The sequence below is a fragment of the Kitasatospora sp. NPDC051705 genome (assembly GCF_044453265.1).
Taxonomy (GTDB): domain Bacteria; phylum Actinomycetota; class Actinomycetes; order Streptomycetales; family Streptomycetaceae; genus Kitasatospora.
Map to the genome: position 1 here is coordinate 1 of NZ_JBITCO010000038.1, position 54,577 is coordinate 54,577.

The 54,577-nt window shown below is 74.3% G+C and carries 49 protein-coding genes and 5 tRNA genes (1 of these 54 cut by a window edge); 22 read left to right on the forward strand and 32 right to left on the reverse strand.

The features are described 5' to 3' along the window. Positions 1 to 157 precede the first annotated feature (157 nt). Complete coding sequence (locus tag ACIA8Q_RS31135; protein WP_396318091.1) at positions 158 to 988, reverse strand: isocitrate lyase/phosphoenolpyruvate mutase family protein; 831 nt, start codon at positions 986 to 988, stop codon at positions 158 to 160. An 11-nt stretch (positions 989 to 999) separates the two neighbouring features. Further along, complete coding sequence (locus ACIA8Q_RS31140; RefSeq protein ID WP_360218525.1) at positions 1,000 to 1,482, reverse strand: carboxymuconolactone decarboxylase family protein; 483 nt, start codon at positions 1,480 to 1,482, stop codon at positions 1,000 to 1,002. Positions 1,483 to 1,676: 194 nt separating this feature from the next. Between ACIA8Q_RS31140 and ACIA8Q_RS31145 the strand changes: the two genes are divergently transcribed. Then, positions 1,677 to 2,480 carry an NRDE family protein gene (locus ACIA8Q_RS31145; protein ID WP_396318092.1) on the forward strand — a complete coding sequence of 268 codons (804 nt, stop codon included), beginning with the start codon at positions 1,677 to 1,679 and terminating at the stop codon, positions 2,478 to 2,480. Positions 2,481 to 2,683: 203 nt separating this feature from the next. Continuing rightward, the gene (locus ACIA8Q_RS31150; protein ID WP_360218519.1) at positions 2,684 to 3,604 is read left to right on the forward strand and encodes an undecaprenyl-diphosphate phosphatase; all 921 of its coding nucleotides are present in this window, start codon (positions 2,684 to 2,686) and stop codon (positions 3,602 to 3,604) included. 21 nt (positions 3,605 to 3,625) lie between these two features. Here the strand turns inward: ACIA8Q_RS31150 and ACIA8Q_RS31155 are convergent, their stop codons facing one another. The 3 genes from ACIA8Q_RS31155 to sigJ form a co-directional block, all read right to left on the reverse strand. Continuing rightward, positions 3,626 to 4,312: an alpha/beta fold hydrolase gene (locus tag ACIA8Q_RS31155; RefSeq protein WP_396318093.1), complete on the reverse strand. Its 687-nt coding sequence runs from the start codon at positions 4,310 to 4,312 to the stop codon at positions 3,626 to 3,628. 73 nt (positions 4,313 to 4,385) lie between these two features. Beyond that, positions 4,386 to 5,174: an alpha/beta hydrolase gene (locus ACIA8Q_RS31160; RefSeq protein WP_360218513.1), complete on the reverse strand. Its 789-nt coding sequence runs from the start codon at positions 5,172 to 5,174 to the stop codon at positions 4,386 to 4,388. Positions 5,175 to 5,285: 111 nt separating this feature from the next. Continuing rightward, positions 5,286 to 6,170, reverse strand: coding sequence for an RNA polymerase sigma factor SigJ (gene sigJ / locus ACIA8Q_RS31165; protein ID WP_360218510.1), 885 nt, complete (start codon positions 6,168 to 6,170; stop codon positions 5,286 to 5,288). A gap of 68 nt (positions 6,171 to 6,238) precedes the next feature. On the opposite strand from sigJ, the gene ACIA8Q_RS31170 reads away from it, so the two are divergent. Both ACIA8Q_RS31170 and ACIA8Q_RS31175 read left to right on the forward strand, forming a co-directional pair. Then, positions 6,239 to 6,703 carry a carboxymuconolactone decarboxylase family protein gene (locus ACIA8Q_RS31170; protein ID WP_360218507.1) on the forward strand — a complete coding sequence of 155 codons (465 nt, stop codon included), beginning with the start codon at positions 6,239 to 6,241 and terminating at the stop codon, positions 6,701 to 6,703. Between the two features lie 68 nt (positions 6,704 to 6,771). Next, entirely contained in the window at positions 6,772 to 8,205 is a 1,434-nt protein-coding gene (locus ACIA8Q_RS31175) for a PLP-dependent aminotransferase family protein (RefSeq protein WP_360218504.1), read from the forward strand. A 101-nt stretch (positions 8,206 to 8,306) separates the two neighbouring features. On the opposite strand, the gene ACIA8Q_RS31180 is transcribed toward ACIA8Q_RS31175, so the two are convergent. The 10 genes from ACIA8Q_RS31180 to ACIA8Q_RS31225 form a co-directional block, all read right to left on the reverse strand. Continuing rightward, entirely contained in the window at positions 8,307 to 8,498 is a 192-nt protein-coding gene (locus tag ACIA8Q_RS31180) for a DUF6126 family protein (protein WP_360218501.1), read from the reverse strand. A 29-nt stretch (positions 8,499 to 8,527) separates the two neighbouring features. Continuing rightward, entirely contained in the window at positions 8,528 to 9,163 is a 636-nt protein-coding gene (locus tag ACIA8Q_RS31185; protein ID WP_360222543.1) for an XRE family transcriptional regulator, read from the reverse strand. 98 nt (positions 9,164 to 9,261) lie between these two features. Beyond that, on the reverse strand, positions 9,262 to 10,995 hold the full coding sequence (locus ACIA8Q_RS31190; protein WP_360222540.1) for a pyruvate dehydrogenase: 1,734 nt from the start codon (positions 10,993 to 10,995) through the stop codon (positions 9,262 to 9,264). A gap of 165 nt (positions 10,996 to 11,160) precedes the next feature. Continuing rightward, positions 11,161 to 13,569 carry a glycosyl hydrolase family 65 protein gene (locus ACIA8Q_RS31195; RefSeq protein ID WP_360222537.1) on the reverse strand — a complete coding sequence of 803 codons (2,409 nt, stop codon included), beginning with the start codon at positions 13,567 to 13,569 and terminating at the stop codon, positions 11,161 to 11,163. Next, the gene (locus tag ACIA8Q_RS31200) at positions 13,566 to 14,318 is read right to left on the reverse strand and encodes a beta-phosphoglucomutase family hydrolase (protein WP_360222534.1); all 753 of its coding nucleotides are present in this window, start codon (positions 14,316 to 14,318) and stop codon (positions 13,566 to 13,568) included. The genes ACIA8Q_RS31195 and ACIA8Q_RS31200 overlap by 4 nt, the downstream gene beginning before the upstream one ends. 210 nt (positions 14,319 to 14,528) lie before the next feature. After that, entirely contained in the window at positions 14,529 to 15,329 is an 801-nt protein-coding gene (locus ACIA8Q_RS31205; protein WP_360222531.1) for a VOC family protein, read from the reverse strand. Between the two features lie 214 nt (positions 15,330 to 15,543). Then, complete coding sequence (locus ACIA8Q_RS31210; RefSeq protein WP_360222528.1) at positions 15,544 to 15,993, reverse strand: SRPBCC domain-containing protein; 450 nt, start codon at positions 15,991 to 15,993, stop codon at positions 15,544 to 15,546. 133 nt (positions 15,994 to 16,126) lie between these two features. After that, positions 16,127 to 17,920 (reverse strand): LCP family protein, encoded by a 1,794-nt coding sequence (locus ACIA8Q_RS31215; RefSeq protein WP_360222525.1) that lies wholly within the window; start codon positions 17,918 to 17,920, stop codon positions 16,127 to 16,129. Positions 17,921 to 18,607: 687 nt separating this feature from the next. Next, a tRNA-Lys gene (locus tag ACIA8Q_RS31220) sits at positions 18,608 to 18,680 on the reverse strand. Between the two features lie 37 nt (positions 18,681 to 18,717). Beyond that, the gene (locus ACIA8Q_RS31225) at positions 18,718 to 19,479 is read right to left on the reverse strand and encodes a DNA polymerase beta superfamily protein (protein WP_360222522.1); all 762 of its coding nucleotides are present in this window, start codon (positions 19,477 to 19,479) and stop codon (positions 18,718 to 18,720) included. Positions 19,480 to 19,631: 152 nt separating this feature from the next. Here ACIA8Q_RS31225 and ACIA8Q_RS31230 point away from each other — a divergent pair, with 152 nt between their 5' ends. Further along, the gene (locus ACIA8Q_RS31230) at positions 19,632 to 20,393 is read left to right on the forward strand and encodes an SDR family oxidoreductase (RefSeq protein ID WP_396318094.1); all 762 of its coding nucleotides are present in this window, start codon (positions 19,632 to 19,634) and stop codon (positions 20,391 to 20,393) included. Positions 20,394 to 20,476: 83 nt separating this feature from the next. Beyond that, a complete protein-coding gene (locus ACIA8Q_RS31235; RefSeq protein ID WP_387907512.1) occupies positions 20,477 to 21,172 on the forward strand; it encodes a tyrosine-protein phosphatase in 696 nt (231 codons plus the stop codon). 116 nt (positions 21,173 to 21,288) lie between these two features. On the opposite strand, the gene ACIA8Q_RS31240 is transcribed toward ACIA8Q_RS31235, so the two are convergent. Together ACIA8Q_RS31240 and ACIA8Q_RS31245 are read right to left on the reverse strand one after the other, a co-directional pair. Next, positions 21,289 to 21,750 (reverse strand): RICIN domain-containing protein, encoded by a 462-nt coding sequence (locus tag ACIA8Q_RS31240; RefSeq protein ID WP_396318095.1) that lies wholly within the window; start codon positions 21,748 to 21,750, stop codon positions 21,289 to 21,291. Next, positions 21,743 to 22,909 (reverse strand): low temperature requirement protein A, encoded by a 1,167-nt coding sequence (locus ACIA8Q_RS31245; protein ID WP_360222510.1) that lies wholly within the window; start codon positions 22,907 to 22,909, stop codon positions 21,743 to 21,745. Before ACIA8Q_RS31245 ends, ACIA8Q_RS31240 begins: the two co-directional genes overlap by 8 nt. A gap of 212 nt (positions 22,910 to 23,121) precedes the next feature. Here ACIA8Q_RS31245 and ACIA8Q_RS31250 point away from each other — a divergent pair, with 212 nt between their 5' ends. Together ACIA8Q_RS31250 and ACIA8Q_RS31255 are read left to right on the forward strand one after the other, a co-directional pair. Next, the gene (locus ACIA8Q_RS31250) at positions 23,122 to 24,216 is read left to right on the forward strand and encodes a hypothetical protein (RefSeq protein ID WP_360222507.1); all 1,095 of its coding nucleotides are present in this window, start codon (positions 23,122 to 23,124) and stop codon (positions 24,214 to 24,216) included. Between the two features lie 189 nt (positions 24,217 to 24,405). After that, the gene (locus tag ACIA8Q_RS31255; RefSeq protein WP_363365641.1) at positions 24,406 to 24,741 is read left to right on the forward strand and encodes a hypothetical protein; all 336 of its coding nucleotides are present in this window, start codon (positions 24,406 to 24,408) and stop codon (positions 24,739 to 24,741) included. Positions 24,742 to 24,808: 67 nt separating this feature from the next. Here ACIA8Q_RS31255 and ACIA8Q_RS31260 read toward each other — a convergent pair whose 3' ends face one another. Both ACIA8Q_RS31260 and ACIA8Q_RS31265 read right to left on the reverse strand, forming a co-directional pair. Beyond that, on the reverse strand, positions 24,809 to 25,639 hold the full coding sequence (locus tag ACIA8Q_RS31260) for a TIGR02452 family protein (RefSeq protein ID WP_363365640.1): 831 nt from the start codon (positions 25,637 to 25,639) through the stop codon (positions 24,809 to 24,811). A 266-nt stretch (positions 25,640 to 25,905) separates the two neighbouring features. Beyond that, on the reverse strand, positions 25,906 to 28,227 hold the full coding sequence (locus ACIA8Q_RS31265; RefSeq protein ID WP_360220460.1) for a DEAD/DEAH box helicase: 2,322 nt from the start codon (positions 28,225 to 28,227) through the stop codon (positions 25,906 to 25,908). A gap of 256 nt (positions 28,228 to 28,483) precedes the next feature. Between ACIA8Q_RS31265 and ACIA8Q_RS31270 the strand changes: the two genes are divergently transcribed. Continuing rightward, positions 28,484 to 28,978, forward strand: a complete 495-nt coding sequence (locus ACIA8Q_RS31270; RefSeq protein ID WP_387907500.1) for a hypothetical protein — start codon at positions 28,484 to 28,486, stop codon at positions 28,976 to 28,978. Between the two features lie 502 nt (positions 28,979 to 29,480). Here ACIA8Q_RS31270 and crcB (ACIA8Q_RS31275) read toward each other — a convergent pair. From crcB (ACIA8Q_RS31275) to crcB (ACIA8Q_RS31285), 3 genes are read right to left on the reverse strand one after another with little or no spacing between them, the layout of a single operon-like run. Continuing rightward, complete coding sequence (gene crcB / locus ACIA8Q_RS31275) at positions 29,481 to 29,855, reverse strand: fluoride efflux transporter CrcB (protein WP_387907498.1); 375 nt, start codon at positions 29,853 to 29,855, stop codon at positions 29,481 to 29,483. Continuing rightward, a complete protein-coding gene (locus tag ACIA8Q_RS31280; protein WP_360220454.1) occupies positions 29,852 to 30,202 on the reverse strand; it encodes a DUF190 domain-containing protein in 351 nt (116 codons plus the stop codon). Before ACIA8Q_RS31280 ends, crcB (ACIA8Q_RS31275) begins: the two co-directional genes overlap by 4 nt. Then, a complete protein-coding gene (gene crcB, locus ACIA8Q_RS31285; RefSeq protein WP_387907496.1) occupies positions 30,199 to 30,687 on the reverse strand; it encodes a fluoride efflux transporter CrcB in 489 nt (162 codons plus the stop codon). The genes ACIA8Q_RS31280 and crcB (ACIA8Q_RS31285) overlap by 4 nt, the downstream gene beginning before the upstream one ends. 70 nt (positions 30,688 to 30,757) lie before the next feature. Between crcB (ACIA8Q_RS31285) and ACIA8Q_RS31290 the strand changes: the two genes are divergently transcribed. From ACIA8Q_RS31290 to ACIA8Q_RS31305, 4 genes are all read left to right on the forward strand, one after another. After that, positions 30,758 to 31,099 (forward strand): metallopeptidase family protein, encoded by a 342-nt coding sequence (locus tag ACIA8Q_RS31290; RefSeq protein ID WP_360220448.1) that lies wholly within the window; start codon positions 30,758 to 30,760, stop codon positions 31,097 to 31,099. Positions 31,100 to 31,247: 148 nt separating this feature from the next. Continuing rightward, positions 31,248 to 31,320 (forward strand) — tRNA-Glu (locus ACIA8Q_RS31295). A 55-nt stretch (positions 31,321 to 31,375) separates the two neighbouring features. Next, a tRNA-Asp gene (locus tag ACIA8Q_RS31300) sits at positions 31,376 to 31,449 on the forward strand. Positions 31,450 to 31,476: 27 nt separating this feature from the next. After that, positions 31,477 to 31,550: transfer RNA gene (locus ACIA8Q_RS31305), tRNA-Phe, on the forward strand. A gap of 145 nt (positions 31,551 to 31,695) precedes the next feature. Here ACIA8Q_RS31305 and ACIA8Q_RS31310 read toward each other — a convergent pair. The 3 genes from ACIA8Q_RS31310 to ACIA8Q_RS31320 form a co-directional block, all read right to left on the reverse strand. Further along, on the reverse strand, positions 31,696 to 33,186 hold the full coding sequence (locus tag ACIA8Q_RS31310) for a DUF262 domain-containing protein (protein WP_396318096.1): 1,491 nt from the start codon (positions 33,184 to 33,186) through the stop codon (positions 31,696 to 31,698). 291 nt (positions 33,187 to 33,477) lie between these two features. Beyond that, on the reverse strand, positions 33,478 to 34,623 hold the full coding sequence (locus tag ACIA8Q_RS31315; protein ID WP_396318097.1) for an alpha/beta hydrolase family protein: 1,146 nt from the start codon (positions 34,621 to 34,623) through the stop codon (positions 33,478 to 33,480). A 96-nt stretch (positions 34,624 to 34,719) separates the two neighbouring features. Beyond that, positions 34,720 to 35,640, reverse strand: coding sequence for a zinc-binding dehydrogenase (locus ACIA8Q_RS31320; protein WP_360213126.1), 921 nt, complete (start codon positions 35,638 to 35,640; stop codon positions 34,720 to 34,722). Positions 35,641 to 35,861: 221 nt separating this feature from the next. Between ACIA8Q_RS31320 and ACIA8Q_RS31325 the strand changes: the two genes are divergently transcribed. Next, a complete protein-coding gene (locus ACIA8Q_RS31325; RefSeq protein ID WP_396318098.1) occupies positions 35,862 to 36,842 on the forward strand; it encodes a LysR family transcriptional regulator in 981 nt (326 codons plus the stop codon). 120 nt (positions 36,843 to 36,962) lie between these two features. Here ACIA8Q_RS31325 and ACIA8Q_RS31330 read toward each other — a convergent pair whose 3' ends face one another. Then, on the reverse strand, positions 36,963 to 38,174 hold the full coding sequence (locus tag ACIA8Q_RS31330) for a serine hydrolase domain-containing protein (RefSeq protein ID WP_396318099.1): 1,212 nt from the start codon (positions 38,172 to 38,174) through the stop codon (positions 36,963 to 36,965). A 471-nt stretch (positions 38,175 to 38,645) separates the two neighbouring features. Here ACIA8Q_RS31330 and hrpA point away from each other — a divergent pair, with 471 nt between their 5' ends. Together hrpA and ACIA8Q_RS31340 are read left to right on the forward strand one after the other, a co-directional pair. Continuing rightward, a complete protein-coding gene (gene hrpA, locus ACIA8Q_RS31335; RefSeq protein WP_360213132.1) occupies positions 38,646 to 42,632 on the forward strand; it encodes an ATP-dependent RNA helicase HrpA in 3,987 nt (1,328 codons plus the stop codon). 113 nt (positions 42,633 to 42,745) lie between these two features. After that, a tRNA-Asp gene (locus ACIA8Q_RS31340) sits at positions 42,746 to 42,819 on the forward strand. Positions 42,820 to 43,178: 359 nt separating this feature from the next. Here the strand turns inward: ACIA8Q_RS31340 and bldC are convergent. Both bldC and ACIA8Q_RS31350 read right to left on the reverse strand, forming a co-directional pair. Next, positions 43,179 to 43,385, reverse strand: coding sequence for a developmental transcriptional regulator BldC (gene bldC, locus ACIA8Q_RS31345; RefSeq protein WP_014137253.1), 207 nt, complete (start codon positions 43,383 to 43,385; stop codon positions 43,179 to 43,181). Positions 43,386 to 43,870: 485 nt separating this feature from the next. Further along, on the reverse strand, positions 43,871 to 44,767 hold the full coding sequence (locus tag ACIA8Q_RS31350) for a hypothetical protein (RefSeq protein ID WP_387905187.1): 897 nt from the start codon (positions 44,765 to 44,767) through the stop codon (positions 43,871 to 43,873). A 198-nt stretch (positions 44,768 to 44,965) separates the two neighbouring features. On the opposite strand from ACIA8Q_RS31350, the gene ACIA8Q_RS31355 reads away from it, so the two are divergent. Both ACIA8Q_RS31355 and ACIA8Q_RS31360 read left to right on the forward strand, forming a co-directional pair. Beyond that, positions 44,966 to 46,123 (forward strand): Glu/Leu/Phe/Val dehydrogenase dimerization domain-containing protein, encoded by a 1,158-nt coding sequence (locus ACIA8Q_RS31355; protein WP_387905186.1) that lies wholly within the window; start codon positions 44,966 to 44,968, stop codon positions 46,121 to 46,123. Positions 46,124 to 46,506: 383 nt separating this feature from the next. Further along, positions 46,507 to 46,764, forward strand: coding sequence for a DUF3073 domain-containing protein (locus tag ACIA8Q_RS31360; RefSeq protein ID WP_360213136.1), 258 nt, complete (start codon positions 46,507 to 46,509; stop codon positions 46,762 to 46,764). 191 nt (positions 46,765 to 46,955) lie between these two features. On the opposite strand, the gene purM is transcribed toward ACIA8Q_RS31360, so the two are convergent. From purM to ACIA8Q_RS31375, 3 genes are all read right to left on the reverse strand, one after another. After that, positions 46,956 to 48,041, reverse strand: a complete 1,086-nt coding sequence (purM, locus tag ACIA8Q_RS31365) for a phosphoribosylformylglycinamidine cyclo-ligase (protein WP_360213138.1) — start codon at positions 48,039 to 48,041, stop codon at positions 46,956 to 46,958. Positions 48,042 to 48,139: 98 nt separating this feature from the next. Beyond that, a complete protein-coding gene (purF, locus tag ACIA8Q_RS31370; protein ID WP_360213140.1) occupies positions 48,140 to 49,723 on the reverse strand; it encodes an amidophosphoribosyltransferase in 1,584 nt (527 codons plus the stop codon). 294 nt (positions 49,724 to 50,017) lie between these two features. Beyond that, positions 50,018 to 50,872 carry a diacylglycerol kinase gene (locus ACIA8Q_RS31375; protein WP_360213142.1) on the reverse strand — a complete coding sequence of 285 codons (855 nt, stop codon included), beginning with the start codon at positions 50,870 to 50,872 and terminating at the stop codon, positions 50,018 to 50,020. A gap of 126 nt (positions 50,873 to 50,998) precedes the next feature. On the opposite strand from ACIA8Q_RS31375, the gene ACIA8Q_RS31380 reads away from it, so the two are divergent. The 3 genes from ACIA8Q_RS31380 (at position 50,999) to ACIA8Q_RS31390 (ending at position 53,282) form a co-directional block, all read left to right on the forward strand. Beyond that, positions 50,999 to 52,282: an adenylosuccinate synthase gene (locus ACIA8Q_RS31380; RefSeq protein ID WP_360213144.1), complete on the forward strand. Its 1,284-nt coding sequence runs from the start codon at positions 50,999 to 51,001 to the stop codon at positions 52,280 to 52,282. 149 nt (positions 52,283 to 52,431) lie between these two features. Further along, the gene (locus ACIA8Q_RS31385) at positions 52,432 to 53,034 is read left to right on the forward strand and encodes a GNAT family protein (protein WP_360213146.1); all 603 of its coding nucleotides are present in this window, start codon (positions 52,432 to 52,434) and stop codon (positions 53,032 to 53,034) included. 53 nt (positions 53,035 to 53,087) lie between these two features. Continuing rightward, positions 53,088 to 53,282, forward strand: a complete 195-nt coding sequence (locus tag ACIA8Q_RS31390) for a DUF397 domain-containing protein (protein ID WP_360213148.1) — start codon at positions 53,088 to 53,090, stop codon at positions 53,280 to 53,282. Between the two features lie 111 nt (positions 53,283 to 53,393). On the opposite strand, the gene ACIA8Q_RS31395 is transcribed toward ACIA8Q_RS31390, so the two are convergent. Next, entirely contained in the window at positions 53,394 to 53,549 is a 156-nt protein-coding gene (locus ACIA8Q_RS31395) for a hypothetical protein (RefSeq protein WP_360213150.1), read from the reverse strand. Between the two features lie 260 nt (positions 53,550 to 53,809). Here ACIA8Q_RS31395 and ACIA8Q_RS31400 point away from each other — a divergent pair, with 260 nt between their 5' ends. Further along, on the forward strand, positions 53,810 to 54,577 hold the 5' portion of the coding sequence (locus tag ACIA8Q_RS31400) for a helix-turn-helix transcriptional regulator (protein WP_360213152.1). Its footprint extends 87 nt past the window's final position; only the first 768 of its 855 coding nucleotides appear in the window; the start codon lies at positions 53,810 to 53,812; its stop codon lies beyond the right edge, outside the window.

The window sequence follows — 54,577 nt, forward strand, 5'->3', positions numbered from 1 at the left end:
GCCGCGGCCCCCCCCCCCGCGCCCCCCCCGGGGGCCCGGGGCCGGGGGGGGCGCCCCCGGGGGGCCGGCGGGGCCCCCCCCCCCCCCCGGCCCCCCCCGCCGCCCGCGGGGTGCCGCCGTGGCCGGTCCGGCGGGATCCCGCCGGACCGGCCCCGTACTACGGGCGGTCCCTGGAGAGCTCGTTGAGTTCCGGGTAGGTCAGGCCCCCGTCGAGCGCGGCGTAGGTGCCCGTCCCGTACACCTCCTCGGCGGCCCGGCGGACCGCCGCGTACGCCGCCTTGAACAGGCCGGGGCCGAGGCTGATCCGGGCCACGCCGAGCTCCGCCAGTTCGGCGACCGACGGCGAGCCCGGTCCGGCCAGCACGTTCAGCGGGGCGGGCACCGCCGCGACCAGGGCCGCGATGGTGGCCCGGTCGGCCACGCCGGGCACGAAGACGCCGTCCGCGCCCGCCGCGACGTACGCCCGCAGCCGGCGCACCGCCTCGTCCAGCCGGCCCTCCGGTGCGCCCAGGCCGCGCAGGAAGACGTCGGTGCGCGCGTTGACGAAGGCCGGGACGCCCGCCGCGTCGGCGGCCGCCCGGGCGGCGGCGATCCGCTCGGCGGCGTCCTCGGCGGTGCGCTCCTCGTCCTCCAGGTTCACCCCGACCGCGCCGGTCGCCAGCAGGGCGGTGACGCTCCCGCCGACCCCGGCGGCCGTCTCCGCGTAGCCGGCCTCCAGGTCGGCGGTGACCGGCAGGCCGACCGCGCGGACCACCTGGGCGGTCCGCGCCAGCACCTCGTCCCGGTCGGCGCCGCCGCCGTCCGGGCTGCCCAGCGACCAGCAGACGCCCGCACTGGCCGTCGCCACCGCCCGGGCCCCGGCGGCGGCCACCAGCCGGGCGCTCGCCGCGTCCCAGGCGTTGGCCAGCACCAGCGGGTCGCCGGGGCGGTGCAGTTCCCGGAGCAGCCGGGCCTTCTCCTGCCGGTCCTTCGCGTCCACGGCGGTCACGTGCACGGTCCTCACTTCGCGGCCGGGCTGAGGCGGGTGGCCACGCCGATCCGGTTCCAGGCGTTGATGGTGGCGATCAGCGCGATCAGCTGGGCCAGCTCGGTCTCGTCGAACTGCGCGGCGGCCTCGTCGTACACCTCGTCCGGCACGTGGCCCGGGACCAGCATGGTGACCGACTCGGTGAGGGCCAGCGCGGCGCGCTCCCGGGCGGTGAACCAGGGGGTCTCGCGCCAGGCCGGGAGGGAGAGCAGGCGGTGGTCGCGCTCGCCGTTCTTCACGGCGTCGGTGGAGTGCATGTCGATGCAGAAGGCGCAGCCGTTGAGCATCGAGGCGTGCACCTTGACCAGCTCGGCGAGCACCGGGTCCAGACCCTGCCGGGAGGTGCGGTCCACGGCGGCCATGGCCCGGTAGAACTCGGGGGCCAGGGTCGGCAGGGAGAGGCGCGGGGCGGGAGCCGGGACGTAGGCGTCGGACGGGGTGTCGGTGGTCGTCATGACAGCCAGCCTAGGGAGCCGGTGGCCCGTTTCCCTGGTGCATTCGGGCTGCGGATCCTTGGGCCACTTCGGCCCGCCCGCCGGCCCCGCCGAGTCTGCCACGGACGGCCCGCGGCGGAGCGGGGTTCCGGCGTTCCGGTACGCGAACGGGCGTGCGAGGATCGCCGGTAGGACGAGGTCAGGGGGCCAGGATCGTGTGCACGGCGTTCGTCAGCATCGAGCCCGGGGCGGCGGTGCCGGTGCTGCTCCTCTCCGTCCGGGACGAGTACCTCGGGCGGGCCTGGCTGCCGCCGGACCACCACTGGCCGGACCGGCCCGGCCTGCTCGGCGGTCTGGACCTCGCGGCCGGCGGGACCTGGCTGGCCGCCGACCCCGAACGGCGCGTCGCCGCCTGCCTGTTGAACGGCTTCGGCCCGGCCGCCCCGGCCGGCACCCGGCGCTCCCGCGGCGTGCTGGCCCTCACCGCCGTCCAGGAGGGCGGCATCGGCCACCTCGACCTCACCCCCCACGACCCCTTCCACCTCGTCGTCGCCCGGCCGGACGGCGCCCGGGTCACCAGCTGGGGCGGCGGCCGGCTGGAGGAGCACGAGCTGCCGCCCGGCCTCAGCGTGGTGCTCAACGACGGGCTGGAGGGCCTGTCAGCGAACCGGACCGCCTCCGAGCGGATCCGCGCGCTGATGGCCGCCCGCGCCGAGCACTTCCGGGCCCGCCTCGAGGCCGCGCCCCGACCGGAGCCGCACGGCGACGGCCCCGTCGAGCGGGCCTGGGGAGCGTGGCTGCCGATCGTCACCGGCGACGGGCTGCCGCTGGACGACGACGCCGCGCTGATCCAGCGGCGGGACTTCGGCGACGGCCGGATCTGGGGATCCTCCTCGATCTCCCTGCTCGCCCTCGGACCCGACCGGCTGCGCTACGACTTCGCCCCCGCGCCGGTGCCCGCCGGGGGCGGCGCGTGGCGCCGGGTGGCGCCCGGCCCGGACCGGCACGGCGGGTCCTGAGCGCCCCCCCTGCGCGCCGGTCCCCGACGGCACCCGACCCGAGCAGCACCCGACCCGAGCAGCGCCCCAGCGCCCGCTCCGGCCCGCGGTGTCGCGCAGACGTCCGCTCGGTGAACTTCTGGCGGCGGCCCTGCCGGGCGTCTACATGCCCGTAGTAGCTTCGCGGGGCTCCCCCGGATCAGACCCCCGAGCGAAGGTGCGCGATGTCCACCCTGACCTACCCCGAAGCGATAGGCGTCGGCCTGCTGCAGGGAGTGACGGAACTCTTCCCGGTCTCCAGCCTGGGCCACAGCATCCTGCTGCCCGCCCTCATCGGCGGGAGGATCCAGCAGGACCTCGACATGACCGCCGAGGGCTCCTCCTACCTCGCCGTGCTGGTCGGACTGCACCTGGCCACCGCGCTCGCCCTGGTGGTGTTCTTCCGCAGGGACTGGGTCCGGGTGATCAGCGGGTTCCTCAGCTCGGTCCGCCGCCGCAAGGTCTCCGACCGGGACGAGAAGCTCGCCTGGCTGCTGATCGTCTCCACCATCCCGGTCGGGGTGGCCGGCCTCGCCCTGGAGAAGGCGCTGCGGCACGCGCTCGGCAAGCCCGTCCCGGCCGCGGTCTTCCTCGCCCTCAACGGGCTCGTCCTGCTCGGCGCCGAGCGGCTCAAGCGCGGCGGCACCGGCCGCCGGCGGGCCGGGCGCGCCGCCCCGCCCGTCGAGGAGCCGGGGCTGGACCCGGCGATCGCCTCCGACCACCGGCTGGCCCGGCTCGGCTACGGCCAGGGCGCCTGGATCGGCGCCGCCCAGATCCTCGCGCTCTTCCCCGGCATCAGCCGCTCCGGCGTCACCATGAGCGCCGGCATCCTGCGCGGACTGCACCACGAGGACGCCGCCCGGTTCTCCTTCCTGCTCGCCACCCCCGTCATCCTGGCCGCGTCCGTGCTGAAGGTGCCCGAGCTGTTCAAGCCGGAGAACTCCGGCGTCCTCGGCCCGGTCGTCGCCGGCAGCGTCGCCGCCTTCGTCGCCGGTTACGTCTCGGTGCGCTTCCTCACCAAGTACTTCGAGACCCGCAGCCTGACGCCGTTCGCCGTCTACTGCTTCGTCGCCGGCGTCGGCAGCGCGGTCTACCTGTCCCTCTGAGCCGCTCGCCCCGGGCCGCGCTCACACCCGGGCCAGGACGCGGGCGAGTTCGACCGGCTGCGAGACCATCGGCCAGTGCCCGGTGTCCAGCTCCACCAGCCGCCAGCCGCCGCCCGCGACCAGCTCCACCACCACGGGCGGCGGCTCCGGCCAGTCCAGCAGGCACTTCACGTAGGTGGCGGGCAGCGCGGCCAACGGCCGCTCCAGCACGGCCGGTTCGGTCAGCGAGGAGCCCGGGTGCGGGGTCGCGCCGGCGACGATCCGGTCGATCTGCTCCGTCGTCAGCCCCTGCTCGGCGAACTCCGCCGCCGGCATCGGCGCCCAGAACCCGCCGTTCGCGGCGATCGCCGCCACCAGCGCGGCCGGCTCCGCGCCCTGGTCGGCGAAGGACTCGCCGTCCACCGGCACGTTGGCGTCCACGAAGACCACCCCGGCCAGCCGGTCGCCGATCCGCTCCGCGGCCTGCCCCACCGGGATGCCCGAGTAGCTGTGCCCGACCAGCACGACGTCCCGCAGGTCGAGCCGCTCCACAGCGGACACCACGTCCGCCACGTGCGTCTGCTGCCCGGCCGGCTCCCCGCGCCGCTCCGCCAGCCCGGACAGCGTCACCGGGTGCACCCCGTGCCCCGCCGCCCGCAGCTCCGCGCCGACCTCGTCCCACACCCACGCGCCGAGCCACGCCCCGGCCACGAGTACATAGTTCGCCATGCGCGGCACGGTAGCGGGTGGGTGCGACAGGGGCCGGCGGATCCCGCCGCCCGCCCGCCCGGGGCGGACCGGGTCAGAGGCTCGCGACCGCGGCCAGCACCACCTCGGCGACGGCGGCCGGCTGCTCGACCAGCACGGCGTGGCCGGCGTCCGGGACGGTCACCGTCGTCACCCGAGGGCAGGCCTCCAGGGCCGCGCGCTCGGCCGGCTGGAGGCCGATCTCGTCGTGGTCGCCGCGGACCACCCAGGCCGGCAGGCCGGTGCCGCAGAGCCGGTCGACGAGGGAGCCGTGCCGGTCCAGGTACTCGTAGTAGGCCCGGACGATCCGCCGGGCGGAACCCGCCTCGGTCAGACCGAGGTCGGCCGTCAGAGCGTCGGCCCGGTCCGGCGGCAGGCTGCCGCGCATCGTCCGGGGCAGTGTCCTGACCAGGGCGGCCCAGGCCGCCGCACCGAGCCCGGGCACGTGCCCCACCTGGTCCATGACGGCCAGGAACCTCGCCTCGTCCCGCCGGGAGAAGGTCGGCGAGAGCAGCACCAGCGGCCCGGCGAACAGGCCGGCCCCGGCCGCCTCCAGGGCGACGTTGGCCCCCAGGCTGTGGCCCACCAGCACGTCGCAGCCGCGCTCGGCGGCGAAACCGGCCATCAGCCGGGCGTAGTTGTCCATCGACACGTCCGCGGGTGCGGCCGTCCCCCCGAAGCCGGGCTGGGTGACGGCCGTCAGCCGGATCCCGGCCGCGGCGAGCGACGGGTCGGCCAGCACGTCCTCGTACCAGACCGCGGAGCACATCCCGCCGGGGATCAGCACCACCCGGTGCCGGGCGTCGGCCGGACCGGCCTCCCGGACGTCCCAGTTCCCGTTCATGCGGCAGCGTTCTCGTTCATGCGGCAGAGTCTGGGCCCGGGGTCCGGCCCCGGCGGGGACAGTGCTCCGATCGGAGTGTGTCGGTCGCGCCGGGGCCGGACGGCCCGGCCGTCAGCCGGTGAGGCCGAGGGCGGCCAGCCGGGTCGGGTCGGTGAGGATGTCCAGCGCGGTGATCCGGCCGTCGTGGATGGTGAACGACATGACCGACAGCGCCCGGCCCCCGGCGAAGGAGACCACCCCGGGCGAGCCGTTGACCAGGACCGGACGGCCGTCGGCCGCGAAGCGGGCGAAGGTGATCGCCTGGGCGGCGACCTCGGCCGCACCGCGGCGCAGCACGCTCGGCACCAGCGTGCCGCCGTCGGAGCGGGCCACCACCTCCGGGTCGAGCACCGCGAGCAGCGCCTCGAAGTCCCCGCCGCGGGAGGCGGTCAGGAAGGCGTCCACCACCTCGCGCTTGCGCGCCGTGTCGGCGTCGGCGGCCGGGGTGGCGCCCTGGACGCGGCGGCGGGCGCGGCTGGCCAGCTGCCGGGTGGAGGCGCCGGTCCGGCCGAGGACCGGCGCGATCTCGTCGAAGGGCACGTCGAACATGTCGTGCAGGACGAAGGCCAGCCGCTCGGCCGGGGCGAGCGTCTCCAGCACGACCATCAGCGCTATGCCGACCGAGTCCGCCACCAGGATCTCGTTCACCGGGTCCAGCGTGGACAGCCCGCTGACCACCGGGTCCGGCAGCCGGACCTGTCCGTCCTGCTCGGGCAGCGGGTCCTCGCGACGGGAGGTGCGCGAGCGCAACTGGTCCAGACAGACCCGGCCGACGACGGTGGTGAGCCAGGCGCCGAGGTTGCGCACCCCCGTCACGTCGGTGCGGCTCATCTTCAGCCAGGCCTCCTGCACGGCGTCCTCCGCCTCGGCCACCGACCCAAGCATCCGGTAGGCCACGGAGCGGAGTTGGGGCCGCTCCGCCTCGAACCGCTCGGCCAGAAGAATTTCCTCGCCCATCTGTCACATCCTCGCGTCGGGATCCGTCGGTCCTGTGACGGACGCTAACCGACCACGAGGAGCAGACGATGACCACCGCTCGGATGAAGAACCCCGCCATGGTACTGCCCGAGGCCATGACCGGTATCCAGACCATCTACAAGGCGATGTACCAGGGGGGCGTCTCCCCGAAGGTGCTGGAGCTGGTGCACCTGCGGGCCAGTCAGATCAACGGCTGCAGCGCCTGCGTGTTCGCCGGCGTCACCGGCGCCAAGCAGCACGGCGAGACCGACGAGCGGCTGCACGCGGTCGCCGCGTGGCGGGAGGCGCCGTTCTTCTCCGACGAGGAGCGCGCCGCCCTCGAACTCACCGAGTCGGCCACCCGGATCGCCGACCGCTCGGGCCGGGCCGTCCCGCAGGACGTCTGGGACGCCGCCGCCGACCACTTCGACGAGGAGCAGCTCTCCGCGATCATCCTGATGATCGCGCTGACCAACTTCTTCAACCGCATCAACACCACCATCGAGGAGCCGGCCGGCGCCACCTGGAGCTGACCCCGGGCCGCGGGGCCGCCGCGCGATAATCGGGACGGACCGCGACCGCCCCGGACAGAACGGCCCCCATGAGCAGCTCCTGGACCTCCTTCGGCGGCGACCTGCACCTGGACCTCACCGAGCGGCGGGCCGCCGGTGCCGGGTTGCGGGTCGCCCTGGAGGACGCCCTGCGCGAGGCCGTCCAGGACGGGCGCCTCGGACCGGGCACCCGGCTGCCGTCCTCGCGGGCCCTCGGCGAGGACCTCGGTATCGCCCGGAACACCGTCGTCGAGGCGTACGGACAGCTCACCGCGGAGGGCTGGCTCACGTCCCGGCAGGGGTCCGGCACCACCGTCGCCCGGCGCGCCGCACCGCGCCCCGGGCGGCGGAGCACCCGGCCGTCGGCGCGGGGCCGGAGCGTCCGGCACGACCTGTCGGCGGGCCGGCCCGACCTCTCGCTGTTCCCCCGCACCGCCTGGCTCGCCGCGGCCCGCCGGGCCCTGGCCACCGCACCGCACGACGCCTTCGGCTACGGCGGGCCGCTCGGCCGGATCGAGCTGCGGCAGGCACTCTGCGACTACCTGGCCCGGGTCCGCGGGGTCCGCACCGACCCCGACCACCTGCTGATCTGCACGGGCGTCACCCAGGGCCTGGGCCTGCTCGGCGCGGCCCTGCGGGAGCGCGGCGCCCGCGGCATCGCGGTCGAGGGGTACGGCCTGCCCCCGCAGCACGCCGTCCTACGGGCCGCCGGGCTGAGCACCGTCGCACTGCCGCTGGACGGGGCGGGCGCCCGGGTCGAACGGCTCGACGGGCTCGACTCCCGGTGCGGCGCCGTGCTGCTCACCCCCGCGCACCAGTACCCGACCGGCTCGGCGCTGGCCGCCGACCGCCGGGCCGCCGCCGTCCGCTGGGCGCGCGAGCGGGACCGGTACGTCGTCGAGGACGACTACGACGGCGAGTTCCGCTACGACCGGCAGCCGGTCGGCGCGATGCAGGCGCTCGACCCGGAGCGGGTGGTGTACGCGGGCACGGCCGCCAAGAGCCTCGCGCCGGGCCTGCGGCTGGCCTGGCTCGCCCTGCCGGACGCGCTGGTCGAGCCGGTGGCCCGGCTGAAGGCGCTGGCCGACACGATGTCCCCGGTGCTCGACCAGCTGATCCTCGCCGAGCTGATCACCTCCGGGACGTACGACCGGCACGTGCGGCGCTGCCGGCTGCACTACCGGCGGCGGCGGGACCAGCTGGTCGCCGCCCTGGCGGAGCACGCCCCGCGGGTGCGGGTCACCGGCATCGCCGCCGGACTGCACGCCGTCCTGGAGCTGCCGCCGGGTTCGCCGTCCGAGGCGGAGCTGCGGGCCCGGGCCGAGGCCGCCGGGCTGGCCCTGGGGACGCTGTCCTGGCACCTCGCCGACCGGGCCGTCGGCGAGGGCGCCGCGCCGGCCCTGGTGATCGGCTACGCGGCCCCGCCCGAGCACGCCTACCCGGCGGCGCTGGCCGCGCTCTGCGAGCTGCTGCGCGAGCGGTGAGCCCGGCCGGGCCGGGCCGGTGCCGCCGGACGGGCGGTGCGGCGAGCCGCCGGACGGGCGGTGCGGCGAGCCGCCGGAGGTCACCGACGGCCCGGGGCGGGTCACTTGTTGCGGCTGCCGAGCTCGAACAGCAGCATGATGAAGCCGGCGAAGACGTGGATGCCCGCGGTGTAGATCACCAGGCGGAGGTAGACCCGCTTGTTGGCCCACTTCCCGGCGTCCATCGTCTTCGGGCCGGCCGCGGTGTCCGCCGCGGCGGTCGGCTTGGCGGCGGTGCTGGTGGGATCGGCCATGGGGATCTCCTCCGGTTCCTGACGGTGGGTCAGTGGGTGGCTGCGGGGCCGCCGCCGAGGCAGAGTTCGCCGCCGGGGCTCTGCAGCAGGGTGTGGACGAAGAGCAGTTCGACGCCGGCCGGCGCGTCGGCGGCGATGCAGTGCGGGGTGAGCGAGTCGAAGTGGGCGGAGTCGCCGACGTCGAGCCGGTGGACGCGGTCGCCGAGGGTGAGCCTGAGCCGCCCCTGGAGGACGTACAGCCACTCCTCGCCGGGGTGGACCCGGACCACCGCGTCCTGCACGCCGGGCGGCACGTGCACCCGCAGCGCCTGCATGGCGCGGCCGGGGGCGCCGGCGCGGCGGTAGCCCCAGCCGCCGGCCCGGCCGGGGTCGATGGCGCCGCCGCGGACCACCGGGTCGGGTTCGGCCATGGTCTCGCCGAGGAGGCCCGAGACGGAGGTGCCGTAGGCGCGGGCGAGGCCGAGCAGGACGGGGAGGGACGGCTGGCGGCGGCCGGTCTCCAGCCGGGACAGATAGGCTGGGGAGAGCCCGACCCGCGCGGAGGCCACTTCGAGCGTCAGGCGGCTGCTGAGCCGGTGTTCCCGGAGGCGGGCGGCGAGGCCGGCCACCTCCTGGTCGTCGAGCTGGTCTCCCGGGGCGGGGGCCCCGGTCGGGCTGGTGGTCATGTGACCAGTGGACACCCGCCGTGCCGCTCGGGCAAGAATTTTGCCTCAGGGGCAAATCGCCTGAGGGCTCCGGCGTCGGGCCGCGGGCCGGACCGGCCTCACGGCCGCGGGATGTTGCGCAGGTTGCTGCGGGCCAGGTCGATCATGCGACCGACCCCGCCGGAGAGCACCGTCCGCCCGGCGGCCAGCGCGAAACCCTTCAGCTGGGCCGCGGTGATGTGCGGCGGGATCGACAGCGCGTTGGGGTCGGTGACCACGTCGACGAGCGCGGGCCCGGGCCGTTCCAGCGCCTCGGCCAGCACCTCGCGGACCCGGCCCGGTTCGGTCACCCGTTTCGCCGGGACGCCCATCGCCCGGGCGATGCCCGCGTAGTCCACGTCCCCGTTGTCGATCTCCGACTCCGGGTAGCCGGAGACCAGCATCTCCAGCTTGATCATGCCGAGCGCTCCGTTGTTGAAGACGACGGTCTTCACCGGCAGCCGGTGCTTGGCGACCGTGAGCAGCTCGCCGAGCAGCATGCCGATCCCGCCGTCACCCGCCATCGCGATGACCTGCCGCCCGGGGCAGGCGAGTTGGGCGCCGATCGCGTGCGGCAGGGCGTTGGCCATCGAACCGTGCAGGAAGGAGCCGATCACCCGGCGGCGCCCGTTGGGCTGCAGGTAGCGGGCGGCCCAGACGTTGTTCATGCCGGTGTCCACGGTGAACACCGCGTCGGCGGCGGCCACGTCGTCGAGCACCGAGGCGACGTACTCCGGGTGGATCGGCAGGTGCTCCTCGATGTCCCGGGTGTACGCGCCGACCACGTCCTCCAGCGCCCGGCAGTGCCTGCGCAGCATCCCGTCGAGGAAGGACCGGTCGGGCGAGGCCTCCAGCAGCGGCAGGACGGCCCGCAGGGTGGCCGCGACGTCCCCGTGGACGGCCAGCTCCAGGGCGCTGCGGCGGCCCAGCCGGGTGGCGTCGTGGTCGACCTGGACGGTGTGCACCTGCGGCAGGAAGGAGTCGTACGGGAAGTCGGTGCCGAGCAGCAGGACCAGGTCGGCGGAGTGCAGGGCCTCGTGGCAGGCGCCGTAGCCGAGCAGCCCGCTCATCCCGACGTCGTAGGGGTTGTCGAACTGGATCCACTCCTTGCCCCGCAGCGAGTGCCCCACCGGTGCGTTCAGGGCCTGCGCGAGCTCCATCACCTCCGCGTGCGCCCCGCGGACCCCCGCACCGCAGAACAGCGCGACCTTGCGGGCCGCGTTGAGCAGCCGGGCCAGCTCCTGCACCTGCGACCACGGCGGCGCGGCCACGGCCTGCTCGGTGAGGAAGTGGCTGCTGCCGGTGGGCCCGGCCGCGGGCAGCGCGGCGACGTCCCCGGGGAAGGCCAGCACCGAGACGCCGTGCGAGCCGAGCGCGTGCTGGACGGCGATCCGCAGCAGCCGGGGCAGCTGGGCGGGGGTGGAGACCATCTCGCACCAGTTGCTGCAGTCGGTGAACACCCGCTCGGGGTGGGTCTCCTGGAAGAACCCGGTACCGATCTGGCCGGACGGGATGTGCGAGGCCAGCGCCAGCACCGGCAGTCCGCTGCGCTGGGCGTCGTAGAGGCCCTGGACGAGGTGGGTGTTGCCGGGCCCGCAGGAACCGGCGCAGACGGCCAGCCGGCCGCTCAGCTCCGCCTCCGCGGCGGCCGCGAACGCGCCGGCCTCCTCGTTGCGCACGTGCACCCAGCTGATGCCCTCGGCCCGCCGGATCGCGTCCACGACCGGGTTGAGGCTGTCCCCGACCACCCCGTAGACCCGCTCCACCCCGGCCTGCCGGAGCACCTCCACCATCTGTTCGGCCACGCTCGCCACGGGTGCTCTCCTTCCCGCCGGTACCGCCGCCCGCCGGGCGCTCGGGTGCCGGCGGCCGCCGGCTGCCACAGGACACCTGCACCCTCCGGCGGCCGGGCCCGGCCCGCACCCGGGGCGGGCCGAACAGGTGAGGCCGCCGCGGGGGCGGGGCGGGGGGCGATCCGGCTACTCCGCCGCCAGGTGGTCCGGCGACTGCCCGACCTTGCCGGCGGCCACGCCCGCCTGCGCCTGGCGCCGGGCCGGCTCCCGGCCGGGCGGCTGCGCGCACCGCTCCTGGGCCGGCGGCACGGTGGTCGGCAGGGTCACCGGCTCCCCCGCCTTCACCTGCACCAGCTCGCCGTCGTGGCGCAGGTGGAGCACCTCGCCGCGGCGCAGCGTGTACGTCGTCCCCTCGTGGGTGATCCGGACGCCGAGCAGCTGCCCGCGGACCAGCAGCGAGAAGCCGAGGCGCATCAGTCCGGCCGGCAGCCGGGGCCGGAAGGACAGCGCCTCCCCGTGGTCGCGCAGCCCGCCGAAGCCGGCCACCAGCGCGACGCAGGCCCCGGCGAGGGAGGCCATGTGCAGGCCGTCGCGGGTGTTGCCGCCCAGGTCGTGCAGGTCCATCAGGGCGGCTTCGGCGGTGTAGTCGTAGGCGAGGTCGAGCTGGCCGACCTCGGCGGCGATCACCGCCTGGGTGCACGCGGAGAGCGAGGAGTCGCGGACGGTCAGGCGCTCGTAGTAGGCGAAGTTGCGGGCCTTCTGCTCGTCGGTGAAGGCGTCGCCCCTGACCTGCATGGCGAGCACCAGGTCGGCCTGCTTGACCACCTGCTTGCGGTACAGGTCGAAGTAGGGGAAGTGCAGCAGCAGCGGGTACTTCTCGGGCGGGGTGTGCTCGAAGTCCCAGACCTGGTGGTGGGTGAAGCCGTCGGCCTGGGGGTGGACGCCGAGGTCCTCGTCGTACGGGACGTACATCGCGGCGGCGGCGTCCCGCCAGGCGGCGGTCTCCTCGGTGTCGACGCCGAGGTCGGCGGCCTCGCGCGGGTGGCGGACGGCGGCCTCGGCGGCGGCGCGCAGGTTCGACTGCGCCATCAGGTTGGTGAACACGTTGTTGTCGGCGACGGCGCTGTACTCGTCGGGGCCGGTGACGCCCTCGATGCGGAACCTGCCGGCGACGTCGTGGTGGCCGAGCGAGCGCCACATCCGGGCGGTCTCGACGAGGAGTTCGAGCCCGTACTCGCGCTCGAACTCGGCGTCCGCGGTGGCCCGGACGTAGCGGGCGACGGCGGCCGCGATGTCGGCGCCGATGTGGAACGCGGCGGTGCCGGCCGGCCAGTACCCGGAGCACTCCTCGCCGCGGATCGTCCGCCAGGGGAACACCGCTCCGGCCAGGCCGAGTTGGGCGGCCCGTTCGCGGGCCAGCGGAAGCGTGGTGTGCCGCCAGCGCAGCGCCTGGTTGACGGCGCCGGGCAGGCAGTAGGTGAGCACCGGCAGGACGAAGGTCTCGGTGTCCCAGAAGCTGTGGCCGTCGTAGCCGGGGCCGGTCAGCCCCTTGGCCGGGATGGCCCGCTCCTCGCTGCGGGCGCCGGCCTGCAGGACGTGGAAGACGGCGAACCGGACGGCCTGCTGGAGTTCGACGTCGCCCTCGATCTCGACGTCGCTGTTCTCCCAGAACTCCCGCAGGTAGTCGGCCTGTTCGGCGACCAGGCCGTCCCAGCCGGTGTACCGGGCGGCGGTCAGCGCGGCCTCCACCTGGTCCCGGACGGCGGGCAGCGAGCGGGTGGCCGACCACCCGTAGGACATGAACTTGACCAGCCGCAGCCGCTGCCCGGGCGCGAGCACGGTGGTGACGCTGACCCGGCACTGGTCCGGCGTGGCCTCCGCGACGGTGTCGAGCCGCTCGGGCCCTTCGATGAGGTGGTCCATCCCGGCGGCGACCCGGATGCCGCTGTAGCGGGTGCGGTGCACCAGGACGGCCTTGCCGTCCGCGGCGTGGTGCGCCTCGGACTGCAGCGGCGCCTCCAGGACGGCCGCGGCCCGCGGGTCCCCCTCGGGGCCGCCGGGCAGCTGCTCGTTGGCGACCAGCTCGGACTGCAGCACGATCCGCACCGGCTCGTCGACCGCCTCGACGCTGTACTCGACGGCGGCGACGGCCCGCTGGGTCAGCGAGACCAGCCGGGTGGAGCGCACCCGGATCGTCCGACCGGCCGGGGAGGTCCACTCGGCCTCCCGGTTCAGCAGGCCCTCGCGGAAGTCCAGCCAGCGCCGGTGGCTGACCAGTTCGCCGTAGCGCAGGTCGAAGGGCTCGTCGTCGACCAGCAGCCGGATGATCTTGCCGTTGGTCACGTTGATGACGCTCTGGCTGGACTCCGGGTAGCCGTAGCCGCCCTCGCCGTACGGCAGCGGGCGCAGCTCGAAGACGCCGTTGAGGTAGGTGCCGGGCAGGCCGTGCGGCTCGCCCTCGTCGAGGTTGGCGCGCAGGCCGATGTGGCCGTTGGAGAGCGCGAACAGGGACTCGGCGCGGGCCATCGAGGTCAGGTCCAGCCCCTGTTCGACGATCTGCCAGGGGTCGACGGCGAAGTTGTCCAGGCCGGTCATGCGTCCTCCTCCGCCGCGAGCAGCTCGGCGAGGTCGTCGACGACCACGCTCGCACCGTCCCGGCGCAGCTCGGCGGCCTGGCCGGTGCGGTTCACCCCGACCACCGCGCCGAAGCCGCCGGCCCGGCCGGAGGCCACCCCGGCCAGCGCGTCCTCGAACACGGCGGCGTGCGCGGGCTCGACGCCGAGCGTGCGGGCGGCGTAGAGGTAGGTGTCGGGCGCGGGTTTGCCGGGCAGGCCCTCGCGCTTGGCGACGACGCCGTCCACGATCACGTCGAACAGCTCCTCGATGCCCGCCGCCCGCAGCACGTCGTGGCAGTTGGCGCTGGAGGACACCACCGCGCTGGGCAGGCCGAGCGCCTGCAGCCGGCGCACGTAGGCGACCGAGCCCTCGTAGGGCCGGACGCCCTGCTCGCGGATCATCCGCAGCACGGTGTCGTTCTTGGCGAGGCTGATCCCTTGCACGGTACGGGCGTTGGGCGGGTCGGCGTCGGTCCCCTCGGGCAGGTCGACGCCCCGGCTGCGCAGGAACGTCCGGGTGCCGTCGAGGCGCGGGCGGCCGTCCACGTAGGCGTCGTAGTCGGTGACGGCGTCGAAGGGGACGAACTGCCCGCCGGTGCGCGCCGCTTCGGCACGCAGGAAGGTGTCGAAGGTGTCCTTCCAGGCCGCCGCGTGCACCTCGGCGGTCCGGGTGAGGACCCCGTCGAGGTCGAAGAGGAATGCGCGGATGTCGTCCGGTAGCCCCAGCATGGGTGCAGTCTTACCCGCGAACACGGGGAAGCCGCCCATTTCCCGGCGGCGCGTCGCGGAAGGGCGGCTTCCGGCCCGCCCGGCCGCGCCCGGCCCGGGACCGGGCCGGGGCCGGGGTCAGGACCGGGGCGGGGGCCGGGACGGGCACCGGGGTCGGGGGCCGGCACCAGGGTCGGGGGCCGGCATCGGGTGCGGGCGGCGTCGGCCGGATCAGGGCGAGTCGGGCATCTGCGCCTCGGCGGCCGCCGTCACCGCGAAGACCGCGCCCTGCGGGTCCGAGACCACGGCCATCCGGCCCGACTGCATGTCGAACGGCGGCTGGATCACCGCGCCGCCGGCCTTGACCAGGGCGTCGACGGTCGAGTCCACGTCGTCCACCGAGAAGTACGCCATCCAGTGCGAGGGCGTGCCCGTCGCCAGGTACCCGGCGACCGGCTGCATGCCGCCCACCGTGCGGTCGCCGACGTTCAGCGAGTAGTAGCCCTCCATGCCCTGGATGGTCGCCGGGCGCAGCCCGAGCGCCTGGTGGTAGAAGGCTCCGGCCAGGCCGGTGTCCGTGGTGTTGAGCTCGTTCCAGACCAGCGCTCCCGGCTCGTTGACCACGCCCGCGCCGATGAAGTCGACCTTCTGCCAGACGCCGAACACCGCGCCGGTCGGGTCGGCGGCGACCAGCATCCGGCCGACGGTGCCGACGTCCATCACCGGGTAGAGGATCGTGCCGCCGTGCTCGGAGATCGACCGGCTGCTCGCGTCGGCGTCGTCCGAGGCCAGGTAGGTGGTCCAGCCGACCGGCGGCAGCGGCTGGCCCTCGGGCGCGGACTGCGCCATGATCCCGGCGACCGGCTTGCCGTTGAGCGAGCACACGGAGTAGCCGCCGAACTCGGCCGGGCCGACCTCGCCCTGCCAGCCGAACAGGTCGCGGTAGAAGTCGAGCGCGGCCTGCTGGTCGCTCGCCATCAGATCGATCCAGCACGGGGTGCCGGGCTTGTACGGAGCGGTGACTACGGGCATTGCTGGGCCTCCCGGAGGCAGTGGTCGCCGGCGCGGTGGTCGTCGGGGCGGGCGGTCGTCGGGGCGGGCGGTCGTCGGGGCGGGCGGCCGTCGGCCGTCCGGTGCCGACCGTCCGCGCGAACGGCCGTACACGGCCACCATCGGCCCGCCACCGCGATCCCGCCACCGGACGGCGCCCTGCTGGGCGACCGGGCACGGAGCGACCACCGGGCGGTCACCCGGCGTCGTGCCGGGACGCCGTGACGAAGTACGGCTGCACCTTGCCGCTCTGCGCGTAGTCCTTGAGCCGGACCAGCAGTTCGGCCCAGGTGCCGGCGACCATCGGGACGCCCTCCTCGCTGCCCGGCTGCCAGCCGCCGTGCCGGAACAGCAGGCGGGTGCGGTCGGGCGCGTCGGGCTGGTCGGCGAGGTCCCAGCTGATCCAGGTGCCGGCCCAGTGCGGCGGGAAGGCGCCCGCGTTGGCCCACACCACCCGGTCGAGGTCGGCCCGCTCGCGGCGCAGCCGGAACGGCTCGGGCACCCCCGGGAAGTCGAACAGCAGGACGTCGCCCTCCCGGTCCACCGCCGTGGTCCACCAGCTGGTCAGCCCGTCGTGCGTGTTCAGCGCGGCGAGGACGACGGCCCGGGGCGCGGCGATGTCGAACTGCAGGGCGATCTCGGGCATCGGGTCCGCCTTTCGCTGGGCTGCGCGGCTCCCCCCGCCCCTCCTCCGGCCACCATGGCACGACCCCCGGGCCGACGCGCCCCGGAGGGCGCCGGCCCGGGGGTCGTCCCGGTGCGTCGCGGCGGGGCGGGCCTCAGCCGCCGCTGCCGTAGGTGGTGTTCGCGCAGATGTCGTCGTCCGCCGAGCGGGCGTCGTTGGTGACGGTGGTGGGCAGCGGCGCCGGGGTCGCCGGGGTGCCCGCGGCCGTGCCGCTCGCCGACGCGCCGGCCGCACCGGTGGCGGAGCCCGCGCCGTTGGCCGCGGCGAAGTCCTTGCCGACGATCACCGTCACGCCCGCCGAGTTGCCGGCCTCGACGCTGGCGCCCGGGAAGAGCGCGGCGACCTTGTCGGCGTTCGCCTTCTGCCCGGAGCCGTACTCGATCATGGTGGTCTTGTACTTGGTGCTCGCCGCCTGGCCGGCCGTGGTGGCCGTGAACTTGGCCGCCTTCAGCTGGTCGGTCGCCTTGCCGGCCAGGCCGTTGACGATCGTCCCGTTGTAGACCGCCACCTTGACCGTGGAGTTGCCGGCGTCGGCCGGCACCGGGGCGCTGGTGGGCGCGGCCGCCGGCGCCGAGGCTCCGGCGGAGGGGCTGGCCGCGGCGTCCGGCTGCTGGCCGGTGGCGTTCTGGCCGTCGATGGTCTGGTCGGCCTTGAGGGTGGCCCAGAGCTTGCCGGCGTCCGGCTGGACGAGGTCGATGTTGGCGTCCTGGGTGCGGTAACGCCACGGCGCCGTCACGAACTTGAGGTCGTGCATGTCGATGTTCTTCAGCGACAGGCCGAACGAGAGCAGCTTGTCCGCGGAGGACAGGCCCGGGTCGACGGTCAGCGACTTGGTCGCGGCGTCGGCGAGCGGCAGCAGGGTGGTGGGGCTCAGCCCCTCCTTCTTCATCTTGCTGGCCAGCGAGCTGAGGAAGGCCTGCTGGCGCTTCATCCGGCCGATGTCGGAGCCGTCGCCGATGCCGTGCCGCAGGCGCACGTAGTCGAGCGCCTTCTGGCCCTGGACGGTCTGCTTGCCCGCCGGGAGGACGAGGTCGCCCTTCTTCTTCAGGTTCGGGTTGATGTCGCCCTCGTAGATCGCCTTCGGCAGGCAGACGTCGACGCCGTTGACGGCCGAGGTCATCGCGGAGAAGCCGTTGAAGTCGACCACCATGGTGTGGTCGACCCGGATACCGGTGAGCTTCTCCACGGTGTTCTGGGTGCAGGCCGGGTTGCCGTCGTCGCTGCCGCCGGTGGAGAAGGCGGCGTTGAAGAGGTCGTTGCCGCCCTTGGTCCACTTGCCGTTGGGCAGCTTGCAGGGCGGTATCTGGACCATCGCGTTGCGGGGGATCGAGATGCCCACGGCGTGCTTGTGGTCGGCGTAGACGTGCAGCAGGATCGTGGTGTCCGAGCGGGCGCCGCCGTCCTCGCCGCCGCCGAGGTCCGCGTTGTTCTTGCCGCGGCTGTCCGAGCCGATCAGCAGCACGTTGACCGGCTTGTTGCCGTCCGCGTCGGCCTGCGCCTCCGGGGGGCGGTCGGTGGCGATGGCGTCGGCGTCGAAGGACTTGATGTTGGCGTTCAGCTTGAAGTAGATCGCGCCGCCGGCGCCCGCGATCAGCACCAGCACGCCGGCCGCCGACCAGGCGACGATCTTCTTCACGTTCTTCTTGGGCTTGCTGCTCTTGCGCGCCGCCGCCCGTCCGCCGCCGGCCGGTCCGTCCGGCTTGCCGCCCTTGCCGCCGTCCTTCCCGCCGTCCTTGCCGCCGCGGCCGCCGCCCTTGCCCTGAGCGGCCCGTCGGGCCTCCGCCCGGCCACCGGTGCGGGGCTGTGGCACGGCGCCGCCGCTCTCCGTGGTGAGCGCGCCGGGCGCGTCCTCGCCCCGGGCCGGGCCCTCGCCCCACTGACCTGACATGCGCGTACCTTTCACCGACGGAAGCGACGCCCCGGACGATCTGGCGCACCGCACACAGAGAGACGGTCGGGACCGCTCCCAGGTTGCACATACGAACGTAGGTACAAACCGACGAACGTGGCTTCCGATCATATTTAGGCCCGACGTGATCACCGACCTCCGGGCCACCACCAGCCCCGGGATCCGGCGTACAAGTGCCGGACAGAACCGTCGAAAACGCCCGATTCCGACGTGACCTACCCCACCCCCGGCCATGGCGCCGGACCACCCCCCGGATCCGTTGCCCGCCCTCGCCCGCTGCCGTGCGTCACCGGCCGGTCGCGGCCCGGTCACGGGCGGGGGCGGGGCGGGGGCGGGGCGGGGGCCGGGCGGCGCGGGGCGGCGGGCCGCGGGAGGGGTGCGGCGGGCCCGGGCCGGGTGCGCGCGGAGGTGGCGGGCGGCGTGCGGGACTCCGGGGCGCGGGTCCGAGCGCGGCACGGGTCCGCGTACGGCAGCCCGGATTCCGGGGCGCGGCCGGTCCGGATCGCATCCGGACGCCCGGTTCGGGCGCCGCGCACCCGCGGCACCACCGCACCGGTCCGCTGACGGAGCGTCAGCGCGAGCCCCGTGGCGCGCGAACGGCAGCGCCCCGGCCGAGTGGCTCGGCCGGGGCGCTGCACCGCAGGTCGGAGACGGTTCGCTCACGTGTGGGCCACCAGGGGCTCGAACCCTGAACCTACGGATTAAAAGTCCGCAGCTCTGCCAATTGAGCTAGTGGCCCGCGGCCCTGGTCCCGGCTGGGAAGGGCCACCGTGATCCTACCCGGTGGGGCCCAGGGCTCCGCCAGTGGATTGCGCGGGCGCGCCGGGTCCGCGGGGCCCTTCCGGGGGCGCGGTGTAGTGGGCGGCGCGCACCCGGCGGAGCCAGGATTCGGCCGGGCGCGGGTCGGGCGCGGCGGGCAGGACGCCGGGGCGGGCGAGGCGGTCGGCGGCGTCCGCGATCAAGGACTCGGCGACGGCGGGCCGCTCCGCGATGCGTTCGCCGAGGTCACGGACGTGCTCGGGATCGGTGAGGCGGACGGCGTTGTGGCCGGTCTCGTGCAGGAGGACGGCCTGGCCGACCAGCCGGACGAGGTGCCGGGCGTGCTTGGCGGCCCGGCGGCGGGCCTCCGGATCGGTGCCGTCGCGGGTCAGCAGCTTGCGGAACTGCTGGTCCGCGTAACCGAGATAGGCCTTCCGCACGGCCGGAGCGCTGAGGAAGCTCGAGCGGATCTCGACCAGTTCCGCACCGAGCGGCGTGCGCACCTCGTACAGCTCCTCCGGCAGCCAGACGAGCTCGGAGGCGGTCGGGTTGCAGGACAGGGCCAGCCGGCACCACTTGGCGGCCTCGTGCAGGGTGACGTCGGGCCCGGTGGTCACCTGCGACTCCGCCGGGCGGTGCAGGCCGTGCAACTCCTCGGTGGGCACGGCGAACAGCCCGAGCCGGTCGACGTCCGAGCCGGCGTGCGCGAAGCCGTACGCGGTGGAGCCCACGACGCCGGACAGCAGGACCGGGCCGGGGGCGGCGGGTGCGGCGGACATCGGCGGTCTCCTCTGGTCCGGGCCGGGGCCGGCCGGGGCGGAGCTGCGCCCTCGCCGCGACCGGTACCGCATCCTCCCCGGTCGGGGCGCGCCGGGCGAGCGAATTCCGGTCCGGGGCCCGCCCGGAGGGACCGGCGGGTAGCGTACCGACCATGTCGACCACCACCTCCGACGACGTCCTGATCATCACCGGCGCCGGTCGCGGCATCGGTGCCGCCACCGCCCTGCTGGCCGCCCGGCGCGGCTACCGGGTCTGCGTCAACTACCGTGCGGACGAGGCCTCGGCGGCCGCCGTGGTGGACTCCGTCCGGGCCGCGGGCGGCACCGCGATCGCCGTCCGGGCCGACGTCAGCCGGACCGCCGAGGTGGAGCGGCTGTTCGCCACCGTGGACGCCGAACGCGGCCCGCTCACCGGCCTGGTGAACAACGCGGGCACCCTGGAGCGGCAGTCCCGGCTGGAGGACATCGACGAGGACCGGCTGAACCGCATCTGGGCCGCCAACATCACCGGCCCGTTCCTGTGCTCCGCCCAGGCCGTCCGCCGGATGTCCACCCGGCACGGCGGCCGCGGCGGCGCCATCGTCAACGTCTCCTCGGCCGCCTCCCGGCTGGGCTCGCCCAACGAGTACGTCGACTACGCGGCCGCCAAGGGCGCCGTCGACTCGATGACCCGCGGCCTCGCCCTGGAGGTGGCCGCCGAGGGCATCCGGGTCAACGCCGTCCGCCCCGGGCTCATCCACACCGACATCCACGCCCTCGGCGGCGAGCCCGGCCGGGTCGACCGGGTCGCCCCCGGACTCCCGATGCGGCGCGGCGGGCGGGCGGAGGAGGTCGCCGAGGCCGTCCTCTTCCTGCTCTCCCCGGCCGCCTCGTACACCACCGGCGCGTTCCTGGAGGTCTCCGGCGGCCGGTGACCGCTGCGGCGTCCCCGGCGGACGCCGAAAGGCCCCCTCCGGTTTCCTTCCGCCGACCCGCCCGCCGCCCGTACGGTGATGCCATGACCGACGCCTTCATCGACATCCCCGGTGTGCGCAACTTCCGTGACGCGGGCGGGATCGGCGCCCTCCGCCGGGGCGTGCTCTACCGCTCCGGCTCCTTCCACGACCTCACCGAGGAGGGCGCGCGGCGCCTCAAGGCCCTCGGTCTGCGCACCGTCCTCGACCTGCGCAGCCCGTTCGAGCTGGAGGTCTGGCCGGACCTGCGGCACGGGCTCGACCACGAGACCCTCAACCTGCCGACCCTGCCCGCCAACCGCGAGGACGTCGACCAGCCCTGGCCGGAGGACCAGGCCTCGCTCTACCCCTTCATGGCCGGGACGGCCGGCCCCTCGCTCGTCGCCGTGGTCCGCCACCTGGCCGCCCCCGGCACGCTGCCCGCCGTCGTCCACTGCGCCGTCGGCAAGGACCGCACCGGGCTGACCATCGCCGTCCTGCAGTCGCTGCTCGGCGCCTCCGAGGAGGAGATCACCACCGACTACCTGCGCTCCAACGTCGGACTCGGCCTCGACCAGGGCCCCCAGCCGTACGTCGACGAGACCGGCGCCGAACGCACCTCGCGCCCGATCAGCGCCGCGCTGCTCGACTCCGCCCTCTCCTGGATCACCGGCCGGCACGGCTCCGTCCCCGACTACCTGCGGGCCCACGGCGTGACCGACGAGGAGCTGACCGCGCTGCACGCCAACCTGTCGGGCTGAGCCCCGGCGGGCACGGCACGCGGCACCGGCGGCGGCCCGGCCCGGCGGCACACCGACCCGGGCAGCACCGAGCCGGGCGGCACCGGCCCGCGGCCCTCAGTCCCTGCCCGCGGCCCTCAGTCCCGGCGCTCGAAGCGCCACCACTGGGTGGGCGAGTCGACGTCCTCCCACTGGTGGACGGCCCGGTCGGGGGCCGGGGCGGCGGTGAGCGGCTTGCCGCTGATGAAGCTGGTGATCGTGTAGGTGCCGGGGTCGTCCACGTGGGCCTCCAGCAGCCACTCCTGGGCGCCGAAGGCGTTCGCCGACCACTGCTGGACGGGCACGCCGTCCTCGACGGAGGCGCCGGTGACGTCGAGGCGCTTGCCGCTGCCCGCGTTCTCCAGGTGGCGCAGCGCCCCGCCGGGGTGCACGGCGGTCAGCTGCCAGAGCTGGGCGTCGGAGCCGTCGTCGGCGCCCTGGCGGACCCGGGCGCCGCTGCGGCGGCTGCCGTCGGCCACCTCGAGCAGCAGACCGCTGCCGACGTTGCGGACCAGGTAGCGGCCGTCGGTGATCGCGGTCTCGCGCGCGCTGTCAGTCACGCTCGAAGTGTGCCACCGGGGACTGACGGAGCTCGTAGCCGAAGACCGCGGCGAGCACGGCGGCGGTGGCCGCGACCTGGACGAGCGCGGAGACCTCGGTGCCGAGCGGAACGGCGGCCACCACCAGGGCGGCGCCGGCCAGGCGCGGGGCGTTGGGCCGCAGGCCGAAGAAGCGGCGGACGGCGGTGTTGACCACCAGGTAGAGCGCGGTGCCGCCGGCCAGCGAGGCGGCCTGCGGGAGGCTCACCGGGGCCACCGGGTGGGCGACCGCGGACTTCACCCCGGCGGCGAACAGCAGCACGCCGAGCAGCAGGCCGAAGTGGCCGAGGTTGTAGACGGTGACCGCGGCCCGGTTGCGCTCGGCCGAGGGCAGCGCGGCCATGTGGTGCTCGGCGCGGGCGTCGTCGTCGTGCCCGAAGTACGCCCACCACAGGCCCACGCAGACGCTGAGGCTGAGCAGGGCGACGGCGATCAGCCCCGGGCCGAGGTCCGTGCTGCCGGCGCCGACGCCGATGGCGATCACCGACTCGCCGAAGGCGATGATCACGATCAGCCCGTGGCGCTCCACGAAGTGGTCGGCCCGCAGCCGGAACTCCGGCAGCCCGGCGAGCCGCGGGGTGACGAACTGCAGCGCGAAGGCCGCCGCCCAGAAGGCGAGTTGGACCGTGCCGGTGAGGTAGCCGCCGGTCACCACCAGGGCCCCGCCGACCAGGTTGGCCCCGCCCATCCGCAGCACCGGGGCGAGCGCCACCCCGGCGGCCGCGAACATCCCGGTGTGCACCGCGACCACCACCAGGTACGCCCAGCCGAAGGCGGCGCCGCTGCCCTCGAAGGCGTGCGGGACGGCCAGCGAGATGACCAGGAACGCGGCCATCGCCAACAGCAGCAGACCGCGCCGGCCGTGGGTGCGCGGCGGCATCGCGTTGGTGAGCCAGATGAAGGCGTCGTACATCCACCAGATGACCGCCAGCATCACCAGCACCTGCGCGAACCCACCGGGGGTGAGGTGGTGGACGAGGCTGCCGGTGAGCTGGGTGATGGTGAAGACGAAGACGAGGTCGAGGAAGAGCTCGAGCGGGGCCACCTTCAGGGCCGGCTCGGCCGCGGAGGCCGGGCGGGCCGTCACGCGGCGGGAGTCGAGGGCACGGGACGCGGTCACCGCGCGAGTATGCGGTACGGCGGCGGTGCCGCGCGGGGTTTTCCACCGAGCGGGCACCGGCACCCGCGGGAGTGTCCGGCGGGCCCGGCCGTCGGGCGTCCGGGGCGCCGCCACCCGGGGCGGCGACCGGGGGCGGCGACCGGCAGGGCACCGCCCGGAGGACCGGGTACCCGACGCCGCGGCGCGCCGCGCCGCCGCCTATGCTGCGGCGAATGTCCTTCGAGCAGATTCCGCCGCACCGTCAGCAACCCGCCCTCCTGGAGGCGGTGGCCGAGTTGGAGGCGGTGACCGCCGCCGGGGACGACGAGGGCTTCGGCCCCGCGCTGGGCCGGGTGGGCGGGCTGTTCGGGTCGGCCGGGCCGGCCGAGGTGGCCGCGGCCGGGCCCCGGCTGGCCGCGCTGCTGCCGGACGCCCCGCCGTTCCCCCGGGCCCACCTGGCGATGGTGGTGGGCGCCTGCGTGGAGAACGGCGCCGATCCGCTGGCCTGCGCCGGCCCGGTGCTGGCGGGCCTGCGCGGGGCGCTGGGCGGCGCGCAGCGGCTGGTGCGGCGGTGGGAGGAGACCGGCGGCGGCCCGCTGCCGGATCCGGAGGCGGACGATCCGTCCGAGGCGCACGACCGGATCGAGCACCGGGAGCACCTGGACGCCTGGCACGCCCACCTGGCCGTGGTCGGCTGGTGGACGCTGCACCTCTGGCAGCAGGCCGCCTGGGCGGTGTACGCGCACGCGGCGGTGCGGACCGAGGCGCGGGCCTCGGGCGTCACCGGAGTGCTGCTGGAGCTGTTCGGCCGGTACTCCGGCGGGCAGCACGAGTTCAAGGGCCTGGCCCACCTGGCGCTGGTCCTCGACGACGAGCCGCTGCTGGTCCTGCACCGCCCCACCGGCGCCGGCTTCCTGCTGCGGATGGACGGGCTGAGCGACACCTTCCAGCTGCACACCCTGCTGGCCGACGTGCTGGTCGGCGGCGGCCACCTGCCCGGCCCCCGGCCGGACCCGGAGGTGGCGGCGCTGGCCCGCACCGCCGTCCTGGACGGTCGCCGGGTGATCGCGACCGGCGCGTTCAACCTCGTCGCCCCGGACGGCTCGTGGCTCTGGAACGAGGGCACGCCGAGCGACGTCCCGGTGGTGGACGGCGTGCGCACCCTGGTGCTGGACCCGCTGCCCTACGAGCGCAGCTGGTCGGCCGGGCGGTTCATCCAGGAGCTCCCGGGGGACCTCCGGCTGGAACGGGTGCTGCCCCCGGCGGAGGCCGCGCGGCTGCTGGCCCGGATCGCCCCGGCGCAGTCGGCGGAGCAGGCGTTCCGGTAGCGGCGGGCCCCGCTCCCCGGGCCCGGACCCACTCCGGCCGGGGCCCGAAACGGGGCAGGGCAGGACCGGACGGGACGGGACGGGACGGGACGGGAGCGCGGAACGGCCGGGCGAGGGGCGGGATACGGCCGGGTTAGGGTCGGGAGGCGGAACAGGAAGTCGGAACAGCCCCTACGAGTGGAGTCCCCCATGGCGAAGGTCCCGAACGTGCTCGTCTCCGCCGCGCCCGCCGCGCTGACCGCGGCGAGCGGCCTGGTCGGCGGCTACGGCGTCGCCCGCTGGAGCGGCCGGCGCGAGCTGGGCGGCGCGGTGCTGGCGGCCGCCGGTGCCGGGGCGGCCGCGCAGTGGCGCCGCAGTTCGGGCCCGGCCACCGCGGCGGCGCTGACCGGCCTGTACGTGGCGGCCTTCGGCGGCTCCCACCCGCTGGCGAAGAAGATCGGCGCCTGGCCGTCCGTCCTCGCCGTCACCGCCGTGGTCGCGGCGGCCTCGACGGCCGCCACGGCGCTCTCCGCCCGCCGCCGCTAGGGCCCGGCCCCCGGGCGGCGCGGGCCCGCGGGGGTCACAGACCGGGGGGGGCGGCGCGCGGCGGGCGTCATCGCACCGCCGCGCCGAACCGCTCCGCGAAGGCGGCCCGGTTCGCCGAGACCGGTGAGCGGTCCCAGACCGCGAACACCACCCGCTCGAAGGCCGCCCCGTACCGGGCCAGCGCGCCCTCGAAGGCCTCGGCGACCTGCGCCGGGTCGTTGCGGAACACCCCGCAGCCCCAGGCCCCGAGCACCAGCGTGCGGACCTCGTGCCGGGCCGCCGCCGCGAGCACCCGGACGGCCCGCTCGGCGAGCACGCCGCGGACGTCCACGCCGGCCGAACGCCGCTCCAGCTGGCCGGCGTTGGGCGCGGGCGAGGTCAGGAAGGTGACCGGGTAGGGCCGGGCCAGCAGCTCGCCGCGCCCGTCCCTGATCACCGGGACCGCGGGCGAGACGATCACCCGGTGGCTGTACCGCAGGTCGGTCGAGGCCCGGTGCGCCTCGTAGTAGTCGGGCGCCTCCAGCAGGCAGGTGTACAGCAGCGCGCTGCGGCACAGGTCCTCCTCCTGGGCGCGGGCGCCGCGCAGGTAGCCGCCGCCGGGGTTGCGCGCGGAGGCGAAGTTGAGGACCCCGACCGGGCCGGCCCCGCCCTCGACCAGGCGCCGGGCGGCCTCGATGCTGCCCTCGGCGGTGACCTCCACCGCCCCGCGCGGCCCCGGCCCCGGATCGCCGGCGCGCAGCAGCGCGGCCAGCCCCTCCGGCGGGTACGACACCGTCCCGGCCCGGGCCGCCGCCAACTGCTCCCCCACCGACACGGGTTCGCCCCCGGACGCCCGGTAGCTCCCCCGCTCGGCGATCTCCTCGTTCCTCCGTGCCACGTCGTGCAGTCTGCTGCTCATGGCCGCGACGCTACGGGACTTCCGCCACTCCGCGCCACAGGTTATTCTCACTCGCAGAACAACACCTCCGGGGGCACGAGGGAGGTGTCGGGGGCACCGGGGGGTGTCCGGGGGGCCGGGGGAACGCGAAGGGCCCGCTCCAGTGCATGGAGCGGGCCCTTCGTGCGTTCCTCCCGGCCGGGGCCGGCCGGCACGGGCGTCCTGCGCCCGGCCCGGCCGGCCTCAGCCGCGGCCGTCACCGGTGGCGGACCACCGGCCGTACGGCGTCAGTTCTTCCAGCGCGGCTTGCGGTCGTCGCGGTTGAAGCCGCCGCGGTCGCGGTCGAAGCCACCCGAACGGGCGCCGCGGTCGTCACGGTCCCGGCCGCCGAAGCCGCCGGAGGCCTGCGGGCGGCCACCGGAGCGGTGGTCGTCCCGGCGGGCGAACGGACGGCTGCTGGCGCCGCGCTCGTCGCGGTCACGGCCGAAGGCCGGACGGTCGCCGAAGGAGCGGGCCGGACGGTCGCCGAAGGAGCGGCCGCCACGGTCGTCACGGTCACGGTTGAAGCCACCGCGGTCACGGTCGAAGCCGCCGGAGCGGGCCGGACGGTCGCCGAAGGAGCGGCCGCCACGGTCGTCACGGTCACGGTTGAAGCCACCGGAGCGGCGGTCGTCACGGTCACGGTCGAAGCCGCCCGAACGGGCGCCGCGGTCGTCACGGTCACGGCCGCCGAAGCCGGCGCGGTCGCGGTCGAAGCCACCGGAGCGGCGGTCGTCGCGGTCGCGGCCGCCGAAGCCGCCCGAACGACGGTCGTCACGGTCACGGTTGAAGCCGCCGGAGCGACGGTCGTCACGGTCGCGGTCGAAGCCGCCCGAGCGGCGGTCGTCGCGGTCGCGGCCGCCGAAGCCGCCCGAACGACGGTCGTCACGGTCACGGTCGCGGTCGCGGCCGAAGGCCGGACGCTCGGTGCGCGCCTCGCGGTACGACGGGGTGCGGTCCTCGGCCTGCGGCGCGGCGGCCGCGGCGGTCGCCTCGGCGGCCGGGGCCTCCGCGGCGGCGTCGTCGCCGGCCTCGGCGGCCGGGGCCTCGTCCACGATGCCCAGGTCGGCGCGCTCGCGGGCGGCGCGGGCGGCCAGGCGGTCGGCCTCCTCGCGCAGCTCGGTGGCGCGGCGCTGCGCGCGCTCCAGCTGGCGGGTCATGTCGGCGAGCTCACGCTCGGCGGCACCGGCGATGTTGGCGGCGCTCTCGGCCTGGACCTCGGTGAGCGAGCGGGCGCCGGTGATCTTGGCGACCTCGGCGTCGAAGGCGTGGTCCAGGATGTGGCGGCTGGCGTCGACGCCCGCGTCCTCCATCAGGCGGAAGACGCCGCGGCGCTGGTGCGGCAGCACCAGGGTGACGACGGCGCCGGAGCGGCCGGCGCGGGCGGTGCGGCCGGAGCGGTGCAGGTAGTCCTTGTGGTCGCCGGCCGGGTCCACGTTGAGGACCAGGTCGATGCCGTCGACGTGGATGCCGCGGGCGGCGACGTCGGTGGCGACGACGACGTTGACGTAGCCGTCCTTGAAGTCGCCGAGGACGCGGGTGCGGGCGCCCTGGGTCATGCCGCCGTGCAGCGCGTCGGCCTTCACGCCGGCCTCGATGAGCTGCTCGGCGACGCGGTCGGCGCCCATCTGGGTGCGGACGAAGATGATCGTGCGGCCCTTGCGGGCGGCGATCGCGTTGGTGATCGGCGCCTTGTCCTTGGGCTTCACCACGAGGATGTGGTGGGTCATGGTGGTGACGGCGCCGGCCGACGGGTCGACCTCGTGGGTGACCGGGTTCTTCAGGTAGCGCTTCACCAGGGTGTCGATCTCGTTCTCCAGGGTGGCGGAGAACAGCAGGCGCTGGCCGCCGGCCGGCACCTGGTCGAGGATCTCGGTGACCTCGGGCAGGAAGCCCATGTCGGCCATCTGGTCGGCCTCGTCGAGCACGACGGTCTGGACGTCGTCCAGCTTGGCCGAGCCGCGGTTCAGCAGGTCGCGCAGGCGGCCCGGGGTGGCGACCAGGATGTCGACGCCGCGCTCCAGCGCGTAGATCTGGTTCGACATCGAGGTACCGCCGCAGACGACCTTGAGACGCAGGCCGAGCACCGAGCCGAAGGGCTCCAGGGCGTCGGCGACCTGCATGGCCAGCTCGCGGGTCGGGACCAGGATCAGGCCGCGCGGGTGCTTGGCGCGGGTGCGCTCGCCGTCGGCGAGGCGGGTCAGCAGCGGCAGGCCGAAGCTGAGGGTCTTGCCGGAGCCGGTGCGGCCGCGGCCCAGCACGTCCTTGCCGGCCAGGGCGTCCGGGATGGTCGCGGCCTGGATCGGGAAGGGGGTGGTGACGCCGCGCTTGGCGAGGGCGCGCACGACGTCGTCGTGCAGGCCCAGGTCGCCGAAGGTGATGGTGGGCTCGGCGGCCTCGGCGGTGTCGTCCGCGTCGGTGGCGTCCGAGTCGGCGTCGGCGATCCCGGCGTCGATCAGCTCGACGTCGGCGAGGTCGACGACCTCGGTGGTGGTGTCGTTGGTGTCGGTGACATCGGCGGCGGACTCGCTTGCGGGCATGGCGAAGCGGGCGTCGTCAACGAGAGACATGCAAAACCTTCCGGAAGTGGCACGCGCCAAAGTCCGGGGTTCTGTTTCACAACCGCCTCTATGCGGTCAGCCACGGATCGCCGGAACGCGCCAAGGGCGCCAGATGGAAATAGGGCGCCAGTCAAATGGATCAAACGAACGATCTACCACCATAGAGGAACCTCGGGATCAGAGGCAAATGCCCTGGCCAGCTCGCTAATGCCCACCCGCGCGCGGGCTCGGGGCCGAGGAACCGGAGTTACCCGCAGAGGGCTCCGTGGCCGGTGGGGCGGTGGTGGCGGGTGCGCTGTGCTCGGGCTCGGGGGACGTCGACGGGTGGCTGCTCGGCGTCGCCGACGGCGTGCCCGCCGCACCCCCGCCACCGTGCCCGTCACCGGTGCCGCCCGTCCCGCCGGAGCCGCCCGGGCCAGCGGTGGTGCCGCTGCCGGCCGCCCCGCCGGGGCCGGCCGTCGAACCGCCCGTACGGGGCGCGGGGCTGGCGCTCACGCCGCCCGCCGCACCGTTCACGCCGGTCGCACCCGGCGCGGTGTCCATGGCGGGCGCCGCCGGGACCGGGACCACGCCGGCGGCCGCGCCGGTCACGCCCGGCGCCACCTCGCCCGCCACGGCGGCCGTGGCCCCGCTCGGCGCACTCTCTCCCGGCGAGCTCCCCGGGCGCTCCGGGCGCCCCGACACGCCCCCCGGGTGCCCGGCGCCGGGCGAGGCCGACGGCCCGCCCGTCGCCCCCGGCCTCCCGGCCGGACCGGCCTGACCGACCGGCGCCACACCGTGCTTCTCCTCCGTCGCCCCGCCCGGGCCCACCGACATGCAACCCGTCAGCCCCAGCCCGGCCACCGCCAGCACCGCCGCGGCCCGCACCCCGCTCGACCGCCGGACCACCGCGCCCGGCACCGCCCGCCCCGCCGCCAGCTCCCGCAGCGGGGTCGCGCCCCGCGCCGGAGCCACCCGCGCCGTCCCCGCACGCACCGCCGCCCGAACCGCCCGCACCGAAGCCACCGCGCTCACTCTCCACCGCCCCGCCCGGGCCGCCCACTGCCGCGCGGCCGCTTCCGGTGCCCAACGCGCACCCGCCCCGGCGGGACACGGGCGGCACGCCAGGAAGCCCCCGGGCGGGCCCTGCGGGGCGCGTGGGGCCAGCGGGGCCCCGCGGGGACCGGGACGGGGCCGGAGGCGCGCCGGGGCGGCCTGCAGGGCCTCCGGAGCGCCGGGGCCCGCACGGCCCCGCAACGGCGGGCCTCCCGGGCCCGGCCGGATCAGCCCCAGAGCGCCGAGGCCAGCCCCGCCCCCGCGTACACCGCGGCCAGGCCCACCGCCAGGCTCCCCGCCGCGTTCGCCAGCGCGTACCGCCCGGAGCCGGTCTCCACCAGCCGCAACGTCTCGTACGAGAACGTCGAGTAGGTCGTCAGCGCCCCGCACAGCCCCGTCCCCAGCAGCAGCTGGACCTGCGAGGACGCCGCCCCCGCCGCCACCGCCCCGGTCACCAGGCCCAGCACCAGGCAGCCGACCGCGTTCACCGTGAACGTCCCCCACGGGAACACCGAGTCGTGCCGGGCCTGGACCACGCGGTCCGTCAGGTACCGCAGCGGCGCGCCGACCACCGCGCCCGCCACCACCAGCAGCCAGTTCACCCCGCCGCCCCCTCCCGCCCCACGTAGCGCACCACCTCGCAGCGGTCGAGCACTACCAGCCCCTCCGCGACCAGCCCGTCCAGCTGCGGCAGGAACGCCCGCACCCGCTCCTCCTCGTCCACGATCACCACCGCCACCGGCAGGTCCTCGCTCAGCGACAGCAGCCGCGCCGTGTGCACCAGCGACGACGCCCCGAAGCCCTCGATCCCCCGGAACACGCTCGCCCCGGCCAGCCCGGCGGCCCGCGCGCGGTGCACGATCTCGCTGTACAGCGGCCGGTGGTGCCAGTGGTCGTTCTCACCCACCAGCACGGTCAGCCGCAGCGCCGGCCCGCTCAGCCCGCTCACCGCGCGCCCCCTCGGCGGATCAGACGGCGCGTCACGCCGGCCGCCGCCCACACCGCGCCGAGCGCGGCCACCAGGGTCAGCCCCAGGTACGTCAGGCCGAGTCCGAGCCGCCCCGCCTCCAGCAGCCGCCGGACGTCCACCGCGTAGGTCGAGAAGGTCGTGAACCCGCCCAGCACCCCGGTGCCGAAGAACGGCCGCAGCAGCGGGTGCACCGGACGCCCCTCGGTCACGGTCACCAGGAAGACCCCGATCACCGCGCAACCGACCACGTTGACCAGCAGCGTCGTCCACGGGAACGCCGTCGGGCCGTCGGGCCGGAGCAGCCCGGCCGCGTACCGCGCCAGGGCCCCGATCGCCCCGCCCGCCGCGACCACCGCCACCGCGGGCCCCTGCCCGCGCAGCACCGGAGGCCGCCCGCGCTCCGCCGCGCCGCCCCGCGGCCTGGCTCGCGCCGGGCCGTCCACCGTGCCGTCCGAGGTCGCCATGGGCCCATCAAACACCGGCTCACGCCACCTGGCACACCGTCACCCCAGACCCGACAATGATCCGGTGGAGATGACCCGGGAAGAGTTCGAGACGCTGGTCAGCGACGCCCTCGACCAGATTCCCCCGCAGCTCGCGGCCATGATGGACAACGTCGCCGTCTTCGTCGAGGACGAACCGGACGCCTCCGACCCGGAGCTCCTCGGCCTCTACGAGGGCACTCCGCTCACCGAGCGCGGCGAGTGGTACGCCGGCGTCCTGCCCGACCGGATCATCATCTACCGCGGCCCCACCCTCCGGCACTGCGAGACCCACGAGCAGGTCGTCGAGGAGGTGCGCACCACGGTGATCCACGAGGTCGCCCACCACTTCGGCTTCGACGACCACGAACTCGACGAGCTCGGCTGGTCCTGACCGGCTCCCCGCCCGCCCCGGACCGGCCGCGCCCCGCGCCCCGGACCGCCCCCGACCCGACCGGCCGAAACCCGTTTTGGCGATCCGCCCGGCATCCCATATGCTTCTCGACGTCCCCGAGCGCTGGAAACAGCGGGACAGGCCGCAAGCCCTCATCGTCTAGTGGCCCAGGACGCCGCCCTTTCAAGGCGGTAGCACGGGTTCGAATCCCGTTGGGGGCACGCAGTACCGTAGTAAAGTGCAGTGACGCAAGACCTGAGTGGGAAACCACTTCTAGGTCCCGTGGAGCAGTTGGTTAGCTCGCCACCCTGTCAAGGTGGAGGTCGCGGGTTCAAGTCCCGTCGGGATCGCTCGTCTCGCAAGAGACGGTGCAGTACGGCCAGGTAGCTCAGTTGGTACGAGCGTCCGCCTGAAAAGCGGAAGGTCGCCGGTTCGACCCCGGCCCTGGCCACAGAAGGAAGGCCCCGGAGAGTCCACTCTCCGGGGCCTTCCGCATGCCCGCCCACGACCCGCCCGGCGGGGATGCGCGGACGTGACGGAGGTCACGGCCACGCGGTGGCGGCCCGTTGCCCCGGGCCGCCACCGCGGGGCCGACGTCAGACCGCCAGCCCGGCGAGATCCGCCGCGATCTCCCTCAGCAGCGCCGCCTGCACCATCGGGAAGTGCGTCGGGTCCAGCGTGGACGGTGCGGTCTCCCCGCCGGAGTACTTGGCGAAGGTCTGGCCGATCTTGATGCGCTTGCCCGCCACCGCGCCCGCCTTGCCGTGGTCCACGTCGTGCTGGAGGCCCGTGCGCAGCAGGTTGACGTCCTCGAAGGACGGCGGGACGTTCCCGGCGAGGCGCTGGCCGGGGCCCTCCCGGAAGAGGAAGTGGAGGTCCCCGATGAAGTTCGAGTAGCTCTTGAAGTCCGTCACCACGTCGCGGCAGCGCGCCAGCCCGGCGGAGGTCTTGTTGGTGATCTTGAAGAGGTCGGATCCGTTCTTGGCGGCGTACTCGTCGTTCCGTGCCGCCACGAGGTCCTGCACCCGCCGCCCCAGCCGCTCGATCTCCACGGAGATCCCGCTGGCCGCGATGTTCTCCGGCCCGAGCGCCTCCACCCAGGAGGAGTTCGAGAGCATCAATTTGCGGAGCAGGATCGCGTGGCGGTCCCCGGGCCCCGACTTGACGTTCGCCGAGAGGGTGCGCTGGAACTCGAGGAACGAGCGGTCGGTCGCCCTCGTCCCCAGTTCGTTCTGCCGGGAGAGGTCGGCTCCGAATCCCTCGAAGAACTTGCAGAGGCCGACCTCCATCCCGTCCGCCCGGCCGGCGGCCACCAGCCGCGTCGTCAGGGTGATGAACGACTGGATGGTGCTCCTGTTCCGCAGGACCGAACTCTGACCGGGAAAGGCGCGGTTCAGGTAGTCGAGCGTGGCGACGATGCGGAGCGCGACATTGGAATTCTCGGAGAAACTCGCCTGGGACTCGGCGAGCCGCTTCAGGTCGTCGTACCGCAGACGTGCCTCGAGCCCCTCGATCTCGACGGCGACCACCTTGGAGGCGATGTCGAAGTACGCCTTCCGGGTGTCACGAATGGCGACCTTCTCGGTGAAGAAGGGGTGCTTGGCGAGCTTGCGGGCGAACTTCGTCATCCCGCTGTTGACGGCGTTCAGCTTCTCGGCGGCGGTCAGGATCATGCCGCCCTGGAGCCGCTGGAAGAACTCCTGGATGTCGTCGTCGCTGGCTTCCGTGATCTCGTCGTACTCGATCTCGAAATCGTCGAACCGGTCGGTGACGACGTCCGGGAGCTCGTGATAGGTCGCACCGCCGAACTCCGCCGCCGACTCCTCGGAGAGCCGCAGCGTGCCCTCGAAGAACTCCCAGATGGCCGCCAGCCGCTGCTGGCCGTCGACCACGTCGAATTCGTCCGGGTCGTTCGACGTCTTGGCGAAGTAGAACTTGGGGAGCTTCCACCCGTTCAGGATCGAATCGATGAGGAGCTGCTTGCGGGCCAGTGGCCAGACCTCGTCCCGCTGCCAGTCAGGGATGTCGTAACGGCCGCGTCGCTTGTAGGCCTTGTCAAGCGCCATCTTGCGCGCTTCCATCTTCATGAACTGCTCCGCAGCTGCGAGGAAATGGGTTCGAATGGTGTGCCCGGCGGGAGGAATGAGGCGCGCTGACGGGCCTCGTCGACGACGATAGCGGAACGAACCTTTCCCCACCTCCCTTTTGATGACAGGGGAATCGGCACCACAACGGGCCGGATAGCGTGCGGAGCCGACGCGACTCGGCCCGTTCTCCCGTGACTTCGGCATAAGCGGTGCATCGCCGCGCGGCTTCCTCGTCCGGGCCGGGCGCCGCGCGGCCGACGGCGTCCCCTCGCGCTCGTCGGCCGCGGGTCGTCAGCCGCGGGCGCCGGGCGTCCCGTCGGCGGCGAGGCGGGTGGCGAGCCAGTCGGCGGTGGCCGGGAGCCAGTCGGCGAGGGCGGTGCCGAGCAGGTGGTTGCCGTGCGGGACGAGCAGCAGTTCGGCGTCGGGGGCGTGCTCGGCGAGGGCCGTCGCGGGGGTGACGCCGGGGATGCCGTCCTGGCCGCCCTCGACGACCAGCAGCGGGGTGGTGATCGTCGGGGCGAGCGCGGTCAGGTCGATCCGGCGGGCGAAGGCGCGCGCGGCGTCGAGGCCGCCGCAGCGCTGGGCGAGGGTCGCGGTGACGAACGGGACGAGGCCGTCCCAGTCCAGCCGGTACGGGCCGCTGACCAGGGCGGCGGCCCGGACCCGGGGCTCGTGGGCGGCGGCCTTCGCGGCGTGGTGGCCGCCCAGGCTGAGACCGATCACGGCGACCCGGTCCAGGTCCAGGTCCAGGCCCGCGTCCGCGTCGAGGGCGTCCAGGGCGCGGGCGACGATCCGGTGGTAGTCCGGCTCCTGGGTGCTGACGGCGGCGAGGACCCCCTGCCCCGGGCCGTCGATCGCGAGGACGGCGAGGCCACGGGCCAGCAGGGCCTCGGCGACGGCGTGGAACTCCTCCTTGCCGGAGTCCGTCCCCGGCACCACCAGCACCACCGGGAGGCCGCCCGCGACAGCCGCCCGGGGGCGGCGCAGCCAGCCCGCGAAGCCCTCGCCCTCGACGCGTCGCGCGTCCGGTTCGAGGAGGGCCAGCGCCCGCCGCATCGCCTCGTCGGCCTCGGTGGCGGCGCGGGCGGCGGCGGCCCGGTCGGGGTGCGGCAGCAGGCAGGCGAAGTGGAACCAGCGGGCGGCCGCCCGGTAGCCGGTGCCGGCGGTGACGCTCCGGCCCTCGGCCTCGGCCCGGCCGGCGGCCTCGGCGTGCCGCCGGCCGGCGGCGCGGCAGGCCGCGGGCCAGTCGTGCAGGGAGGTCAGGGCGGCGGTCACCCGGGCGTACTCGTACGGGTCGAGGCCGGCGCCGTGGGCGCGCGGGCGGGTCTCCTCGACGAAGGCGGCCGTCAGGCCGGGGGCGTCCAGGAAAGAGAGGTCGGGGGTGTCAGCGGCATCAGGGGTGTCGGTGGCATCGGCGGTGTCGGGCGTGACGGTCATCGCGGGCTCGCTTCCGGCGGCGTGGGACGGGCGGGGTGGAAGGGCAGGGGTCGACGGCCGGGTGAAGGGGCGGAACGCCCGGCGGCCGCGCCGGGCTCAGCCGACGGTCAGCACGGCCTTGCCGCGGATCCGGCGCTCGCGCAGGTCGGTGAGGACGGCGGCGGTCTCCTCCCAGGGCGCGACCCGGCCGAGCTCCGGGGTCAGCCGGCCGCCCGCCGCCAGGCGCACCAGGGTGGCGAGGTCCTCGCCGTCGGGGGCGTCGGAGTCGGCGTAGTGGAAGTGCCGCAGGGTGGCGGACTCCGGGCCGGCGAAGAAGTCGAAGAAGTCGAGCGTGGCGGGCGTCCTGGAGGCCTGGCCGAACCAGATCAGCGTGCCGCGCCGGGCCAGCCGGGCGAGCGCCACCGGCAGGGCGGCCCCGCCGGTGGACTCCAGCACCAGGTCGTACGGGCCGCGCGCCGCCGCGACCTCGTGCACCACCTCGGCCGCGCCCAGCTCGGCCAGCCGGCGGCCGCGCTCCGGGGACGCGGTGACCGCGGTCAGTTCGGCGCCCGCGGCGGCGGCCAGCTCGGTGACGTAGTGGCCGACACCGCCGGAGGCGCCGGTCAGCAGCACCCGGCGGCCGGCCAGCGGGCCCGCGGTGCGGAGCAGGCGCAGCGCGGTGAGACCCGCGAGCGGCAGTGCGGCGGCACGGACGGTGTCCAGGGTGTCGGGCAGTTCGGCGAGCGAGGAGGTCGGGACGGCCACGTACTCGGCCCAGCCCCCGGCCGGCGGGTGGCCGACCACCCGCCGGCAGACGGCCGGGCCCGATCCGTCGGCGGCCGCCTGGACGACCAGCCCGGCGACGTCCTTCCCGGGCCGCCAACCGGGCCGGGGGGCCTCCAGCTGGAAGGTCTCGCCGCGGTTCACCGAGAACGCCTCGACCTTCACCAGGGCCTCCCCCGGCCCCGGCTTCGGCTGGTCCACCTCGGCGAAGCCGACCGGTACGTCCCGCCGCCCGGTGCCCAGCAGTGCCCTCATCGCGCTCTTCCCTCCACGGCCGCCCGGGCCCTGGCGGCCCGGGAACGGCCCCAGCTCACCGCGCCCGCCGGGGGCCGGTCCAACAACGAGGGGGCGGCGGCGACAACCGCCGGTTGTGCTGCCGGGCCCGGCGGGCCCGCACGGGCGTCGGGGACGGGCCCGGGGGCGGGCTCCGGCCGCGCCCGCCCGGCGGGGGTCCGCGCGGCATAGGCTGGCCGGTCATGGATCTCGATCTCGCGCAGGTGCGGGCGTTCGTGACGGCCGCGGAGGAGTTGCACTTCGGCCGGGCGGCCGGGCGGTCGGGCATCACCCAGCAGGCGCTCTCGAAGCGGGTGGCCCGGCTGGAGGGGGTGCTCGGGGTCCGGCTGCTGGAGCGGGACGCCCGCGGGGTGGCGCTGACGGAAGCGGGGCGGCGGTTCCTCGGACCGGCCCGGCGGGTGCTGGAGCAGGGCGAGCGCGCGGTGGCGGCGGTGGGGGGTGCCCGGCGGCCGCTGCGGATCGACGTGTGGGGGCACCTGTTCGCGCCGATGCGGACGGTCGCGCAGGCGCTGGGCGGGGTGCCGGGGCTGGAGGTGGAGCCGGTGCCGGGACGGGACCTGCCGTCGGTCGCGGCGGCGGTGCTGCGCGGGGAGTCGGACGCCGGGTTCGGCCGGGTGCACGCCCTGCCGGACGGCGGCGACGCCGGGTTGACGCACCGACTGGTCCGGTTGGAGCCGGTGGACGCCCTGCTGAGCACCGACCACCCGCTGGCCGACCGGGAGGTGCTGAGCCCGGCGGACCTGCGCGACGGCGTGCTGCGCTTCCCGGCCGCGGTGGACCGGCTGGACTTCCTGACCCGTTTCGCCGACCGCTTCGGCATCGCCGGGCGGATCGGTTCGACCAACCTGGGCCCGGAGCACTTCGTCGAGCGGATCCGCACCGACCCCGGCTGCTTCTCGCTCGTCCCGGCCGACTGCCCGCTGCCGGAGGCGCACCCCGGCCCGGGCCGGCCGGGGGTGCGGACGGTGCCGCTGGCCGGCCCGACGCCGCTCTACGCGTGGTCGCTGCTCTGGCGCGAGGACGGCGGCGGCGCCGGCCCCGACGCCCTGCTGGAGCCGCTGCTCCGGGCGTTCGCCGCCGAGGCCGGGCGCAGCAGGTGGCTGGAGTACGACCCGGCCCGGGACTGGCTGCCGGACGCCGACGAGGCCGCGCTCAGCACCTGAGCCCGCCCGGCCCGGCGCCCGCCCCGCCCGGCCCGGCGCCCGCCCCGCCCGCCCCCGGGCCACGCCCCCGCCCGCTCCCGGCGACCACCCGTCACCCGGGCCGCGGGGACGCCCCGCCCGTCACCCCGCCAGGGCCTGGTACGCCGCCGTCTCGAAGTCGCGCGCGATCGCCGGCGGCGTGGCGGACTCGAACATCCGCTGGGTGAGCAGCACCCCGGTCAGCCGCTCGGCCGGGTCGTTGAACCAGACCGTGCCGAGGCCGCCGTCCCAGCCGTAGCGGCCGGGGGCGGCGAGGCCGGTCCGGGCGGTGGTGACGGAGACGCCGAAGCCCCAGCCGGTGAGGTCCTCCCGGCCGAGCAGCGGTCCGGAGGCGGCCAGTTGGGCGGGGGTGAGCTGGTCGGTGGTCATCAGCTCGACGGTCGGCCGGGAGAGCACCCGCACGCCGCGGTGGCTGCCGCCGCCGAGCAGCATCCGGGCGAAGGCCAGGTAGTCGTCCAGGGTGGAGACCAGGTCGGCGCCGCCGTCCGGGAACGCCGCGGGGCGGGCCCAGGCGCTGTCGCCGGTGGCGCCGTCGTAGGGGACGAGCCGCCCGCCGGCGGGGTCGTACAGGTATTCGACGGGCAGCCGGTGGAGCTGGTCGGCCGGGACGACGAAGCCGGTGTCCCGCATGCCGAGCGGGTCGAGGACGCGCTCGCGCAGCACCTCGCCGAGCGGTCGCCCGCAGGCCCGGGCGAGCAGGACGCCGAGGACGGCCGAGCCGGTGTGGTAGAGCCAGCCGGCGCCGGGCTGGTGGAGCAGGGGCAACTCTCCGAGCCTGCGCAGGAACTCGTCCGGCTCCGGCTGGTCGGCCCGGGGCGCCCGGACGTTGACCCCGCGCTCGGCCAGGGCCCCGACGATCGGGGCGGTGGGCGGGAGCATGGCGAGGCCGTGGCCGAGCCGGAAGGTGAGCAGGTCGCGCAGGGTGATCGGCCGCGCGGCGGGCTCGGTGTCGTCGAGCTCGCCGTCCGGGCGGCGCAGCACCCGGCGGTCGGCCAGCTCGGGCAGCAGGTCGTCGACCGGGTCGTCGAGCCGCAGCACGCACTCCTCGACGAGGGTGAGGGCGGCCACCGCGGTGACCGGTTTGCTCATCGAGGCGATCCGGAAGAGGGTGTCCCGGCGCATCGGGGTGGTGCCGGCGAGGTCGTGGTGGCCCAGGACCTCCACGTGTTCGTCGCCGTCCCGGGCGACGGCGGCCACCAGACCGGGCACCCCGCCGCCCTCGACGTGGCCGGTCAGCACCCGGTGCATCCGGCCGAGCCGCTCCTCGGACAGTCCCGTCGGTCCGCCGCTCATCACCCACCGCCCTCCGGGCCGCCGACGGCCCGTCACGTCCGTTGTCGCCCACCACTGTGGCGCACTGGACCGACGGACCGGGCGCACGTCGCCGCCGACCGGGCGCGGCCCCAGGCCCGACGGGCGCGGAGTCGGCTGGTCGGCGGCGGCCGAGCCGTCCGCCGCGTAGGAGGTGATGCCCCTGGCGTCCGAGTCCGGCTTCGCCCGGACGGCTGGAGCCCGGATCCGCCTCGAACCGTTGCCGCCCCTCCCGATCACCCGCCCCCGCGCCCGCCCCGGGCGCCCCGCCCGATCACCCGCCCCCCGACCCGCCCCCCGACCCGACCCCGATCGCTCCGATCCGATCACCCGCTCCCGATCACCCGCTCCCGACCCGACCCGCCGTTCGCGCTCGGCCACCGGCGACTGTGACACTGGAGGGGCTCGAAAACCGAGGTGCGCGCCGCCGCCCCTCCTTGCGAACCTAGAGGGATGCCCGCAGTGAGTTCTCCCGCAGTCCAGTCCGCCGCCGCCCCCGCCGACGGGCCAGGGATCGGCGAGCTGGCCGCCCGCCTTCCGGAACTGACCCTGCGCGACCAGGTCCGGATCGGGCGCCGGCTGGAGGGGGCCCGCCGGGTCCGCAAGCCCGAGGCCCGGCAGAAGGTCGCCGCCGAGATCGCCGCCGACATCGAACGCGCCGAGCTGCTGGTCGAGCAGCGCCGCAGCGCCGTCCCGGCGATCACCTATCCCGCCGAGCTGCCGGTCAGCCAGAAGAAGGACGACATCCTGGCGGCCATCCGGGACCACCAGGTGGTGATCGTCGCGGGCGAGACCGGCTCGGGCAAGACCACCCAGATCCCCAAGATCTGTCTGGAGCTCGGCCGGGGAGTGCGCGGCTTGGTCGGCCACACCCAGCCGCGCCGGATCGCCGCCCGCACGGTGGCCGAGCGGGTCGCGGAGGAGCTGGACAGCCCGCTGGGCGAGGCGGTCGGCTGGAAGGTCCGGTTCACCGACCAGGTCGGTCCGGACACCCTGGTCAAGCTGATGACGGACGGCATCCTGCTCGCCGAGATCCAGACGGACCGCGAGCTGCGCCAGTACGACACCCTGATCATCGACGAGGCGCACGAGCGCAGCCTCAACATCGACTTCATCCTCGGCTACGTCAAGCAGCTGCTCCCCCGCCGCCCGGACCTCAAGGTCGTGATCACCTCCGCGACCATCGACCCGGAGCGCTTCGCCCGGCACTTCGGGGACGCGCCGATCATCGAGGTCTCCGGCCGCACCTACCCGGTGGAGGTCCGGTACCGCCCGCTCGTCGAGGAGGGTGCCGAGGACGAGGACGCGGCCGACGCCGACCGCGACCGGGACCAGGTCCAGGCGATCTGCGAGGCCGCCCAGGAGCTGCAGGCCGAGGGCCCGGGCGACATCCTGGTCTTCCTCTCCGGCGAGCGCGAGATCCGGGACACCGCCGACGCGCTCAACCGGCTGAAGCTGAAGTCGACCGAGGTCCTGCCGCTGTACGCCCGGCTGAGCTCGGCCGAGCAGCACCGGGTGTTCCAGCGCTCCGGCAGCCGCCGGATCGTGCTCGCCACCAACGTCGCCGAGACCAGCCTCACCGTCCCGGGCATCAAGTACGTGATCGACCCGGGCACCGCCCGGATCTCCCGCTACAGCCACCGCACCAAGGTGCAGCGGCTGCCGATCGAGGCGGTCAGCCAGGCCAGCGCCAACCAGCGCAAGGGCCGCTGCGGCCGCACCTCGGACGGCATCTGCATCCGGCTGTACTCGGAGGAGGACTTCCTCTCCCGCCCCGAGTTCACCGACGCCGAGATCCTGCGCACCAACCTGGCCTCGGTGATCCTGCAGATGACGGCGGCCGGCCTCGGCGACATCGCCGCCTTCCCGTTCCTGGACCCGCCGGACTCCCGCAACATCCGGGACGGCGTGCACCTGCTGCACGAACTGGGCGCGCTGAACCCGGACGAGAAGGACCCGCGCAAGCGCCTGACCCCGCTCGGCCGCCAGCTGGCGCAGCTCCCGGTGGACCCGCGGCTGGCCCGGATGGTGCTGGAGGCGGAGCGCAACGGCTGCGTGCGCGACGTGATGGTGATCGCCGCGGCGCTCTCCATCCAGGACCCGCGCGAGCGCCCCGCCGAGAAGCGCCAGGCCGCCGACGACCGGCACCGCCGGTTCAACTCGGAGACCTCCGACTTCCTCGCCTACCTGTCGATGTGGCGCTACGTCCGGGAGCAGCAGAAGGAGCTGTCCTCCTCGGCGTTCCGCCGGATGTGCAAGGCGGAGTTCCTCAACTACCTGCGGATACGGGAGTGGCAGGACATCTACACCCAGCTGCGCACCGTCGCCCGGCAGCTGGGCGTGGCGGTCGAGGAGCCGCATCCCGGCGCCGAGCCGGACGCCGACCGGATCCACCAGTCGCTGCTGGCCGGCCTGCTCTCCCACATCGGCCTCTTCGACGCGGAGAAGCGCGAGTACGGCGGTGCGCGCGGCGCCCGCTTCGCGGTCTTCCCGGGCTCCGGCCTGTTCAAGAAGCCGCCGCGCTGGGTGATGTCGGCCGAGCTGGTCGAGACGTCCCGGCTCTGGGCGCGGATCAACGCGAAGATCGAGCCGGAGTGGGTCGAGCCGCTGGCCGGCCACCTGATCAAGCGGAGCTACAGCGAGCCGCACTGGGAGAAGAAGGCCGGGGCCGTCCTGGCGTACGAGAAGGTGACCCTCTACGGGATGCCGGTCGTCGCCCAGCGCAAGGTCAACTACGGCCGGATCGACCAGGAGCTCTGCCGCGAGCTGTTCATCCGCAACGCCCTGGTCGAGGGCGACTGGGAGACCCACCACCGGTTCTTCGCCGAGAACCGCCGGCTGCTCGGCGAGGTCGAGGAGCTGGAGAACCGGGCCCGCCGCCGCGACATCCTGGTGGACGACCAGACCCTGTTCGAGTTCTACGACGCCCGGCTGCCGGAGGACGTGGTCTCCACCCGGCACTTCGACGCCTGGTGGAAGAAGGCCCGGCACGAGCAGCCGGACCTGCTCAACTTCGAGAAGTCGATGCTGATCAACGACACCGCGGACGGCGTCACCGAGGCCGACTACCCGGACCACTGGCAGCAGGGCAAGCTCCGCTTCCAGCTGACCTACCAGTTCGAGCCGGGCAGCGACGCGGACGGGGTGACCGTCCACATCCCGCTGCCGGTGCTCAACCAGGTCACCGCGGAAGGCTTCGACTGGCAGATCCCCGGTCTGCGGGCCGAGCTGGTCACCGCGTACATCAAGTCGCTGCCGAAGGCGATCCGGCGCAACTTCGTCCCGGCGCCGGACTTCGCGAAGGCCGCGCTGCGCGAGGTGAAGGACCGCCAGGAGCCGCTGCTGCCCTCCCTGGAGCGCGCGCTGAAGCGGCTGACGGCCGTCACCGTCCCGCCGGAGGCCTGGGACGACGAGCGGGTCCCGGACCACCTCAAGGTGACCTTCCGGGTGGTGGACGGCCGCCGCAGGCTCGCCGAGTCCAAGGACCTGGAGGAGCTGCGGCTGCGGCTCAAGCCGAAGCTGAAGGAGACGCTGTCCTCGGCGGCGTCGGGCCGGGGCATCGAGCAGGGCGGGCTGACGGCCTGGCCGGCCGGTCTGCCGGTGCTCCAGCGCACCTTCGAGCAGCGCTCGCGCGGCCACTCGCTGCGGGCCTACCCGGCGCTGGTGGACGAGGGGGAGACGGTCGGCGTCAAGCTGTTCGACACCCCGCAGGCGCAGGCGCAGGCGATGTGGGAGGGCACCCGCAGGCTGTTGGTGCTGACGACCACCTCCCCGGCCAAGTCGATCCAGGGTCGGCTGGGCAACCAGGCGAAGCTGGCGCTCTCGCACAACCCGCACGGCTCGGTCGCCGCCCTGTTCGAGGACGTGGTGGCCTGCGCGACGGACCGGCTGATGACCCTGGCGGGCGGCCCGGCCTGGGACGAGGCGGCCTTCGGCAAGCTGCACGACAAGGTGCGGGCCGACCTGTACGACCTGTCGGCCGACACCACGCTGAAGACGGCCACCGCGCTGATCGCCTTCCACAAGGCCTCGACCCGGCTGAAGACGGTGAGCAGCCCGGTGCTGCTGAACGCGGTGAACGACGTCCGGCTGCACCTGGCCTCCCTGGTGCACCCGGGCTTCGTCACGGGCACCGGCTGGCAGCGGCTGCCGGACCTCAAGCGCTACCTGCTGGCGGTGGACCGCCGGCTGGAGGCGCTGCCCAACCACCCGCAGCGGGACGCCCAGCACCTGCTGAAGGTCCAGCAGGTGCAGCAGGCGTACGGGGAGCTGCTGGCGGCCGTTCCGGCCGGGCAGCAGCCCTCCGCGGAGGTGCTGGCGATCCGCTGGATGATCGAGGAGCTGCGGGTGAGCTTCTTCGCCCAGTCGTTGGGGACGCCGAGCCCGGTGTCGGAGAAGCGGATCATGAAGGCGATGGAGGCGGCCCGGGCGGCGCTCTGAGCTGGGCGGTCCTCAGGGGCCCTCAGGTCCCGGTTCGACCTGGGGGCCCGACATGGGCTACAGTCTGTCTTGTTCGCAGCGCGGCAAGCGAGTGAACGAGATCAGAAAACTCTGGTCCCGTGGAGCAGTTGGTTAGCTCGCCACCCTGTCAAGGTGGAGGTCGCGGGTTCAAGTCCCGTCGGGATCGCCGCAGTGCGAGAGGCCCGGAACCGTCAGGTTCCGGGCCTCTCGCGTTTTCGCGCGGGCGCTTCCCGCCGGCTTCCCTACGCCCGGACAGGTCTAGACCACAAGCCCCGGACGTGTGACCGTCGTCACCCCCCATTTCCCGATCATGACTCCGTCACACGCCCATCACGACCCTGCTAATTTAATATGTAAAATTGCACTGCCATTCACTGTAAATCCCCCCCGCCCCACGCACATCGAATCGTTATCCGGAGTTCAGCATTCCGCCCCCGGCGCGGCCGGCCCCGGGCATGGCAAAGGGGCCGCTTACCGGACCCGGCGGAGTCCGGTAAGCGGCCCCTTTAAAGAGCCTTCGGCCTATCAGGCCTCAGTGCGCTGAGCGGGAATCCCGGCCAGCAGAGCGCGCACCTCCGCCTCGCGGTAACGGCGGTGACCGCCGAGCGTGCGAATGGACGTCAGCTTGCCCGCCTTGGCCCAGCGGGTGACCGTCTTCGGGTCCACGCGGAACATGGTGGCAACCTCTGCCGGCGTCAGCAGCGGCTCAGCATCAGGGGTACGAGCGGTCATGAGCGGCCTCCTCGGGAGAACCGAACCAGGGCGGTTCTATCCTTCAAATTCTGCACCTTGGCCCGCGATGCCCGAAATGGCATAGACGGGCCGAGTCGGTTATAGGACGAACGGCTTGTCCTGGTGTCTACAACTACACCATCCGTCCAGCCCTATCGACCAAACCGCCAAAATTGACCCCTCACGGGTTCAAGGCTGACGGATGGCGATGGACCACCCCATAACGGACAGTCACGCGGTCGTGACGTCCGGTTACGGAGGGACCAGACCCTCCGTTTCCCCGCAAAGCACGCATCGACTCCAGAACCACCCAAAAGTGGGCACGCTCACGTGAAGTTGGGCTGGTTGTCCCATTTTTGCACATAGGGGTAAGTTCGCGTCAACGGTGAGTAGTGTCACGTTCGACAGCTATTGACCCGAACCAGGACCTTGGTCATGCGGTCCGGGCCGTAGGACCCTTCCAGTCATACACGGGCCCCACGGGGTCAGTTCGCGTACCGCAGCGCCAGCACCCGCCGCCACCGCGCCGTCAGTTCCCCGTACGCCCGCATCGCCTCCGCGGCGTCCCCCGCCCGCAGCGCGCGCAGCCCCTCCTCCAGCTCCCCCGCCGAACGGTCCGCCAACAGCCGCTCGGGCCCCAGCAGATGCACCAGCCCCCCGTAGTCCAGCTCCACCAGCGAGCGCGGGTGGAACTCCTCCAGCCACCGCCCGACCCGCTCCGCCCCCCGGACCAGTTCCCCGTCCGGCACCTCCTCACGCAGCGCCCGGTAGGCCCGGGCCACCCGCCGCCGCGCCTGCGCCATCGGCACCAGGTAGAACAGCGCCGCCGCCCGCGCCGGACCGCCCGGCTCCGCCGCCGGCACGAAGCAGCGGTCCTCGTCGCCGAACGGCAGGAACCAGCGCACCGGCACCTCCCACCGGCTCGTCAGGATCCACGGCCGGGCGTCCGGGTGCTCGGCCCGCCAGCGCTCGTGGTCCGCCTCGGCGGCCGCCCGGGCCACCGGCGGCACCGCGGTGTCCAGCAGTGTCACCGGGGCGGCCGCCCGCAGCTCCTCCAGGGCCTGCCAGCTGCGCAGCCTGGTCGCCCACGGGCAGACGTAGAGCACGCCGTCCACCACCCGCACGAAGGCCCGCTCGCTCTCCCGCTCGGGCAGCGCCCGGGGCGTCCGGGCGACCAGCTCCGCGAGCGCCCCGCGCTGCTCCTCCAGGGCCGCCCCGGCCACCGGCTGCGCCGCGTCCCCGGCGTCCGGCCCGTGTTCCGCCGCGTAGGCCTGCCACCGGGCCCGCTCGGGCTCCGGGTAGGCGGCGAGCGGCTCGTAGACCCGCAGGTGGGCGGCGTAGGGCGGCAGTACCGAGGTGCGTACGACGGTCACGTCCTGCATGGTCGCACGCGCCGACCGGCCCCGGGAGGGCGCGCTCCCGAACCGTTCGCGCCCGCACCGCGGACCGCGGCCCGTCTCACCCCTCGGACAACCGGCACAAGCTCGGACAAGAGGGCCGATCGCCACCGCACGCGCGACTACGCTTCGCCTTAGGCGCCCGCACCACAGCAGCGGGCCTTCGATACTGGAGTCACCACAGTGACCGACGTACAGACCCCCGCCACGCACCCCGCACCCGGCGTGCTCAGCAGGATCTTCCGCACCGAGCAGGACGGCGCCCCCGGCGACGGCCACGAGCAGGTCGTGCTCTGCCACGACCGGAGCTCCGGGCTCAAGGCGATCATCGCCATCCACTCCACCGCGCTGGGCCCCGCCCTCGGCGGCACCCGCTTCTTCCCGTACGCCTCCGAGGAGGCGGCCCTGGAGGACGCGCTCAACCTGTCCCGCGGCATGTCCTACAAGAACGCGCTGGCCGGGCTCGACCTCGGCGGCGGCAAGGCCGTCATCATCGGCGACCCGAACAAGGACAAGAACGAGGCCATGCTCCGGGCCTACGGCCGCTTCGTGGAGTCCCTGCGCGGCCGCTACATCACGGCCTGCGACGTGGGCACCTACGTGCAGGACATGGACGTCATCGCGCGCGAGACCGAGTTCGTGACCGGCCGCTCGCCCGAGCACGGCGGCGCCGGCGACTCCTCCATCCTGACCGCCTTCGGCGTGTTCCAGGGCATGCGCGCCACCGCCCAGGCCCGCTGGGGCCAGCCGACGCTGCGCGGCCGCCGGGTCGGCGTCGCGGGCGTCGGCAAGGTCGGCCACTACCTGGTCGGCCACCTGGTCGCGGACGGCGCCACGGTCGTCGTCACCGACCCCTTCGAGGCCGCGGTCAACCGCGTCCGCGCCGCCCACCCCGAGGTGGAGGTGGTCGCCGACACCGCCGCCCTGCTGCAGGCCAAGCTGGACGTCTACGCCCCCTGCGCCCTCGGCGGTGCGCTGACCGACTCCGTCGTCGCGGCGCTGGGCGAGTTCGGCACCTCGATCGTCTGCGGCGCGGCCAACAACCAGCTGGCCCACCCGGGCGTCGAGAAGGACCTCGCCGACCGCGGCATCCTCTACGCGCCGGACTACCTGGTGAACTCCGGCGGCGTGATCCAGGTCGCCGACGAGATCGACGGCTTCAACTTCGAGCGGGCCAAGAACAAGGCCACCAGGATCTTCGACACGACCCTGGAGATCTTCACCCGCGCCACCTCCGACGGCGTGCCGCCGGCGGTCGCCGCCGACCGCCTGGCCGAGAAGCGGATGCGCGAGATCAGCGCGCTGCGCACGGTGCTGCTGCCGGGTGCCCGCCGGGCCTGATCCGGCCCGGTCCGGACCCGGGGTGCGCGGGGGGCGGTCTTCTTCCGTCCCCCGCGCATCACGATGTGGAACCGGATTCTCACTTCTGCGCCCGATCGGGTGATCCAACGTCCCCCTAGGGGGGATAATCGGTCCTGGAACGACGGACCTCAGACACCTCCGGACAGCGCGCAAACCGCCGCAAAACCTCCCCTGACCTGGGAAGACCTGGTCTCGGGTGCAGTCGGTGCGCGCCACGTCACACCGACGACGTACCGTCCAGCGGCGGAAACAGGTACCGTTAATGCTCCAAGGGACGGTCCTCCCATTCGGGCAGGCCGGACCTGATCATGAACACGTGTCAGACTCGGGGCCGTGAGCCCCATCGTTGAGGGGGTCGACCCATGGGGCGCGGCCGGGCCAAGGCCAAGCAGACGAAGGTCGCCCGCGAGCTGAAGTACAACAGCGGCGGGTTCGACGCTAACCGTCTGTCCAACGAGCTGGGCGTATCGCCGTCCACCGCTTCGATCGAGCCGGAGCCGATCGAGGAGGAGGAGGACGACGACCCGTACGCGGAGTACGCCGCCCGCTACGCCGACCTCGACGACGAGGACGACAGCGGGCCGGGTACCGGGCCGTCGCAGGCCTCCCGCCGCTCGTAACCCGTAGTCCCGCCGACCGGTCCGGGCGCCCCAGGGCGCCGGGCCGGTTTTCGGCGTTCCCGCGCACGCCCGCCCCACCGCCCTCCCGGACACGGTCCCGGCGCGCCCGCCCCGCCCTCCGCGCACGGCCCCGGACGGCACGAGGGGCCCCTCCGGCGCACCGGAGGGGCCCCTCGTCGTTCCGGCCGGGATCAGCCCGCCGTGAAGCCCTCGTAGGCGTTGTAGAGGGCCGCGCCGCCCTCGTGACCGTCGCCGCGCTCGACGATGTCGCCGAGCAGCCAGGCCTCGACGCCGCGGTCCTCCAGGATCGACAGCACGACGTCCACCGAGTGCGGCGGGACGACCGCGACCATGCCGACGCCCATGTTGAGCGTCTTCTCGATCTCCAGGGTGGCCACCTTGCCGACCTCGGCGACGGTCTGGAAGACCGGCAGCGGGGTCCAGGTGCCGCGGTCCAGGCGGGCGTGCAGGCCGTCCGGGACGACCCGGGCCAGGTTGGCCGCCAGGCCGCCACCGGTGACGTGCGAGAAGGCGTGCACCTCGGTCGCGCGGGTGAGCGCCAGGCAGTCCAGCGAGTAGATCCGGGTCGGCTCCAGCAGCTCCTCGCCGAGGGTGCGGCCGAACTCCTCGACCTTGCGGTCCAGCTTCCAGCCGGCCTCGTTCAGCAGCACGTGGCGGACCAGCGAGTAGCCGTTGGAGTGCAGGCCGGAGGCGGCCATCGCGATCACCACGTCGCCGGCCCGGACGCGGTCCGCGCCGAGCAGGGCGTCGGCCTCGACGACGCCGGTGCCGGCGCCCGCCACGTCGTACTCGTCCGGGCCGAGCAGGCCCGGGTGCTCGGCGGTCTCGCCGCCGACCAGGGCGCAGCCGGCCAGCGCGCAGCCCTCGGCGATGCCCTTGACGATCGCGGCGACCCGCTCCGGCACGACCTTGCCGACGCAGATGTAGTCGGTCATGAACAGCGGCTCGGCGCCGCAGACCACCAGGTCGTCGACGACCATGCCGACCAGGTCGTGGCCGATGGTGTCGTGCTTGTCCATGGCGGCCGCGATGGCCACCTTGGTCCCCACGCCGTCGGTGGCCGAAGCCAGCAGCGGCCGCTCGTAGCTCTTGAACGCGGACGCGTCGAAGAGGCCGGCGAAGCCGCCGAGACCGCCGACCACCTCGGGGCGGTTGGCCTTCTTCACCCACTGCTTCATGAGCTCGACGGCGCGGTCGCCCGCCTCGATGTCGACGCCGGCGGCGGCGTAGGTGGCGCCGTTCTGGTTGCTGGTCACTGCGGTGCGGCCCTCTCGGGTCTGGGGGGTTGTTCGGGAACAGCCGGGGGGCTGAACAGCGGTGGGGCCCCGGTTCGCGGGACCCCACCGTGGTGACGCTACGGGCGGCGCAGCGCGTCGGCCGCGCCCGCCCCGCCGAGCAGCGACTGGACGCCGTCCAGGTCGCTGCCGCTGGTCGGCTTGCCGCGCACGGCGGGCGGCTGCTGGCCGCCCTTGATCTCGGCCTCCAGCAGGAGCTTGCCGAGCAGCGCCGGGTCCGGCAGCTCCATCGGGTACTCACCGTCGAAGCAGGCCCGGCAGAGCCTGTCCTTGGGCTGCTTGGTGGCCTCGATCATGCCGTCGATCGAGATGTAGGAGAGCGAGTCCGCGCCGAGCGTGCGGCCGATCTCCTCGATGGTCATGCCGTTGGCGATCAGCTCAGCGCGGGTGGCGAAGTCGATGCCGAAGAAGCAGGGCCACTTCACCGGCGGCGAGGAGATCCGGATGTGGACCTCGGCCGCGCCGGCCTCGCGGAGCATCTTCACCAGCGCGCGCTGGGTGTTGCCGCGGACGATCGAGTCGTCGACGACCACCAGGCGCTTGCCCTGGATGACCTCGCGCAGCGGGTTCAGCTTGAGCCGGATGCCGAGCTGGCGGATGGTCTGGCTCGGCTGGATGAAGGTGCGGCCCACGTAGGCGTTCTTCACCAGGCCGGAGCCGTACGGGATGCCGCTGGCCTCGGCGTAGCCGATCGCGGCGGGGGTGCCGGACTCGGGCGTCGCTATCACCAGGTCGGCCTCGACGGGGGCCTCCTTCGCCAGGCGGCGGCCCATCTCCACGCGGGAGAGGTGGACGTTGCGGCCGGCGATGGAGGTGTCGGGGCGGGCCAGGTAGACGTACTCGAACACGCAGCCCTTGGGCTTCGCCTCGGCGAAGCGGGAGGTGCGCATGCCGTTCTCGTCGATGGCGATGAGCTCGCCGGGCTCGACCTCGCGGATGAAGGAGGCGCCGCAGATGTCGAGCGCCGCCGTCTCGGAGGCGACCACCCAGCCGCGCTCCAGCCGGCCGAGCACCAGCGGGCGGATGCCCTGCGGGTCACGGGCGGCGTAGAGCGTGTGCTCGTCCATGAAGACGAGCGAGAACGCGCCCTTGACCTTGGGCAGCACGACCTTGGCCGTCTCCTCGATGGAGAGGTCCGGGTGGCCGGCGAGCAGCGCGGTCACCAGGTCGGTGTCGTTGGTCGCGGCGGTCCGCCCGGAGCGGGAGACGTGCTCCTCGCCGGGCAGTTCGGCGACCATGGCCGCCAGTTCGGCGGTGTTCACCAGGTTTCCGTTGTGCCCGAGGGCCAGCGAACCGTGCACGGTCGCCCGGAAGGTCGGCTGGGCGTTCTCCCAGACCGAGGAACCGGTGGTCGAGTAGCGGGCGTGTCCGACGGCGATATGCCCGTGCAACGACCCCAGCGAGGCCTCGTCGAAGACCTGGGAGACGAGTCCCATGTCCTTGAAGACGAGAATCTGGGAGCCGTTGCTCACTGCGATGCCCGCGGATTCCTGACCGCGGTGCTGCAGGGCGTAAAGGCCGAAGAACGTGAGCTTGGCGACCTCCTCGCCGGGAGCCCAGACACCGAAGACGCCGCAAGCGTCCTGGGGGCCTTTCTCACCGGGAAGAAGATCGTGGTTGAGTCTTCCGTCACCACGTGGCACGCCTTCGAGTCTAGGGCAGTTGGCACAGGCTTCCGGAACGCGGGATGCCGCGTTTGTCGGGCGATCGGCCAGTAACGCGCGTAGACAAAACCCCTTACGGGGTGGGGATTTCGGGTGGGGGGAATTCCGGCGGGTGGCGGTTGGCCTTGCGGTTCGCGCCTGTTGGGGCGTTCCGTGTGCGGAGCGGTCGGGATCGCGGCGGCGGCGAACGTGAGCCTGCTCACCCGGCGTTCACTCCCGCTTCACCGGCCCCCGCGAGCCGCCCCGGCGGCCACCGGGGGCCGGCGCGCGCCGTCAGGCGGCCGGCAGCAGCAGCCCCCAGGCGCCCGGGTGGACCGTCCAGGTGCGGGCGCGGACCGGGCCGACCGCGCGGCCGTCCGCCTCGTAGCCGAAGCCGCGGCCGATCACCGAGACGCTCGCCGCCCTCGCCCGCACGAGCGCGCCGGGCGCGCGGACCACCACCTCCATGACGCCGGCGCCGTCCGACTCGCCGCCCGGCAGCGTCACCTGGACCAGCCGGACCGGACGGTGCACGTCGGCCAGCAGCCGCCCGTCGGCCTCGACCCGGACCCGGGGGCTGAGCTCGGCGGCGGGCCGCCCCTCGGCCGTGAGGGCGTTCGCCTGCTCGGCCGCAGCCAGTTTCGCCCATAGCGAACGCCAGCCGCCCGAACGGCCGCCCGGCCTGCGCGCCCCGGCACCGGTGATCCGCACCCCGCCCAGGGCCACCCCGCCACCGTCGTCCACCAGCAGGTCGAGCTTGCGCGACGCCCCCGACAGCACCGCCCGCGCCGCCCGCACCGGCTCGCCCGGCACGCCGAGCGCGCGGGCCGCTGCCAGCTCCTCCGCCCGGCCGACCGGAACCATGCCCACCGGATCCGCGCCCAGCTCACGGTGCCGGTGCAGCGCCTGCAGGACCCGCTGCAGCGCGAGGTCGGAACCGATCACCACCGGTCGCCTGCGACCCCGGTGCGAAAGCACCCGGTCGAGCTCGGACGTGCTCTCCGGGTAGACCACCTTGACGTCCGCACCACCGCAGAGCACGTCCTTCGCGATCCGCACCGACTCGCCGTCGGTCTGCCGGGCCGCCGGGTCGAGGAGCAGCAGAAGCGGCTCGGGGCCGCCGTTCGCAGGCGTGGACAGGGACGACACGACCGGTCCTTCCTCAGGTAATCTCTCGGTGCAAGAGCCCCTTGCGCTACTGCGCCAGGGGCTTCGTCTATCTCGGGGCAGACTGCGGCCTACGCAGGATGCCCCAACCGGAAGGGGTGTACGCCTGTGCCGGCACTCGTGCTCGTTGGCGCTCAGTGGGGGGACGAGGGCAAGGGGAAGGCCACCGACCTCCTCGGCGGCTCCGTCGACTACGTCGTCCGCTACCAGGGCGGCAACAACGCCGGTCACACGGTGGTCATCGGCGACCAGAAGTACGCCCTGCACCTGCTCCCTTCCGGCATCCTCAGCCCGAACGTGACGCCGGTGATCGGCAACGGCGTCGTGATCGACCCGGGTGTGCTGCTCTCCGAGCTCAACGGGCTCAACGAGCGCGGCATCGACACCTCCAAGCTGCTGGTCTCGGGCAACGCCCACCTGATCACGCCGTACCACCGCACCCTGGACAAGGTCACCGAGCGCTTCCTCGGCAAGCGCCGGATCGGCACCACCGGCCGCGGCATCGGCCCGACCTACGCGGACAAGATCAACCGCGTCGGCATCCGGGTCCAGGACCTGTTCGACGAGTCGATCCTGCGCCAGAAGATCGAGGCGGCGCTGCACGACAAGAACCAGCTCCTGGTCAAGCTGTACAACCGCCGCGCCATCCCGGCCGACCTGGTCCTCGAGGAGTACCTCGGCTACGCGGACAAGATCAAGCCCTTCCTCGCCGACACCACCCTCGTCCTGGACGAGGCGCTCAAGGCGAACAAGGTCGTCCTGCTGGAGGGCGGCCAGGGCACCCTGCTCGACGTCGACCACGGCACGTACCCCTTCGTGACCTCGTCGAACCCGACCGCGGGCGGCGCCTGCACCGGCGCCGGCATCGGCCCGACCAAGATCGACCGGGTCATCGGCATCCTGAAGGCGTACACCACCCGGGTGGGCTCCGGCCCGTTCCCGACCGAGCTGCTCGACGAGGACGGCGAGGCGCTGCGCCGCATCGGCGGCGAGCGCGGCGTCACCACCGGCCGTGACCGCCGCTGCGGCTGGTTCGACGCGGTGATCGCGCGCTACGCCACCCGCGTCAACGGCCTGACCGACTTCTTCCTCACCAAGCTGGACGTGCTCACCGGCTGGGAGCAGATCCCGGTCTGCGTCGCGTACGAGATCGACGGCCGGCGGGTCGAGGAGCTCCCCTACAACCAGTCGGACTTCCACCACGCCAAGCCGATCTACGAGACGCTGCCGGGCTGGACCGAGGACATCAGCAAGGCCAAGTCCTTCGCCGAGCTGCCGAAGAACGCGCAGGCCTACGTGAAGGCACTGGAGGAGATGTCCGGCGCGCCGATCTCGGCCATCGGCGTCGGCCCGGGCCGCGACGAGACGATCCAGATCAACTCGTTCATCTGATCCCCGGCTCCGGGAGCGGAGCGGGCAGGGTCGCAGTGGAGGGCCCCGCGGGACGCGTCCCGCGGGGCCCTCGCCGCGTCCGCGCCCCCAATTTTGCACTAGTGCAGAAATGCATTGCCCCTAGTGCAGACTCGCGCTAGTTTCGGATCATGACCGCACAGCTGCCCGCCCCCGTCACCCTCACCGGCCGCCACGTCCGCCTGGAGCCCCTCGGCCGCCACCACCTGTCCGAGCTCTGGGCCGCCGTCGGCCCCGACCCGGAGGTGTGGCGCTGGATCCCCTCCCTCCCGCCCACCACCGAGCAGGAGCTGGGCGAGGCCCTCGACGTCCGGCTCGCCGAGGTCGCCGCCGGGACGGCCGTGAAGTTCGCCGTCGTCGACCTCGCCTCCGGGCGGGCCGTCGGCATCACCGGCTACTACGACTTCTCCGCCACCGACGAGCTCGTCGAGATCGGCGGCACCTGGTACGCCCGGTCCGTGTGGCGCACGGCGGTGAACACCGAGTCCAAGCTGCTGCTGCTCACCCACGCCTACGAGGACCTCGGCATGGGCCGGGTCTACTGGAAGACCGACGCGCTCAACGAGCGCTCCCGCAACGCCATCCAGCGCCTCGGCGCCCGGTTCGAGGGCGTCCACCGCCGGGAGCGGCTGCGCGCCAACGGCGTCTGGCGCGACACCGCCTACTTCTCGATGCTCGCCGACGAGTGGCCGGCCGCGAAGTCGCGGCTGCAGGAACGCCTCGCCCGCGGCTGATCGTTGACCGGGCAGGGGCCCAGCGCCCGCCACCTCCACCACGGGAGCCACCCATGACCGACTGGCAGCGGCCGTCCCTGAGCGGCGACTCCGACGACTGCCTGGAGATCCGGACCGTCGACGGCATGGTCGAGATCCGCGAGTCCGGCGGGGCCGGGGTCGTCGTCCGCACCACCCCGCAGAAGTGGGAGGCCTTCCTCCTCGGCGTGCAGGCCGGCGAGTTCGACCACTTCGTCGCCGACGCGTAGCGGCCGGCCCGCGCCCCGGCGCCCCTCGCCGGTCGGGGGGCGCGGGGCCCGGAGCCGCGGGGCCGGCGGGGCCGGCGAGGTCGGCGGGAAAGGCCACCGGACGGCCGGGGCCTAGTTCTTGTCGGCCGGCGCGGAATGGGGCGCGACGAACTCGGCCTTTGCGCGACGCGGTTCGCGGGGCTGGGCGTTGACCAGCCAGACCAGCCAGCCGACGAATAGGACGGCGAGCAGCAGGGCCGACAATCCGGCGACGAGGAGAGCGTTCACGGGCGGTCTCCGGTCGGTGATGTCGGGGCGTCCCGACCGTGCATCTGGTGTGTATTTACTGCTGATTGGCAGCTGTTTAGGCGACAACAAGTCAGCGAGTGACACGCCACGACCATAGGGTCAGGGTGCAAGACTTGCTACCGAGCGAGTGGACGTTCACTCCATCGTGGGGTATCCCCCATTTCAGTAGCTAGGGCCGGGTGTGCGCGGCACACTTCACCGGAAGCATCGACCGAACCCGCGATCCGGAGAAGAGAGTCATGCCACCCCGCCTGTCTCCGACCGTGCGCCAACAGCGCCTTGGCATCGAGCTGCGCAAGATGCGCGAACGCGTGGGCGTGACGCCGAAAACCCTCGCGGCCAGGCTGGGCACCGACCTGCCCAAGATCTCCCAGATGGAGAACGGCAAGGCCGGCATCAGTGCCGAACGGCTGCGGATCTGGGCGCGCACCTGCGACCGCACCCATGACGACGGCTACCTCGACGCCCTGCTCTCGATGACCCAGGACCGGCGCAAGTACTGGTGGGACAGCTACCGCGGACGGCTGCCCGGCGGGATCATCGACATCGCCGAGATGGAGCACCACGCCGAGTCGCTGGCCATCCTGCACACCACCTTCGTCCCCGGACTGCTGCAGACCGAGGCCTACGCCTCCGCGGTGTTCGCCCGGCTGCGCCCCCCGCTGTCCCCGCACGACGCGGACACCCGGACGGGATTCCGGATTCGGCGCCAGCACCTCTTCACCGAGCGCCCCAAGCCGTACAGCGCTTTCATCCACGAATCCGCGCTGCGGATGCAGTTCGGCGGGCCGGAAGTGCTGCGCGGGCAGTTGCGGAGCGTGCTGGAGAATTCCGAGCGGCCCGGGCTGGAGATCCGGGTGATCCCGTTCAGCGTGCACACCTTTCCCGGTTCCGGGGAGAGCCTGTATCTCGCGCGCGGGCCGGTGCCCGAGCTCGACACCGTCCAGATCGACCTTTCGAACGGCCCGAAGTTCGTGCACGCCGACGCCGAATTGCGGACCTACCGA

What these genes read in the sequence shown, in the direction of transcription:
- ACIA8Q_RS31385 (WP_360213146.1), top strand. Translation starts at nt 52,432, where the DNA reads ATGACCGCACAGCTGCCCGCCCCCGTCACCCTCACCGGCCGCCACGTC.
- sigJ (WP_360218510.1), bottom strand. Translation starts at nt 6,170, where the DNA reads ATGGGCGAGGAAATTCTTCTGGCCGAGCGGTTCGAGGCGGAGCGGCCC.
- ACIA8Q_RS31290 (WP_360220448.1), top strand. Translation starts at nt 30,758, where the DNA reads ATGACCCGGGAAGAGTTCGAGACGCTGGTCAGCGACGCCCTCGACCAG.
- ACIA8Q_RS31330 (WP_396318099.1), bottom strand. Translation starts at nt 38,174, where the DNA reads ATGAGCGGCGGACCGACGGGACTGTCCGAGGAGCGGCTCGGCCGGATG.
- ACIA8Q_RS31360 (WP_360213136.1), top strand. Translation starts at nt 46,507, where the DNA reads ATGGGGCGCGGCCGGGCCAAGGCCAAGCAGACGAAGGTCGCCCGCGAG.
- ACIA8Q_RS31225 (WP_360222522.1), bottom strand. Translation starts at nt 19,479, where the DNA reads ATGTCCGCCGCACCCGCCGCCCCCGGCCCGGTCCTGCTGTCCGGCGTC.
- ACIA8Q_RS31350 (WP_387905187.1), bottom strand. Translation starts at nt 44,767, where the DNA reads ATGCAGGACGTGACCGTCGTACGCACCTCGGTACTGCCGCCCTACGCC.
- bldC (WP_014137253.1), bottom strand. Translation starts at nt 43,385, where the DNA reads ATGACCGCTCGTACCCCTGATGCTGAGCCGCTGCTGACGCCGGCAGAG.
- ACIA8Q_RS31155 (WP_396318093.1), bottom strand. Translation starts at nt 4,312, where the DNA reads ATGGCGAACTATGTACTCGTGGCCGGGGCGTGGCTCGGCGCGTGGGTG.
- ACIA8Q_RS31195 (WP_360222537.1), bottom strand. Translation starts at nt 13,569, where the DNA reads ATGACCGGCCTGGACAACTTCGCCGTCGACCCCTGGCAGATCGTCGAA.
- ACIA8Q_RS31265 (WP_360220460.1), bottom strand. Translation starts at nt 28,227, where the DNA reads ATGTCTCTCGTTGACGACGCCCGCTTCGCCATGCCCGCAAGCGAGTCC.
- ACIA8Q_RS31205 (WP_360222531.1), bottom strand. Translation starts at nt 15,329, where the DNA reads ATGCCCGTAGTCACCGCTCCGTACAAGCCCGGCACCCCGTGCTGGATC.
- ACIA8Q_RS31325 (WP_396318098.1), top strand. Translation starts at nt 35,862, where the DNA reads ATGGATCTCGATCTCGCGCAGGTGCGGGCGTTCGTGACGGCCGCGGAG.
- ACIA8Q_RS31140 (WP_360218525.1), bottom strand. Translation starts at nt 1,482, where the DNA reads ATGACGACCACCGACACCCCGTCCGACGCCTACGTCCCGGCTCCCGCC.
- ACIA8Q_RS31175 (WP_360218504.1), top strand. Translation starts at nt 6,772, where the DNA reads ATGAGCAGCTCCTGGACCTCCTTCGGCGGCGACCTGCACCTGGACCTC.
- ACIA8Q_RS31180 (WP_360218501.1), bottom strand. Translation starts at nt 8,498, where the DNA reads ATGGCCGATCCCACCAGCACCGCCGCCAAGCCGACCGCCGCGGCGGAC.
- ACIA8Q_RS31250 (WP_360222507.1), top strand. Translation starts at nt 23,122, where the DNA reads ATGTCCTTCGAGCAGATTCCGCCGCACCGTCAGCAACCCGCCCTCCTG.
- ACIA8Q_RS31185 (WP_360222543.1), bottom strand. Translation starts at nt 9,163, where the DNA reads ATGACCACCAGCCCGACCGGGGCCCCCGCCCCGGGAGACCAGCTCGAC.
- ACIA8Q_RS31210 (WP_360222528.1), bottom strand. Translation starts at nt 15,993, where the DNA reads ATGCCCGAGATCGCCCTGCAGTTCGACATCGCCGCGCCCCGGGCCGTC.
- hrpA (WP_360213132.1), top strand. Translation starts at nt 38,646, where the DNA reads ATGCCCGCAGTGAGTTCTCCCGCAGTCCAGTCCGCCGCCGCCCCCGCC.
- ACIA8Q_RS31260 (WP_363365640.1), bottom strand. Translation starts at nt 25,639, where the DNA reads ATGAGCAGCAGACTGCACGACGTGGCACGGAGGAACGAGGAGATCGCC.
- ACIA8Q_RS31200 (WP_360222534.1), bottom strand. Translation starts at nt 14,318, where the DNA reads ATGCTGGGGCTACCGGACGACATCCGCGCATTCCTCTTCGACCTCGAC.
- ACIA8Q_RS31320 (WP_360213126.1), bottom strand. Translation starts at nt 35,640, where the DNA reads ATGAGGGCACTGCTGGGCACCGGGCGGCGGGACGTACCGGTCGGCTTC.
- ACIA8Q_RS31230 (WP_396318094.1), top strand. Translation starts at nt 19,632, where the DNA reads ATGTCGACCACCACCTCCGACGACGTCCTGATCATCACCGGCGCCGGT.
- ACIA8Q_RS31150 (WP_360218519.1), top strand. Translation starts at nt 2,684, where the DNA reads ATGTCCACCCTGACCTACCCCGAAGCGATAGGCGTCGGCCTGCTGCAG.
- ACIA8Q_RS31170 (WP_360218507.1), top strand. Translation starts at nt 6,239, where the DNA reads ATGACCACCGCTCGGATGAAGAACCCCGCCATGGTACTGCCCGAGGCC.
- ACIA8Q_RS31315 (WP_396318097.1), bottom strand. Translation starts at nt 34,623, where the DNA reads ATGACCGTCACGCCCGACACCGCCGATGCCACCGACACCCCTGATGCC.
- ACIA8Q_RS31255 (WP_363365641.1), top strand. Translation starts at nt 24,406, where the DNA reads ATGGCGAAGGTCCCGAACGTGCTCGTCTCCGCCGCGCCCGCCGCGCTG.
- ACIA8Q_RS31215 (WP_360222525.1), bottom strand. Translation starts at nt 17,920, where the DNA reads ATGTCAGGTCAGTGGGGCGAGGGCCCGGCCCGGGGCGAGGACGCGCCC.
- crcB (WP_387907496.1), bottom strand. Translation starts at nt 30,687, where the DNA reads ATGGCGACCTCGGACGGCACGGTGGACGGCCCGGCGCGAGCCAGGCCG.
- ACIA8Q_RS31235 (WP_387907512.1), top strand. Translation starts at nt 20,477, where the DNA reads ATGACCGACGCCTTCATCGACATCCCCGGTGTGCGCAACTTCCGTGAC.
- ACIA8Q_RS31310 (WP_396318096.1), bottom strand. Translation starts at nt 33,186, where the DNA reads ATGAAGATGGAAGCGCGCAAGATGGCGCTTGACAAGGCCTACAAGCGA.
- ACIA8Q_RS31390 (WP_360213148.1), top strand. Translation starts at nt 53,088, where the DNA reads ATGACCGACTGGCAGCGGCCGTCCCTGAGCGGCGACTCCGACGACTGC.
- ACIA8Q_RS31160 (WP_360218513.1), bottom strand. Translation starts at nt 5,174, where the DNA reads ATGAACGGGAACTGGGACGTCCGGGAGGCCGGTCCGGCCGACGCCCGG.